This window comes from Amycolatopsis sp. NPDC003676, assembly GCF_053587275.1.
Map to the genome: position 1 here is coordinate 54772 of NZ_JBSFNS010000004.1, position 54904 is coordinate 109675.

Genomic DNA, 54904 nt, shown 5'->3' on the forward strand with positions numbered 1-54904 from the left:
CCGGATCCGGCAGAACCTCGACGTCTTCGACTTCGAGCTGACCGCCGCCGACCTCACCGCGATCGCCGCCGCCGACCGCGGCCTGCGGACTGGTCCGGACCCGGATGAGCTCAACTGACTGATCGTTGCGGGGTAAGGGAAAGCCGGGTCGCCGGGAGCCAACGCGGCTCCCGGCGATCCGGTGTATCCGGAGGCCTGGAGCGCGTTGGGAACCTGCACGATTGGCGGCGGGGCTGCTGGACGTGTGGTGGGGGCTGCGGGGGAGTCGGCATCTTTCTTGGTGGGCGGGTGCTGGGAGCCGGTTGAGGACTTGCACGGTTGGCGGTGAGGTTGCTGGACGTGTGGTGGGGGCTGCGGGGGAGTCGGCATCTTTCTTGGTGGGCCGGGGTGCCGGGAGCCGGTTGGGAACCTGCACGGTTGGCGGCGAGGCTGCTGGAAGTGTCGTGAGGGCTCCGGGGAAGTCGGCATGTTTCCTGGCGGGCGGGGTGCCGGGAGCCGGTCGAGGACTTGCGCGATGGTCGGCGGGCGTACCGGAAGCGGCGAGAGTTCGAGGGAGCTAGCGCGGCGGGGTGACCAGCTGTCCGGGGCACCGGGAGCGGCGAACGACCCGCGCGACCGTTAGCAGCTTTGCCGGAGGAGCCAGCGGGCGCATGATTCCTCCGGCTGCCGCGAGTTTCTCAAGACACCGGACCCTCACTTACTGCCGTACGGCCCAGTCGGTCTGCTGGCCTCGACCGGCTCGCTCAGCTGCGACGAGGGCGCCGAGCCGGTTCGAGCGTCGGCAGTGGTGCGGCGAGCAGCTCGTCTAGTTCCGCACAAGCCGGGTAGCCGTGACCCCGTTCGGGAAGGCCGTTCGCTCCGCCACGGAGAACACCGTCGGGTCGAACACGCCGTCCACCATCGGGATGCCTGCGCCGGCCACCACCGGGTAGCTCTTCAGCACGATCTCGTCGATCTCCGGCAGCAGCGCTCCGGCCAGTTTGCCGCCGCCGCAGAGCCAGATGTCTTGGCCGGTTTCCTCCTTCTTCAGGTCTCTCACGAGGCCGACTGGGTCACCGGGGACGACAGTCACGGCTGGGTCGATGTCCGGTTTCAGGGTGCTCGACACGACGTACTGCCGCAGGTGCGCATAGGGGCTCGGGACGCTCGGATCGAGCTGGTGCGTCGCGCGGCCCATCAGCACGGTGTCGAATCTGCGGTTCGGGGCGCCCTCGACACCGGCCATGGCGCGGAAGGCGGTCGGGACGGTTTCCGGGTACAGCGAGTTCATGAATCCCATGTAGGCGGCGGTCTGCTGAGCATCGCCCCCCGGGAAGAAGTCGAACTCGTCTCCGGGGCCGGCGATGCGGCCGTCGAGGGTGACCGCGATGTAGTACACGAGCTTTCGCATCTGGTAACTCCGTCTGTAGTACTCTGGTTGAAGTGGTTTGAACCGTACAACTACAACTGGAGTGGTGTCAAATGGTGCGGAGGAACGACCAGCGGCGGGCTGCGCTCGTCGACGGGGCGATCGAGGTCTTGGCGCGGGAGGGTGCGCGCGGACTGACGTTCCGGGCGGTCGACGCGGAGGCCGGCGTGCCCGCGGGGACGGCGTCGAACTACTTCGCCAACCGTGACGAGCTCTTCACCCAGGCTGGGGCCCGCGTGTACGAGCGGCTGCAGCCGGAGGACGACTCGCTCCCGCCGGGGCTGGAGGACCGGGAGTCGTACGCACAGCTGATGCGCGACCTGGTCGGCCGGATCGCGGCGTTTCGCACGGGGTATCTCGCGTTGCTGGAACTCCGGCTCGAGGCGACTCGGCGGCCCGAGTTGCGCAGGGTGTTGACGGAGCGGGTCCGCGACGACGTCGAGGGGAACGTCGCGTACCACCTGGCGTCCGGGCTGCCCGGCGACGCCACGGCGGTCAAGCTGCTGATTCTCGCGTTGAACTGGCTGATCGTCGAACAGCTCACCTTGCCGGACGTTTTCTCCGAAGCGGAACGGGAAGAATTGATCACCGAGGCGGTCAACCGCATCATCGGCCCCGAATAAGGACTATCCGGGAGGAAAAGAACCGTTTCCCGGCCCGCTCTCGACCGAAAATTTAGGTTTGCCTATCGTAATCTGCGTGCAGTGGGCAGACGCGGTTCCGAACCTGATGATCGGCTTGCGCGAAGGGCTGGAAGCAGGCCTCGTCGTGAGCATCCTGCTGGCCGCATTGCGCAAGATGCGGCCGGACGGCGGCACGGGCAGCGGCGCGGACAGCGGCACCGAGGACGCAGTGTCCACGGCTCCGGTGTGGCTGGGCGTATTGGGTGCGGTGACCGTAGCGGGCAGTTTCGCCACAATTCTCACCTTTTCCACCGATGTCCTTTCTTCCCGGGCGCAGCAGATCGTCGGCGGCTCGTTGAGCGTGCTCGCGGTATTCCTCGTCACCGGCATGGTGTTTTGGATGCGCCGGACCGCGATGGGGCTTTCCGCGCAATTGCGCGGCGAAGTCGAACGCGCGGTGGCGATCGGCGCGGGCGCGCTGACGCTCACGGCGTTCCTGGCTGTCGGCCGCGAGGGGCTGGAGACCACGCTGTTCCTCTGGACGGCGGTGAAAGCGTCCGGCACCACGGTTGCGCCGCTGACCGGAGCGGCGCTCGGGCTCGGCATCGCGATTCTGCTCTGCTGGCTGCTTTACCGCCGTGCCGTCAAACTCAACCTCGGCGTTTTCTTCAGCCGCACCGCTTTCGTGCTGATCGTCATCGCCGCCGGTGTCCTCTCCTACGGCCTCGGCGATCTCCAGGACGGGGGAGTGCTGCCCGGCCAGAGCTGGGTCGCGTTCGATCTCACCGGCACGCTCGACCCGAACTCGTGGTGGGTTTCGCTGATCAGCGGCGTCACCGAGCTGACGCCCCGGATGACTGTGCTGCAGGTGACGGCCTGGCTCGTGTACCTCGCCGTCGTCATCCCGCTGTTCGTCAAGGCCGGGCGACAGCCGGTCGAGCGGAAGCCGGAAAGCGAAGCCGCGCCAGCGGGGAAGTGGGAACGCCTAGCGGGCAAGCACACCGTGGTCGTCGCGGGCGCGCTGGTGCTGGTACCGGTCGCGGTGGCGGCTTTGGTGATCGCCGCGCTTCCCCAAGCCGCAACGGGTTCCACGGTTTCGGTGGGCGAGCACGACTGCGCGCCCGAATGGAAGTCCGCACCGGCCGGGCCGCAGAGCATCACCGTGACCAACAAAACCGCGAAGGCGGGCGAGATCCGGCTCGACGACAGCAGCGGCGGGATCGTCGCGGAGATCGAGACGATCGGTCCGGCCACGAGCGCCACGATGTCCGCGACGCTGGGCGACGGCTCCTACACGTTCCACTGCCTGATGTCCGGACAGGCCACCATCGCGTCGGCTCCGGTGCAGGTCAGCGGCGGCGCGGTCACCGACGGTCCAGCGCCGGTCAAGCCGGTCACCACAGAAGATCTCACCGGGCCGAACCAGAAATATCTCGGTTACGCCGCCCAGCAACTCGGCATGGTGTCGACCGCGGTGGGTACGGTCCGCGCGGATCTGGCGGCAAACAACACTGAGGCGGCGAAGAAGGACTGGCTCACCGCGCAGCTCGCCTGGGAGCGCGTCGGTGCGTCCTACAACAGCTTCGGCGACGCGGGCACTGCGGTCGACGGCCTGCCGAGCGGTTTGCCCGCGGGCGCGGCCGATTCTGGCTTCACCGGGTTGCACCGCTTGGAGTACGGCCTGTGGCACGGCCAGGCTCCGGCGTCGCTGGTCCCGGTCGCCGACCAGCTCACCCAGGATCTCGCGGCCCTGCGCGGAAAACTCGCCACCGACGACGTCGCGGGCGATCCCACGAAGCTGCCGATCCGCGCGCACGAAATCCTCGAAGACGCGATCCGCGATCACCTGTCCGGAATGGACGATCAAGGCAGCGGATCTTCCTACCCCGCAACGGATGCCGACATTGACGTCACCCGGACCGTACTGGCCGAGCTGACCCCGCTGCTCAACGAGCGCGCCCCGAATCTGGTCCAGACCGCGGCAAAGCAGCTCGACACGCTGCACGAAGCACTGGCCAACCACTCGCCCAGCACCCTCGCCCAACGCCAGGCGGTGAACGGCGCGGCCGGAGCTGTCGTCGAGACGCTGTCCGCGGTGCCCACTCTGCTCGAAGTTCCTCCGAGCCACTGATCGGCTGGTGAATCCCGAAGTGACGAACGTCAATCGCCGCAACTTCCTGAAAGGCGCGGCCGCCGGCGCGGCAGGCACGGCGCTCACCGGAGGCGTGCTGATCGGCGGCGCCCAGGCCGACGAACGCTCCGCCGGCGCGGCACCGGCCCCGGCGACCGAGCATCCATTCCACGGCGCCAACCAGTCCGGCGTGCTCACCCCGGCTCCGGCGGAAAAACAGGCGTCCGCGGCCTTCGTGGCATTCGACCTGCTCAGCGGATCGAAGACGGACCTGATCGCGCTCCTGCGCACGCTCACCGACCGGGCCCGGTTCCTCACCGCCGGCGGGACGCCGCCGAACCTGGGCGTCGGGAGGCCGCCGTCGGACAGCGAGGTGCTCGGCCCGTCCGTCCTCGCCGACGGACTCACCGTCACGGTTTCGTTCGGTGCCAGTCTTTTCGACCGCGTCGGCCTCGGCGCGCGCAAACCGAAAAAGCTGACCCCGATGAAGATCTTCCCCGACGACGCGCCGGAAGCCGCCTGGATGCACGGGGACCTGCTGATCCAGTTGTGCGCCAACAACCCGGACACGGTGCACCACGCGCTCCGCGACCTCACCCGGCACACCCGCGGCGCGATGCAGCTGCGATGGAAGATGCACGGCTACAACCCGCCGCCGCGACCGTCCGGTGCGGGCCGGAACCTGCTGGGATTCAAGGACGGCACGGCGAATCCGGTCGGCAGCGAGGCGAGCGGGCTGGTGTGGGTCGACGATCCGGCCGAGCCGGTCTGGGCGCGCGGCGGCAGCTACCAGGTGGTGCGGCTGATCCGGATGCTGGTCGAGTTCTGGGACCGGGTGTCGATCAACGAGCAGGAGAAGATGTTCGGCCGCCGCCGCGATTCGGGCGCCCCGCTGGACGGCACCACCGAGACCGACAACCCGAACTACTCCGCCGATCCTCAGGGCGCGGTGATCCCGCTGACCTCGCACATCCGCAAGGCCAACCCGCGCACTCCCGCCACCGACAACCAGCGCCTGGTCCGCCGCTCCTACAACTACGACCTCGGCGTGGACGCGAACGGAGAACTCCAGGCCGGGCACGTGTTCGTCTGCTACCAGCAGGACGTGCGGCGGCAGTTCGAAACGGTGCAGCAGCGGCTGGCCGGAGAGCCGCTGGTGGACTACGTGCAGCCGTTCGGCGGCGGCTACTTCTTCACGCTGCCGGGCGTCCGCGACCGGAACGACTGGTACGCCAGCGGACTGTTTGGTTAGGCTTACCTTGCTTTGAGTGTAGTGGTGCGGTGCAATGAAGTATGGACCTGTACTCGATCGGCGAGGTGTCGGCGCGCTTCGACGTGCCGGTTTCGACACTGCACTACTGGGAGAGCTGCGGCCTGATCGAGCCGCGCCGCCGCTCCGGCTGGCGGTTTTACGACCGGGACCAGCTGTATCGGATCGCGCTGATCCGCACCTGGCGGGAGACCGGCCACCTGAGTCTCGACGACATCGCCGTGCTGCTCGGGAGCCGCGGCCAGTCCGGCGATTGGCGAGGCACGGTCACCGCGCGGATCGAGGCGATCCAGGCGGAGGTGAGCCGGCTGCTCGACGCGCAGGCGTATCTGCAGCACCTCATGACGTGTCGTCACGACGGTGCCCTGGACGAGTGTCCTAGCTACCGTGCTGGGGTCGATTTGCCGGTGGCGAAGGCGGTCAAGTAGTGGCTGTCCGAGCGTCATCGGTGCGGGGTGTTGTCGTACGTGAGGGCCACCCTGAGGGAATCAGATTCCCTCAGGGTGGCCCTCACGTACTCGCGGGAGCGACGATCAGGCCATGATTCGGGCCGGTCGCATGATCGGTGGCACCACGTCGGTCCGCCTATTCTCCGCGTGGCACCATGCGCTGACCTGCGGATTTGCCACTATCTGAGCCGTAGTGGTGCCAAATTGAGCCAAGGTGGCTTGTGGTGGTGCCAAGCGTGTGCCATAGTGGTGCCATGGACTTGACCACGTACGTAAGCAACCTCGGGCGGGAATTCGCGACGCTGGCCGAGGCCAGTGGCGAAGAGGGACGCGCGCTGGTCGAGCGGCTGACCGGATCGCTCGAATCGGCGATCCGGATGACCCTCCTGGACACGCTGTCCGGTGCCGTCGACGAGATCACCCGGGACCTCGCGCCCGGCTCGGTCGAACTGCGCCTGCGCGGCCGCGACCCGAACTTCGTCGTGACCTCGCCGCCCGCCGAGCCCGCTCCGGCCGCCGCGCCCGCGGCCGAACCGGCGCCGGAGCCCAGTGAGCCGCTGTTTTCCGAGGACGGGCCGTCGGCGCGGATCAACGTGCGGCTGCCCGAACAGCTCAAGGCCGCGGTCGAGGAGGCCGCCGCCAAGGAGGGCCGTTCGGTCAACGCCTGGCTCGTCCGGGCAGCCACCGCGGCACTGCAGCAGCGGCCCGAACGCGAACAGCGCTTCGAACCGCCCGGCGGCAGTTTCTCCAAGCAGAGCTTCACCGGCTGGGTCCGGTAGCTCCTTTCTTCACTAACTCCTTCACCTGTCTCTGACCTGCGGAGACGGCACACCTAACCGAAATGTGGGGACAACCATGCCTAAATTCGACACTCCCGAACCGATTTCCGTCACCGTCGACCTCGGCGTCGGCCACGTCCGGTTCGCCGCGAGCGACCGCGGCGACACGGTCGTCGACGTCCGCCCGACCGACGAGTCGGACGACTCCGACGTCAAGACCGCCAAGCAGATCCGCGTCGAGTACAGCAACGGCGCGCTGCACATCACCGGCCCGAAGATGCGGGCGTTCGACTTCTCCCGCAAGACCCGCTCGGTCGACGTGACGGTCGAACTGCCCACCGGCTCGCGGGTTTCCGCCGAGGTGCAGGCGGGCGCCTTCCAGGGCTCCGGCGAACTCGGGCAGGCGCGGCTCAAGACCGCGGCCGGGAACGTCAGTCTCGACCGCACCGGCCCGCTGCGCGTCGACACCTCGGTCGGCCACGTCACGGTCGACGGGATCGCGGGCGACGCCGAGGTCACCACCGCCTCCGGGCGGATCCGGCTCGGCCCGGTCGACGGGACCGCGGTGGTCAAGAACTCCAACGGCGACACGACGATCGAGTCCGCGGGCGGCGACGTCCGGGTGCGCGCGGCCAACGGCGACATCACGGTCGAGCACGCCGGCGCGGGGGTCGACGCGAAGACGTCCAACGGCGCCATCTCGCTCGGCGAGGTCGTCCGCGGTTCGGTCGTGCTCGAGAGCGCGATCGGCGACTTGCGGATCGGCATCGCGAAGGGCACCGCGGCCTGGCTCGACGTGAAGACCAACTTCGGCCACGTGCGCAACCAGCTGGAGACCTCGGCCAGCCCCGGCGAGTCCACGGAGACCGTCGAGGTCCGCGGGCACACCGCGTTCGGCGAAATCGTCATCCACCGCTCCTGACCACAGTTTTGGAGAAACCCATGTCCAGCAACCATTCCCGGCCGGCGATCGCCGCCGCCGGACTGCGCAAATCCTTCGGCGACCACGTCGTGCTCGACGGCATCGACCTCTCCGTCGCCCGCGGCACCGTCTTCTCGCTGCTCGGCGCGAACGGCGCGGGCAAGACCACCACGGTCAAGATTCTGTCCACTTTGATCAATGCCGACGGCGGCGCGGCACAGGTCGCCGGGTACGACGTCGCCTCGGAAGCCGACGGGGTGCGCGCCTCGATCGGCGTCACCGGGCAGTTCTCCGCGGTCGACAATCTGCTGACCGCCGAGGAAAACCTGCTGCTGATGGCGGATCTGCACCACCTCGACCGCGCCGCGCGACAGCGGCGCGCGGCGGAGCTGCTCGAACAGTTCGATCTCGTCGAAGCGGCGAAGAAGCCGGTGTCGACGTTCTCCGGCGGCATGCGGCGCCGGCTCGATCTGGCGATGACGCTCGTCGGCAGCCCGCGGGTGATCTTCCTCGACGAGCCGACCACCGGCCTCGACCCGCGCAGCCGCCGGGCGATGTGGGAGATCGTGCGCAAGCTGGTGGCCGGCGGGGTCACGATTTTCCTTACCACGCAATACCTCGAAGAGGCCGACGAACTGGCCGACCGGATCGCGGTGCTCGACCGCGGGCGGATTGTCGCCGAGGGCACCGCGGAAGAGCTCAAGCGCCAGATCCCGGGCGGGCACGTTCAGTTGCGGTTCGAAGAAGAGACCGACCTCGTCCACGCGGAACGTGCGCTGATCGAGGCGTCCCGGCAGAACGACGCGCTGGTGCTGCGCGTGCCCAGCGACGGCAGCCTGCAGGCGCTCAAATCGCTGATCGACCGGCTCGACTCGCTTTCGGTGAAGGTCGGCGAACTTTCCGTGCACACGCCCGATCTCGACGACGTTTTCCTTGCCCTCACCGGCAACTCCACTGACGAAAAGGTGACTTCCCGATGACCGCACCCGCTCTCGCCGGACCCGATCTGCGCTTCCACCCGGTCCGCGACTCGATGACCATGCTGCGCCGCAATCTCAAGCACATGCTCCGGTATCCGTCGCTGACGATCATGCTGGTCGGCATGCCGGTGGTGTTCCTGCTGCTGTTCGTCTACGTCTTCGGCGGCACCCTCGGCGCCGGATTAGGCGGGGGAGGAGGCGGCAGAGCCGAATACGCCAACTTCGTCGCGCCGACGATTCTGCTGATGACCATTACCGCCACCGTGCAGGGAACGGCGATTTCGGTGGCGATGGACCTGACCGAAGGCGTCATCGCCCGGTTCCGGACCATGCACATCGCCCGGGTTTCGGTGCTGACCGGGCACGTGCTCGGCAGTGTGCTGCAAGCGTTGTTCGGGCTCGTGGTGGTCACCGGGGTCGCGTTGCTGGTCGGCTTCCGGCCCGCAGCCGGGGTCGGTTCGTGGTTCGCCGCGGTCGGGTTCCTCGTGGTGGTGGCGCTCGCGCTGGTGTGGCTGTGCGTCGCGCTCGGCCAGGTGAGCAAGAGCGTCGAATCGGCCAGCAACACGCCGATGCCGTTGCTGCTCCTGCCTTTCCTCGGCAGCGGATTCGTGCCCGCCGATTCGATGCCGGGCGCGCTGCGGTGGTTCGCCGAGTACCAGCCGTTCACGCCGATCATCGAGACCCTGCGCGCGTTGCTGCTCGACAAGCCGCTCGGCAACCACCTGTGGTTCGCGCTCGGCTGGTGCGCCGTGATGGGCGTCGGCGGCTATCTCTGGTCCAAGAAGCTTTTCAATCGCGAATACGCACACTGAAAGGGGCACGGGGATGACTGGGGAAGGCGCTGTGCAAGGGGTTCCGATGGGGCGGGCGCAGGGGTGTCCGTTCGACCCGCCGCCGTCGTTGACCGAGGTGCGGAACCGGGCTCCGCTGACGCGGATGGTGTTTCCGGACGGGCACGTCGGGTGGCTGGCCACCGGGCATGCGGAGGTCCGGGCGATTCTGGGGGATCAGCGGTTCAGCAATCGGTACGAATTGTGGCACTACCCGTTCCCGGGGATGGAGCAGTTTCCGGAACTGCCGCCGGCTCCGGTCGGGGACATGACGGGGATCGACGCGCCGGAGCACACCCGGTTCCGGAAGTTGCTGACGGGGAAATTCACGGTTCGGCGGATGCGGTTGCTCAGCGATCGGGTGGCCGAGGTCGCGGACGAGTATTTGGATTCGATGGAGAAGGCCGGTCCCGGGGTTGATCTGGTCGCGGCTTACGCGCATCCGGTGCCCGCGGTGATGATTTGCGAACTGCTCGGGGTGCCTTATTCGGACCGGGCGTCGTTCCTGGGGGCTGCGGCGGCGATCAACGACGTCAGTCTTTCTGAAGAGGAGAGGATGACTGCTTATGGCCAGTTGCAGGAGTATGTGGCTTCGTTGGTACCGGCTAAGCGATCCGCGCCCACGGACGACCTGTTCAGTGATCTGACCAGCAGTGATTTGACCGACGAGGAACTGGCTGGGCTGGGGACGTTCCTGCTCGCCGCCGGGTTGGACACTACGGCGAACATGCTGGCGTTGGGGACTTATGCGCTGCTGAAGAATCCGGAGCAGTGGGCTGTGGTCCGGGATGATCCAGAGGCTGCTGGCGGGGCTGTTGAGGAGTTGATGCGGTATCTGTCCATCGCGCACACGGGGGTTCGGGCCGCGTTGACGGACGTCGAGGTCGGGGGGTCGGTGATCCGGGCCGGGGAGAGCGTGGTGTTGTCCGTGCAAGCCGCCAATCGGGATCCCTTGAAGTTCGAGCGGCCGGACGAGTTGGACGTGCGGCGGGTCGCGACCGGGCATGTGGGGTTCGGGCATGGGATTCATCAGTGTTTGGGACAGCAGTTGGCTCGGGTGGAGATGACGGTGGCGTTGCCCGCGTTGGTCCGGCGGTTTCCGACACTGCGGGTGGCGGGGGAGGTGCCGTTGCGGCCTGAATATCAGAATATTTATGGGGTTTTGAAGCTGCCGGTCGCGTGGTGAGTTTCGGGCTCCCTCGCTTGTGATTGATTGACACTGGCTCGGCGCCCTGGACGGTGCCGAGCCAGTGCTGACTGTGGCGGGGGGCGGAGTGGTCGTCTTGGTGAGTGGCGAGGGAGGCTGGCGGTCGTGGTTGACGCGGATGCGGTGTGCGCGGGGGTTCGGGAGCTGGGGGTTTCTGACGGCGGGGTGGTGATTGTGCATTCGTCGTTGTCCGCGTTGGGGAGCGTGGATGGTGGAGCGGATGCGGTGGTGCGGGGGTTGTTGCGGGCGGTGGGGTCTGCGGGGACGGCGGTGGTGCCCGCGTTTACACCGCAGGTGGCGGATCCGTTTCCGGAGGTGTCGGGGCCGGCGGACGCTGAGGTTGAGGAGGCGCGGGAGAGGGTGCCGTTGTTTCATGACGGGTTGGCGACGCCGATGGGGGCGGTGCCCAACGCGGTGCTGGGATGGGAGGGACGGTCGCGCAGCCGGCATCCGCAGGCGTCGGTGGCCGCGGTGGGGGCTCGGGCGGCGGAAGTGACTCGGCGGCAGCCGCTGGCGTATGCGGTGGGGCTGGGGTCGCCGTTCGACTGGCTGTATCGGGAGCGGGCGCAGATTGTGCTGCTCGGGGTCGGGCATGATCGGAACTCGTTCTTGCACTACGCGGAATCTCTGGTGCCGCATCATCGGCGGAAGGTTCGGCGGTTTCCGTACCTTGTGGACGGGGAGCGGGTGTGGGTGCGGACCGGCGACGTCGGGGACGACAACGGGCGGTTCTTTCCTCAGGTCGGCGCGGAATTCGGAGAGACGGGCGGCGTGCGGCGGGGAAAGATCGGTGCCGCGGATTGCCAAGTGATGGACTGTGTACCGTTCGTAGCGTTTGCCAGGCGGAGGCTGGGAGAGCTGCTGCGGTGAAACCGGCGCCTATACTCGGGCGTTGTGACTGAAGGGTTCTCGCAGGTGGTGGAGCGGTGCCGGGCGTTCCTGGAGGAACGACGGCCGCCCACGCCGTGTCTTGTGATGGACCTTGACGTGGTTCGGGGGAACTGCGAGCGGCTCCAGCGGACGCTGCCGGAAGCTCGGATGTACTACGCGGTCAAGGCGAATCCGGCACCGGAGGTCGTGCGGGTGCTTCGGGAAGCCGGGGCTGGGTTTGACGTTGCCGGGCGCGAGGAGATCGAGTTGTGTCTCGCGCAAGGGGTGCGGCCGGAGTCGCTGTCGTACGGCAACACGGTGAAGAAGGCGCGGGACATCGAGTTCGCGCACCGGGTCGGGGTGCGGCGGTTTACCTTTGACAGCCTTGAGGATCTGGAGAATCTCGCGGAGTTCGCGCCGGGGGCTGCTGTTTCTTGCCGGATTCTGGTGGACAGTCCTGGGGCGATGACGCCGTTCGGCCGCAAGTTCGGCTGCAGCACCGACATGGCGGTCGACCTGTTGGTTCGCGCGGCTGAGCTGGGGCTCGATCCGGAGGGGGTCGCGTTTCACGTGGGGTCTCAGCATGTCGATCCGCGGGCTTGGGAAGCCGGGATCGCTGCCGCGGCTGAGGTGACTCGTGCGGTCGCCGAGCGCGGGGTTTCGTTGCGGGGCTTGAACATCGGCGGCGGGTTTCCCGTTGGCTACTTGACGGAGCCGCCGCCGTTGGCGGAATACGCGGCGGCTGTTCGCGATGCGGTGGGGCGGCATTTCGCGGTCGCGCCCGCGTTGTCGTTCGAGCCGGGGCGGGCGGTGGTGGCGTCGGCTGGGGTGATTCGCAGCGAGGTCGTGCTGGTGTCGCGCAAGTCCGCGGCGGACGAGCGGCGTTGGGTGTACCTCGACATCGGCCGGTACGGCGGGCTTGCCGAGACGGAGAACGAGGCCATCGCGTATCGGCTGGTGACCGCGCACGACGGTGGCCCGGACGGGCCGGTGGTGATCGCGGGGCCGACGTGCGACGGGGACGACGTGCTTTATCAACGCACGCCGTATCGGCTTCCGTTGGCGTTGCGGGCGGGGGATTACGTCGATATTCCGCACGCCGGAGCGTACACGCAAAGCTACTCTTCGGTGTCGTTCAACGGGTTTCCGCCGTTGCGGTCGTACTTCGTCGGCGGGGAGGACGGCGGGGTCGGGGAGTTCGCCGGACGGCATGTGCTGGCCGAGTTTTCCGGGGTGGCCGCGGAATTGCTCGACGATCCGGCGTTTCTGTGCGAGAGCTTGGAACGTGCGCTGGACAAGGCCGGCGCGACGGTGTGCGAGTTGACGTACAAGCAGTTCGAGCCGCACGGGGTGACGGCGATGGCTTTGCTCTCGGAGTCGCACGCCTCGATTCACACGTATCCGGAGCGCGGGTCGGCGTTCGTGGATGTGTTCACGTGCGGGCGCAAGGCGGATCCGGAGCTGGCGGTTCAGTTGCTGCGGGACTTGCTCGGCGCGAGCGTTTCGCGGGTCACCACTATCCACAGAGGACAGGAATGAACATCGAGGAGCCAGTCGGCGCCGGGCTGACGCGGCGGTGGCAGGTATCGGACGTTGTGGTCGACACGCGGACCGCCTACCAGCATCTGGTGATCGGCAAGACGGCACAAGGGATTTCGCTGTTCTGCGACGACGAACGGCAGAGTACTGAGTTCAGCCAGCTGGTGTATCACGAGGCGTTGCTGGTGCCTGCGTTGCTGCTGGCGTCCACTGTGGACCGGGTGCTGGTGGTCGGGTCCAGCGAGGGCGTGGTGTGCCAGATCGCGGCCGAGGCGGGGGCTTCAGTCGATCACGTGGACATCGATGCCGAGGCGGTTCGGCTCTGTGCGGAGCATCTTCCGTACGGGTACTCGTCGGCTGAGTTGGCTCGCGCGGAGCGTGGCGAGTGGCCGGTTCGGATGCATTACGCCGATGGGTGGGAGTACGTCCACACTTGCGGCGAGAAGTACGACGTCGTGTTGGTGGATCTGCCGGATGAGCAAGATTCTACTGAAGCTCAGCACAATCGGTTGTACAGCGCGGAATTCCTGGCGCAGTGCCGGTCGTTGCTGACGCCTGGTGGGGTGGTCGCGTACCAGGGCGGGTGCCCGACGTTGTGGCGGAACTCGACGTTGGTGAAGTGCTGGCGTCGGTTCGAGGAAGTCTTCCCGGCGCCGGTTTACTTTGGCTCACCGGAGCACGAGTGGGCGTTTTTCTTTGGGACGGGCATGGAAGCGCCGGTGGAGACGATGGTGGAGCGGCTGTCGACGCTGTCGTATCGGCCGGTGACGATTGATGCTTTGACGCTGCGCGGGGCTACGGTTCCGCCGATCAGCCTTCGCCGGTGAAAGCGTTCGATCAACCGGACTAGTGGGTTCCCGGATTCGGCAGCGGCGTCGGGGTCGTGACGGGCTCGTCGGACGGGCCGGTGTTGCCGGATTTCGTTCCGGGCTCCCAACCGGCGCCGGGGACTTGGCCTTGTGGGCGCGGGTTGAGCGGTGGTTGGTAGACGCGGTCGCGGATCGCGTCGCTGGGGGCGCGGTCGCTCGTCGCTGAATGCGCGGGTTTCGGCGCCGGCGTGCTGTGGTGCGCGGGATGCGCGCTGGCTGGCTTCGCCGCGGGCGGCACGGGAACCGGCGGAGCTGGCGAAGCGGCAACCGGGGCGGGTGAAGCAGCAGCCTGGGAAGGCACAATCGGGGAAGGCGGAGCCGAGGAAGGCGAAGAAGCGGCAACCGGAGCGGGTTGCGGCTGTTCGTTGCTGGACGTCAGCCCCACGGTCACCGCGATCGCCGCGCCAGCCACCGCTGCGGCGGCCAGCAGGAGTCCCCGTCTTCGATGCATGAGCGGATCCAACTGCCGCTCCCGATCGGTGTCAAGCGCCGGAGAACCAGCCCGGCAAGTCCAGTCGCGCGGACTCTGGCGACGCGACTTTCCGCAGGTCCTCCTCCAAGGCGCGAAGCCGTCCGGCGCCCAGGGTTTCAGACCACTCCGCGCGTAGTCGGTCGAAGATCTGCGCGGATTTGGCCAGGCAGTCGAGACCTCGATCCGTCAGCCGGACCAGCATGCGGCGGCCGTCGTCGGGGTCGCGTTCCCGGTGGACGTAGCCCAGCCGCTCCAGGGTGTCGATCGTCTTGCCCGCGGCCTGCTTGGTTACGCCGAGCGCGCGGCCCAGGTCGACGGCGGTCGTGCCGGACGGGCCGATCGCTTGGAAGACGAAGCCGTGCATCGGGCGGACGTCGGGGTGGCCTTGCTTCGCCAGCTCGGCGTGCAGGTCGTCGATCAGGCTGCGGAAGCCGAACAGCAGGCGCAGCGGCAGCTCGTATCCCGGCGGATCGCTTGACATAGGTAGACAACCTCGTTGACTATATGGACAACCTTGTTGTCTATTGTAGGGGAGTGGCGAGTGACGGTCATCAGGGACAGTCGTCGGACGGAGACGCCGAACGCGGTCATGACGACGCTGGCGTCGCCGACTCAGGGCGGCAGTCAGCAGGCGGTCTGGCGGGTCGAGATGGCGCCGGGCGCGGTGGGGCCGGTGCATGCGTTCGATGCCGAGCAGGTGTGGACGGTTCTCGGCGGCGGGGCGGAGATTGCGCTGAATGGGGTCGTCGAGGTCGTGAAAGCGGGGGAGACCGTCGTAATGCCTGCCGACGCCGAGCGGCAGGTGCGGGCCGATGCCGGCAACGGCATGGTGGCGATCGTGTGTGCGCCGGGGAATACGCGGGTGTACCGGACTGGCGTGGTGCCGGCGTGCGCGACGGCGGACGGCGACAAAATTCTTCCGGACTGGGTCGCCTGAGCTGTGGCGGGCGTCACGGAATGTTCGGCGATCTTGAGCGCTACAACGGATATGTCTGCTCCCACCACGCCGCCCGCCGCGGCCGAAGAAGCCGCCTCGGTCGTTCCCGTTCTGGACGACTTCGACTTTCCGCTCGTCGACGGCGCCGCCTGCCGCATTGACGACCCGGATTGCGAAGCCTGCCAGTAATAGCGCACGCACGGGGCGTGACAAGTGGTCACAACATGAGTGACCGCTCGGTGACGGCTCGGGAAACACGGTAACTGCCGGCGCTTCCGGCAGTTACCGTCGTTCACGTGCCATTGACATTGATCAAAGGTCAGTTCAGGGTCGTCGGGGCTTCGCCGGACGGAGACTCGGTCCGGTTCTATCCCGACCGGGCCGACGCATTTTCCGCCGCGAACCTCAAGGTGCGCACCAATTCCCGGGGCGGGGTGCAGTTGCGCCTCGACGGGATCGACGCGCTCGAGACGCATTACCGGCCGCGCGTCGCGGGGGCTGAGTTGTGGCGTCAGCCGAAAGAACTGGCTGACGCGGCCGGGGCGGAACTGTTGCGGTACCTCGGTTTCACGAAGGTCGAGCGCGACGAGGGCGGCCGCGTTTCCGCGAGTACGCCGGGGGAAACGAGCGGGCACATCCTGACCCGGTTCGCCGACAAGTACGGCCGTGCGGTCGCGTTCGCGTTTCCCGGGCAGCGGGCGGGGCGCTCCACCGACGGCGGGGACGTGCATCTTGATCCGAAAGCGTTGAAGGCGTCGGCGAATTTCCGGCTGCTCGAAACCGGGCTGGCGTATCCGACGTTCTACTCCAAGCTTTACCCGGATCTCCGGCAGGCAATGGCCGACGCGGCGGTCGCGGCGCGCGCCGCGGGCAAGGGCGTGTGGGAGCACGACGTGACCACCAGCGGCTTCCGGCTGAGGAGCCGTGCCCAACTGAGGGACGACGTGGTGCTGCTGCCGAAACTGTTCCGTCGTCTCGTCGATTACCTGAGCCTGGACGAGACCGGCGGCGTCTCGCTCGCCGGGTTCGCGGACTACGTCGACACCCGCAACGACCGGCTTTTCACCATCCCCGACGGGCACGCCACCGAACTGCACACGCTCCTGTCCGTCCGGCGGCAGACGCTCAAGCTCACGACTCCGCCGGAGCAGATCGTGTTCCAAGAGGCTTGACCGGCTGCCGCAGAACCGTTTTCAGCTTGTCGGGAGCGGTGCGGCGCGGGTCGCTCAGGTAGATCTCGTGGTGGTCGCCGTTGAACGTCAGGCCGTGCTCGGGCAGGTATTCGTGGTGGAGCCGGTTCAGCGTAGGTGTTTCGTCGTCGTACGAGCCGACGTGCAGGATCTGGACGCTCGTGCCCTCCGTCAGCGTGCGTAGCCGAACTCCGGCCAGCGCGGGGTTGTCCTTCTTCTTCGCGACGCTTTCGGCGGCCTCCCGGACCATCTCCTCGGTGACCCAGTCCGGCTGGCTGATCAGCATCGTCCAGTCCCATTTCTCTTTGTCCCGCGCGAGAAAGACGCTGGGGTCGTCCGCACGCCACAAGCCCTCGAGCGGTCCGACGACGAAGTCCCGGCCAAGGTTTTTCTTGCTGGCGAACTTCACCGAGTAAGCGATTCCGTACAGCGCTTCGACGGCGTTCGTGTACTCGGACGCGGTGTTCGGGTCGCCGTGTCCGTCGGCGGCGAGGTACTGGAGCGCGGGTACGTACACGACGGTGAAATCCTTCGACGGCGGCGAATACAGCGCACGATGGGCTTTCTTGACGTCGTACTTGTCCACCGTGGTCTCCTTGCTGAGGACGCTTTCGGTCCAGGTGAGGTCGGCTGTGAGCATTGCTTCGCTGTAGTCGAAGATCGCCGCCGCGGCGTCCGGCAACGGTTCTTGGCGGGCGCGCGTCGCCCGGACTTCGGCGAGTTGTTCGCGCAACGCGGCGAGTCGCGCGGTCAGCCCGGCGTGCACTTCCGCCTCCGGCAGGCCCGGGCTGTTGGCCATCGCGACGAGGACCCGCGCGTGGATCGGGGTCAGCGCGCTGAGGGCTTCGCGGGTGGCCTCCGCACACAGCTCGACACCGGCCTGCGTGGCTTGGATGGTTGCGCGCGATTTCCCGGAGCGGGGTGCGCCGGTGGCTTCGATCAGGCCGCGCTTGGCCAGTTTGTCGAGGACGTAATAGATCGAGGAGAAGCCGAGCGCGGTCCAGTTGCGGATGCCGCGTTCCTCGACTACCCGTTCCAGCGCGTAGCCGTGCTGCGGTTGCTCGACGAGCAGACCCAGGATGGTCAGTTCGGCGTCGGTGAGGGCGGCCATGCCAGATATTCTAGTACTAGAATAGCTGAGCTTCCAAGACCGCGACCTCCGGTGCCGGGTCGAAGCCGTGCCCGACGAGGAAGTGGACGACCCGCAGGCTGCGCAGCGACCACCACGCGCGGAGCACGTCGAGGTCGATGCCGCCGCCGTAACCGGACAGGACGTCGTCGAGGTGTTCCTGGTGCGCGAGAGTCAAGGCGGCGAGGTCGAAGTGGGCGTCGCCCTGGGCGGCTTCGGACCAGTCGAGAACGCCGGTCACCTCGTCGCCTTCGACGAAAATGTGCGCGACCTGCAGATCGCCGTGGATGAACACCCGGGTTCGCGGCTGGAGCGCGGCCTCGGCGAGACGGCGGTTGCCGGTGACCACATCGGCGGGCAGGACGTCGTTCGCGATCAGCCACGCGCATTCGCGGTCGAGTTCCTCGGCGAGTTCGTCGAGGTTCCGGCCGGGGGTCGGCGGCAGCGGCGCCTCGTGCAGCTTCCGGGCGGCGGCTCCGGCGGCGACCCAAGCTTCCGGCGACGCGGTCGACGGTGTGCCGGGGCGGCCGAGTTCCCGTCCGGGCAGCGCGGCGAGGGCGAGGACGGGCGGTTTCCGCCAGAGGATCTCCGGAGTCGGGAGCGGCGCGAGCGCCATCGCGGCGACCTCGGCGTCGGCGCGTGCTTGGTCGGTGTCGACCTTCAGGAACACGTCGCCGACGCGCAGGGTCGCGCGTTCGTGGTGGGCGACGACGATTTCGACTTCCTCCATGCCCGCGATTGTCACGAAGACGATCACGGACGGCATCGGATTTTCGCGCCAGCGGCGGCGAGTACCCCCAGCACTCGCCCCTCCCCTCGAGTCCGACGGCACCGAGGTGCGGTACGTGAGGGGAACCCTGAGTGACTCTGATTCCCTCAGGGTTCCCCTCACGTACCTTCGGAACCGGTTATGCGGAGGATGTCCGCCCGGCCCCACCGCCGCCGGCCCCCGAGCCGGCGACCAGGTCCCCACCTCGGGGGCCGGACGTGGTTCCACCGTGCCCGGAGTTGTCCTCAACCTGTCCTCGGTCTGTCCCTTCGTCCTCCGAGAGGCCGTTGACCTGCGCGGGTATGCTCGGGCCCGCAGCGGTGCCGGAGCCGAGGGGGGAACCGCGGGATGGATTTTCGCGTGCTCGGAGCGCTGGAAATCCAGTCTGGATCCGAGCGGCTGACGCTGCCGGGCGCACGCCATCGCCGCGTGCTGGCCTGTTTGCTGCTCTCGCCGAACTCCGTCGTACCGCTGCCGAAGCTGATCGAGGCGACGTGGGACGGCGAGCCGCCCGCGACGGCGACCAAGCAGATCCAGAACTGTGTTTCGGTGCTCCGCGAGCGGCTCGCCGATCCCGGGCAACAGCTCATCGTGACCGACGGTTCGGGCTACCGGATCACGGTCGACCATCAGCAAGTCGACTGGCTTCGATTTACCGACGCCGTCGCCGCGGCCCGCCAGTCGGCGGAGAGCGGCGCGCTGGCCGAGGGCGTCGAGGAGATCCGTTCGGCGTTGAAGCTGTGGCGCGGCCCGGTGCTGGACGGTCTGGACTCCGCGGCGCTCGCCGGGCGGGCGGCGCGGCTGGAGGAGCAGCGGCTCACCGCGCTGGAGCTGTGCACCGACTGGCAGCTGAAGCTCGGTCAGTACCGCGAGGTCGTGGACGAGCTGGCGGAGATCGTCGAGGACCATCCGCTGCGGGAACGGCCGTACGCACAGCTGATGCTCGCGTTGGATCGCAGCGGGCGGCAGGCGGACGCGCTGACCGTGTTTCAGCGGTTGCGGACGCAGCTCGCCGAGGAGCTCGGGGTCGATCCCGGTGCCGAGGTGCGCCGGTTGCACGAGCGGATTCTGCGCGGGGAGACGGAAGAACCGAGCGAGCCGGAGGAGCAGCCGAGTCAACCCGAACAGCCGTCGAGCCAGCTTGATCGCGCGGCCGACGAGCTCGCGGCGGCGATCGTCCGGCAGTGGACCGCGGAGGCCGAGATCCGCTCGCTGCACCGTCCGGAACCGGTGCCGCTGACCTGGACGAGCACCGAGCGCCCGGTCGCCGCGGCGGCGTCGGCGGTGCTCGGGCGGCCCGGCAACCAGAGCAGGTTGACGTTCAGCGGCGATCTCACCGACGTTGTCGCGAAGTTCCGGCAGGTTCCGGCGCGGCAGCTGGTCGTGCTCGGCGAACCGGGCGCGGGGAAATCGGTGCTGGCCATCCTGCTCACGCTCGGGCTGCTGGCCGACCCGCCGCCGGGCGAACCGGTGCCGGTGCTGCTGCCGCTGTCGTCGTGGAATCCCCGCGAGGAACACCTGCACGGCTGGCTGGCCCGACGCCTGGTCGAGGAGTATCCGGGCCTGGCCAACACCGGCGCGTACGGCAAGGGCGCGGCGCTGCGGCTGGTGCTCGAAGGCCGGATCATCCCGGTGCTCGACGGGCTCGACGAGCTGGCGCCCGGGCTCCACACCGCGGCGATCGACGCGTTGGACCAGGCCGTTTCCGGAGGACGGCCGCTCGTGGTGACCTGCCGCAGCACCGAGTACGAATTTGCGGTCGAGCAGTCCGGGACCTTTCTGTCGCGGGCGGCGGTGGTGGAGATCGAACCGGTCGAGACCGAGGACGCGATCGACTTTCTCACCGCGCGGCAGCGGTTCGGCGAAACCCGCTGGGACCCGGTGGTCCGGCAGCTGCGGAAGAGCCCGGAAAGCCCGCTGGCGCGGGCACTTCGCACGCCGCTGATGGTCGACCTGGCCAGGACGGCGTACGCGCATCCGTCGACCGATCCCGGCGAACTCTGCGATACCACCCGGTTTCCCGACCGCGCGGCGATCGAAGGGCATCTGCTCGACGAGTACCTTCCGGTGGTCTACACCTCCCGTCCGGCCCCGCCCGCGCGGCTCGACCGGCCGACCCGGCCGCGCGATTACCCGGCGGACCAGGCGCAGCGCTGGCTGAGTTTCTTCGCCCGGCAGCTGGAACGCGACCAGAGCCGCGATCTCGCGTGGTGGCAGCTGGATCGCGCGGTGCCGAGGCTGGTCCTCGGGCTCTGCCTCGGGCTGCCGCCCGCGTTGCTGTTCGCGCTCACCGGCTGGATCGCGGCGGGGCCGGTGATCGGCGCGATTTACGGGCTGTCGTTCGCGGTGGCAGGCTGTGTAACGCATACCGTCGGCAGCCGACCGGGTCCGTTGCGAGTGGAGGCGCGGTTCCGCGGCACCGCGGGCCGATTCCTGCGGCGGTTCGCGGTCGGGGTGCTGATCGGGGTCTGTCTCGGACTGGCCTGGTCGCTGTCGGTCGGGGTGATCGCGCTGCTCGCGGTGGTGTTCGGGCTGGCGATCGGGGTGCACGTCTGGCTGGACACACCGCTGGAGGCGAGCCGGGTGTCGAGTCCGGCGAGCGTCCTGCGCAACGACCGCGCCGCGACGCTGTCGTTCACCTTGTCCTTCATCGTTTCGCTGGGCTTGTTCTACGGGATGGCGTTCGCCTTCACGAAGGAAACGCGATTCCTGGGCGTTTTCCACGACCATTACGACCTGGCGCTGGCCTTCGCCGGCGGGCTGGCGTCGGCGTTGCTCGGCCGGTTTTTGGTGCGGAGCCCGGGAAGTCTCGCCTACGGCCTCGCTGGCGTGATCATCGGCGGCCAGGTCTTTTCGCGGGCGTCGAGCACGGCGCAGGCGATCGCGGCGGGTGTCATGTTCGGGTTGGCGGTGGGGCTGAGCGTGTGGATCGCCCGGGCTTGGGGTGCGTACACGTTCAGCCGGTTGTGGCTGGCCTCCCGGAAGCGGATCCCGTTGGACCTGATGGGTTTCCTCGACGACGCGCATCGCCGGGGTGTCCTGCGTCAGGTGGGTGAGGTGTACCAGTTCCGGCACGCTCGATTGCAGGAACGGCTGGCTGATCCGTCCTAGGCCTGCAACCTCGGGTCCTGCGACGGATCGGCGTACATCGGCGGGCAGCCCTGGTCGATGGCCTCGGGACGCAGTTCGTAGTGCCACGGTTCGTTGCGGTAGATCTGGCACAGTCCATACGCGGCTCCGTGTTTCGACAACCAAGCCGTGGCCTCGAACGGACCGAGGTCGATCGCGTTCCCCAGGACGTGCGCGGACCGCTCGGCGGTGGCCACCCAGCGCGCAGCTTCTTGTTCCGAGCCGTATCTGGCGATTGCCTTGCGCCGAAGCTGATTCTGATACGCCGGTGATCGCCAGCCGCTGTTGACGCGGAACTCGACGCCGTCGCCCGCGGCGTCCTTCGCGGCGCGGCGCAGTGCGTCCAGGAACACCGGGTCGAGATTGGCCACGGCGGGAATCTCGGCGAACACCGTCGTGCCGGGCGGGACGGCTCCGTCGGCCTCGCTGACTGCGCCACGACGGCGAAGCACCCAGCCGACGGTTCGCCGGAAGGGACTTCGTGCGGATTCGCTGCGGGTCATGACGTTCAGCCAAGGCGAACCGGTGTTGCCAGCGCGTACGCGGTTTCGGATATGCCAGCGATACGCGTCTGCTCGTAGCATCGACGGCATGCGTGTGCTGATCGTCGAGGACGAGCCCTACCTGGCCGAGGCCATCCGGGACGGGCTGCGCCTGGAAGCGATCGCGGCCGACCTCGCCGGGGACGGGGACACCGCGCTGGAAATGCTGAGCGTCAACGCGTACGACATGGCGGTGCTCGACCGGGACATTCCCGGACCGTCCGGCGACGAGATCGCGAAGCGCGTCGTCGCGTCCGGCAGCGGCATGCCGATCCTGATGCTCACCGCCGCCGACCGGCTCGACGACAAGGTCTCCGGCTTCGAACTCGGCGCCGACGACTACCTCACCAAACCGTTCGAGCTGCGGGAACTCGTGCTCCGGCTGCGCGCGCTCGACCGCAGGCGCGCGCACAACCGGCCGCCGGTGCGGGAGATCGCCGGGCTGAAGCTGGACCCGTTCCGCCGCGAGGTTTACCGGGACGGCCGGTACGTCGCGCTGACCCGGAAGCAGTTCGCCGTGCTCGAGGTGCTCGTCGCGGCCGAGGGCGGGGTGGTCAGCGCCGAAGAACTCCTCGAACGGGCCTGGGACGAGAACGCGGACCCGTTCACGAACGCCGTCCGCATCACGGTCTCGGCGCTGCGCAAACGGCTCGGCGAACCGTGGCTGGTCGCGACCGTCCCCGGGGTCGGCTACCGGATCGACGACGGATCGGCGCGCGGATGATCCGCGAGCCGGGGATGAGCGTCCGGCTCAAACTGACCCTCAGCTACGCCGGATTCCTCATGCTGGCCGGGACGCTGCTGCTCGGCGCGGTGGCCCTGTTCCTGCTGAACTACCAGGACCGGGCGCTGGAAGTGATGCCGGTGGTGATGGCCCCGTCCGGCCGCGACCTGATCAAGGACTTCGCGCCCGACGCGGCGATCGTGATGCTGCTCCTGCTGGTGTTCGGCCTGCTGGGCGGCTGGGTGCTGGCCGGGCGGATGCTCGCCCCGCTGACCCGGATCACCGCCGCGACCCGGCGCGCCTCGACCGGGTCGCTCGCGCACCGGATCGAACTGGAAGGCCGTGACGACGAGTTCCGCGAACTCGCCGACAGCTTCGACGCCATGCTCGCCCGCCTCGACGCGCACGTCGCCGAACAGCGCAGATTCGCCGCCAACGCCTCCCATGAGCTGCGCACCCCGCTGGCGATCACGCAGAGCCTCCTCGAAGTCGCCCGCAACGACCCGGGCCGCGACGCCGGCGAGCTTCACGAGCGCCTCCGCGTCGTGAATGCCCGGGCGATCGAGCTCACCGAAGCCTTGCTTTTGCTCAGTCGCGCGGATCAGCGGTCGTTCACCCGGGAACCGGTCGATCTGTCGCTTCTGGCCGAAGAAGCCGCCGAGACGTTGCTGCCGCTGGCTGAGAAGCACGGGGTCGTGATCGAGACTTCCGGAGACATCACTGCCGTTCGCGGGTCGCGTGCGCTTTTGCTGCAGTTGACGACGAATCTGCTGCACAACGCGATCGTCCACAACCTGCCGGAAGGCGGGACCGTGCAGCTTCGCGCCAGTTCCTCCGCGACGGCGGGCACGCTCATCGTGGAAAACACCGGGGAGGAAGTCAGCCCAGAGAAGATCTGGACGTTCACCGAGCCGTTCCAGCGTGGTACAGAACGGATCCGTCGTGACCATGCTGGGGTCGGTCTTGGGCTGGCGATCGTGAAGAGCATCGCGCAGGCGCACGACGGGACTCTTTCTCTCGCGCCAGGTGCCGCTGGCGGACTTCGCGTGACGGTGCGGCTACCGGGTGGGGCGATGTCGTTCGGCGATCGTCAGGACGTGCCGGGCTAGGACGGTGTCGGCGTTGGGCGCTCCGGTCGCGGAGGCGCGGGCGGACATCGCCGCGATGCGGGCCGGGTCGGTAAGGATCGGGATGAGGGTGGCTTCGATCCAGGACGGGGTGAGGTCGGCGTCATTCACGAGCAGCGCGCCACCTGCTGCCACGACCGGTCCGGCGTTCAGGCGTTGCTCGCCGCCGCGGTCCGGGAGCGGGACGAACGCGGCCGGTAGCCCGACTGCGGCCAGTTCGGCGCAGGTCATCGCGCCTGAGCGGCAGATCGCGAAGTCGGCCGCGGCGTAGGCGTAGTGCATTTCGTCGATGTACGGCAGGACTACATACGACGGGTCGCCCGCTTCGACGGTGTGCTGGCGGCCGGTGATGTGCAGGACTTGGACCCCGGCTGCTTTTAGCGGTTCAGCTGCGCCGGAGACGGCGGCGTTGATCGCGGTGGCGCCTTGCGAGCCGCCGGTGACCAGCAGCACTGGACCGTCGAGGTGGAGGCCGAACTTCTGTCGGGCTGCTTCGCGGGTTGCGGGGCGGTCGAGTCCGGTGATCGCTGGACGCAGCGGGATGCCGATCGCGGTGCTGTGCTTCAGCCGGACTTCCTGGGAAGCGGTGTACACGTGCGTTGTCATCCGGGCGGCGAGGCGATTGGCCGCGCCGGGGCGGACGTTCGCCTCGTGGATGACGATGGGCAGGCGGCGCTGGCGGGCGGCGAGGTAGGCCGGAGCGGCGACATAGCCGCCGAAGCCCACGACGACGTCTGCCTGGACCTGGTCGAGGACCGTCCCGGCGGCGCGGATCGAATCGCGCAACCGGGACGGCGTCTGCAGGAGGGCGCGGGTTACCTTGCGCGGCAACGGTGCGGGAGGGATGAGTTCGAGCGGGTAGCCGCGGGCCGGGATGAGCGTGGTGTCGAGGCCGCGGACGGTGCCGAGCGCGGTGACCTCGGCGGCGGGGGCCAGCCGGCGCAGTGCGTCGGCGAAGTTCATCGCGGGTTCGATGTGCCCGGCGGAATGGCCTCCGGCGACGACCACGCGTGGTGCTTCGGTGTCCATCTATGCGACGAGGAAGTCGAAGTACGTGTCTGGATACGGCTCGTCCTTCAGCGTGTAGTGCCACCACTCGGATTCGTAGGCGGCGAAACCGCAATCGTCCATAATGGATCGGAGGTGCTGGCGATTTGCCGCCTCTGCTGCGGTGATACTGGGCGCGCTGTGGTGCGAGACGGCGTCCATCAGGTCGAAGCCGCCGCCCATGGGGAGAAGCTCGCCGGTGTCCAGGCGGTACAGCGTCAAGTCCACTGTGCTTCCTCGGGTGTGGCCGGATTTTGCTGCCACGTAGCCGTTTTCGAACATCTGCGACCGGTTGAGGTTCGGGTAGTGCTGGTGTTTCTTGCGGCCGTCTTCGGGCTGCTTCGCCCAGCGCAGGAAGCAGTCCACGGCGCGCTGCGGCCGGTAGCCGTCCCAGATCAGCAGGCCGAAGCCGAGCGTCGCGGCTTTGTCTTGGGCGCTTTGAAGGGCGGTGCACAAGGCGTGGGTGCCGACGATCCGGTTCACCAGGTAGCCGTCGACGGGTTTGCCGGTGAAGTTGTCCCAGGTGGCGTACTTGGCGTCCCAGCGGATCCCGGGCGCGGCCTCATCCAGGAAGGCGAAACCGTGCTTCATCGGGAGGTCCCGGCCAACGCGAGCGACACTATCCGGTCGAGCATTTCGGGGAACGACACCCCGGCCGCCGCCATCATCCGCGGGTACCGGCTGTAGGAGGTCAGGCCGGGGAAAGTGTTGACCTCATTCAGCATGGCGGTGCCGTCTTCGAGCAGGAACAGGTCGACCCGGGCGAGGCCCTGGCAGCCCAGCGCGCGGTAGATGGTCTGGGCGGTCGCCTGCACACGGGCGCGCGCCTGGCCGGAGATGTCCGCGGGGACGAGGATGGTCGAGTTCTCGGAGCCGCTTTCGGGGTTGTCTTCCTGGTGGATCTTGAAGAAGCCGTGCGACAGCCGGATCTGGTCTGGTTCGCCGACCGTCAGTTCTGCGCCGTTGCCCAGAACCGCGCAGCCCACCTCGCTGCCTTCGACCGCTTCCTCGATCAGCACCTTGGAATCGAACTGTGCCGCTTCAGCGATCGCGCCCGGCAAGTCCTCTTCGCGGGAAACCTTGGTGACGCCGAACGACGAACCGGACCGGGCCGGTTTCACGAAGACGGGGTAGGCGAACTTGCTGGCGTCGACTTTCTCGTCCGCGGTCCCGGCCCAGAAGTTCGGCGTCGCGATGCCCGCGCTGTCGACGACCAGGTACGCGAGGGATTTGTCCATGCACAGCGCGGAACTCTGCACGTCGCAGCCCGCGTACGGGATTCCGGACAGCTCCAGGAGGCCCTGCATCGCGCCGTCTTCGCCGAGCTTGCCGTGCAGCACCGGGAGCACCACGTCCAGCCGGACCGGTTCGTATTTCCCCTGGTTCTCGACGAGCAGCCCGTGGACGCTGCGGTCCGGCGAGAGCATCGCCGGGCGTCCGCCGTCCTCCCACGCTTCGCCGGGGCCGTCGCACAGCTTCCAGGAGCCGTCCTTGGCGATCCCGATCCAGTACGGTTCGTACTTTTCCGGGTCGAGGTTCTTCTCGACCTCGCGCGCGGATTTGACCGAGACGGGGTGTTCCTCGGAGATTCCCCCGAAGATGACGCCGACCTTGAGCTTAGTCATGGTTCGTCCAGCTTTCGAAATTCAGGCAGTTGAGGAGACTGTTTTCCACCGCGTCGCGCAACGCGTGGTCGGTGTAGTACGCGGTGTGCGGGCTGATCAGCACGTTCGGCAGTTCCTGCAGCCGCGCCAGATTCGTGTTCTCGATCGGTTTCCGGCGGCAATCGGCGTAGAACATCCCTTCCTCGCCTTCCAGGACGTCTAATGCCGCGCCGCCCAGCCTGCCGCTTTCCAGCGCGGACAGAAGGGCTTCGGTGTCGATCAGCCCGCCGCGCCCGGTGTTGACGACGATCGCCCCTGGCTTCAGCTGCGCGATCCGCTGGCGGTTCAGCAGATGGCGGGTCTCGGGCGTGAGCGGGGTGTGGAGGGTGATGATGTCGCTCTGCCGCAGCAAATCGTCGAGGGGAACGTAATCCGCCGACGTCCGCGGACGAAGGTCGTAGGCCAGCTTCTGGCCGCCGAATCCCCACAGCCGGTCGATGACCGCCGCGCCGATCCGTCCGGTTCCGATGACGCCGACGGTGAGGTCGCGCAGTTCTTTTCCCGGAAGATCGCTTAACCGGTAATCGTGTGCGTCCGCCCGGCGGATGAGAGATTTCGCGTTGCGGATCGCCATCAGCATCAACATGAGTGTGTAATCGGCGACGCTGTCGGGCGAGTACGCGACGTTTTCGACGGTGATCCCGATCTTCTCGGCGTACGCGACGTCGAGATGATTGCACCCGATGCTCCGCGTGGAGAGATACTTGACGCCGACCTCGCCGAGCGCGCGCAGAGCAGCGTTGGTGATGCGGGTCTTGTGACTGACACTGACGCACCGATTCCCGGCGGCGAGCCCGACGTTGGCTTCGGACAACGCCGCCGAGGTGACAGCCGGTGTCACCCCCAAACGAGACACCGCCTCCCGAACCAGGGCGGCTTCGTCGGGCCCGCACCCGTAGATCGTGATGCCGGCCGCCGGAACCAGCGCCCGAAGCCCCGCAGCGCGTGCCGGTTCGCGGTAGGTCATGCGTGCCAGTCAAGGCAGGACGATGTTGCCAGCACGTATGCGGTTTCCGATACGCGGACGATATGCGGTGGAGCGAGCGGGCGTCGGCGTGGTCGGATATCCCGGTGCGGGAGTGGGAGCGGAGGAACGCGGAACGCCGGGCGACCGTCTTGGCGCTGCCGACCGTTCCTGTCTGGCATCATGCGCGAATCGTGCCGCCGCGGCAGGGGGACGTGCGGATTTCGGAGTCGATCGGGCCGTTCGGCGAGCTGATGCGTTGTGGTCGGGCCCGGAGAACCAGCCGGTGAGGTTTCCGCGCGCGCCGGAATCGCGGCCGACGCCGGTACGGGTGACCGTGCACCTGCCGGAGATGGCGGTCGCCGCGCGGATTCCTGATCTTCGGCTCGCGTCTCCGCAGGTGCAGCCGTTGCCGGATGGTCGCGTGCTGGTGGTCGGTCCGCGGTGCGCGTGGCGGCCGGAAAACCCGGATCGCAACGCGATCGTCTACGACGCTGACGGCGAAGCGGTGGCCGAGCAGACCTTCGGCGACGGCATCCAGCACGTGCAGACCACGCGGAGCGGCGAGACCTGGGTCGGCTACTTCGATGAAGGCGTCCTCGGCTCGAACGGCTGGGGCGAGGACGGCGCTGCGCCGCCGATCGGCCGGAGCGGGCTGGTGCGGTTCTCGGCCGGCTTGGCTGAGGAATGGCACTATCCCAACTCCGCTGGGGTGGCCTGGGGGCACATCCTGGACTGTTACGCGCTCAACGTCGACGGCGACACTGCCTGGGCGTGCGGCTACACAGACTTCGCCGTCGTCCGGATTCGCGGCGGCGGCGTGACCGGGTGGCGCAACGAGATCCGCGGCTCCTATGCCTATGCCTTGGCGGCGCGGGGTTCCCGGGTCGCGTTGTGCAGTGGTCACGAGCCGTTGCGGGATCGGCTGGTGACCGGGGTCCTGGACGACGGCCAGTTCCGGATCACCGGCGAGTACCGGCTCGTCCTGCCCGATGGGCACGAGGTGCCGCGGCAGGCTCGCGTCTTCGGGCGGGGCGCGGACCTGCACCTCGTGACCGGAGACGACTGGTTCCGGATCAGCCTCGACGACCTCCCGGCGTAAGAAAATCCCTGCCACCAGACGGATCCCGCCACCGCGCCACCAACGACCCCGGTTGTTCATCGACCGTTCACGCCGAAATCCCCGTGCCGCGCGTCAAAAGCTGAAGGATTCGAGGTGACGTGGGGGAGGGTTCGTGAAGCGCCGGTTGTCGATCGGGCTGGCTGTGGTTTTGGTGCTCGCCGTGGCGGGGGTGGTCGTCTGGGGGCGGTCCGGCGACGACTCCGCGGCTGGCGGCGGAATTACCGTTGTGCGCGGGGTGATCGGGTCGGAGAAGCAGGCCTTCTTCACTGATCAGCGCGTAGTGGACGCGTTCGCCAAACAGGGGCTGAAGGTCGAGGTCGACACCGCGGGATCGCGGCAGATCGCGACGAGCGTGGACCTCGGGAAGTACGAGTTCGCGTTTCCCTCGTCGTCGCCAGCGGCGCAGAAGATCCAGCGCGACAAGAGAGTCACGACGGTCTATACGCCGTTCCAGTCGCCGATGGCGGTCGCGACGTTCGAGCCCATCGTGCAGCTGCTGAGCGGCAACGGCGTGGTGCACAAAGGCGCGGGCGAATACCAGGTGCTCGACATCGCGAAGTACCTGCAGCTCGCGGGCACCCGCTGGGATCAGCTGCCGAACAACACGGCCTACCCGGTGCGCAAGAACGTCCTCGTGACCACTACCGACCCGCGCGAGTCCAACTCCGCGGCGATGTATCTGTCGATCGTTTCGTTCGTGGCCAACGGGAACAACGTCGTATCCAGTCCGGACCAGGAGGCGAAGGTCCTTCCGCAGGTCGCGAAGTTGTTCCTGGACCAGGGATATACCCAGAACAGCACTGAGGGGCCGTTCGAGGACTACCTGTCGGCGGGGATGGGCAAGACGCCGCTCGCGTTGATCTACGAATCGCAGTACGTCGACCGCGTGCTGCGCAACGACGGCTCGATTCGTCCGGACATGCGGATGCTGTACACGGCGCCGACGGTGTATTCCAAGCATACCCTCGTTCCGTTCTCCGCCAACGGAAACAAGGTCGGCCAGGCGCTGTCGACGGATCCGGAACTCGGCAAGCTCGCCGCCGCCTTCGGGTTCCGCACGACGAATCCGCAGGTGTTCCGCGAGGTCGCCGCGCAGGCCAAGGTGCCCGGCGAACTCGTCGACGCCGTCGAGCCGCCGAGTTTCGAGACCTTGGAACGCATGCTCGACGCGATCCAGAAGCAGTACTGATGGACGAATTCACTCTCACCCCGCCCGAACCGGTGGCGGCGGTGCCCGTGGAACGCGCTGCCGGGCTGATCACGCTCGGCGACGACACCCGGGCCGAGATTTCCCAGCGGGCCGACGAATTCGCCGCGCGGCTCGAAGCGCTCGACGTCACATCACCCGAGTTCACCGCGTTGCTTGACGAGATTCTCGCGGTCGGCGAGGCGGACATGCGCACGGCGGCGACGGTCGCGGGCACGATGCTCGACCGGTCGACCAAGGCACTCGACGCTGCTCGTTCGCCGCAGCAGGAAGTGACGACGAGTCTGACCGAGCTGCGCCGTACGGTCGCGGAACTCGATCCGGCGAAGCTGCCGATCACTGGGCGCAAACTGCTCGGGATCTTCCCGGCCGCAGCCAGCGCGAAGCGGGCGCTCGATCGGTATCGGGCGGCGAATGAGCCGGTGAACGCGCTGGTCCGCGAGTTGCGCGTGCGGCAGGACGTGCTGCGGCGCGACAACGCGGCGATCAAGGGCGAACGCGAGCGGCTCTGGGCGACGCTCGGCAAACTGGCCGAGGCCGCTGCGTTCGCTGAAGCCGTCGACGGGGCGATTGATCGGCAGGCGGGCGTCTTCGACCTGACGGATCCCGCGCACGCCAACGCTTTGCGCGCCGATCTGTTGTATCCGATCCGCCAGCGGCATCAGGACGTGCTGACGCAGCTGGCCGTGAGCGCACAGGGGTATCTCGCGCTCGATTTGGTGCGGCGTACCAACGATGAGCTGATCCGCGGCGTCGAGCGGGCGGCGACCACGACGGTTTCCGCGCTGCGCGTCGCGATGCTGGTGAGCGCGGCGTTGGCCAACCAGCGTGACGTGCTCGACGAGGTAAACGCGCTGCAGGCGACCACGAACGGCCTGCTGCGGGCGAACGCGGAGCTGTTGCAGTCGCAGAGCGAGGAAATCCGCAAAGCCTCGAGCGACCCGGCGATCGCGGTCGACGCCCTGCGCGAGTCGTTCGACCGGATCTACTCGGCGTTCGACGCGATCGATGGGTTCAAGGCCGAAGCTGTGTCGCGAATGGCGTCCACTGTGGAATCTCTGTCCGGGGAGTTGCGGCGCGCGGAGGATCGGCTGCGTCGGTCGCACGAGGGGGAGCTGTGAGAAGACTCGGCGTACTGGCGCTGGCCGCCGCGCTGCTGATGGCCGGCTGTTCGGCGGCGGAGCCGACCGATCCGGGCCAGCCCGCGGCGGGCACGTTGCGGGTGTTCGCGGGCAGCGAGCTGGCCGATCTGCAGCCGGTCCTCGACGAGGCGGCGAAGGCGACCGGGGTGCAGGTCAAGTTCACTTTCACCGGCACGCTGGAGGGCGCGGAGGCGCTCGCGAAGGGCAGTGTCGACGGGAAGTACGACGCGGTGTGGTTCTCCTCGAACCGTTACCCGGCAGGCATTCCCGACGCGAGCAAGCGGCTCGGCAACCAGGCGAAGATCATGCGTTCGCCGGTGGTGCTCGGGCTCTCGGCACCGGTCGCGCAGCGGCTTGGCTGGGACAAGAAGGCGCCGACCTGGGGCGACATCGCGGTGGCGGCCGGGAAGAAGGAGTTCAGCTACGGGATGACCGACCCGTCGGCGTCGAACTCCGGATTCTCCGCGCTCGTCGGGGTCGCTTCGGCGCTCGCCGGTGCGGGCGCGGCGATCGATGCGAAACAGATCGAGACGGTCACGCCGCAGCTCACGCAGTTCTTCAGCGCACAGCAGATGTCGGCGGGCTCTTCGGGCTGGCTGTCCGATGCCTTCCAGAAGCGCGCGACCGGGCAGGACCCGGGGCAGAAGGTCGACGGGCTGGTCAACTACGAGTCCGTCCTGCTGTCGTTGAACGCCTCGGGCAAGCTGCCGCAGCCACTGACGCTCATCTACCCGACGGACGGCGTCGTCACCGCCGATTACCCGCTCACCTTGCTCAATGGCGCGAGCGACGCCGCGCGCACGGCGCATCAGAAGCTTTCGGACTACCTGCGCACGCCCGATGTGCAGCGCCGGATCATGACCACTACGCAGCGCCGACCAGCCCTCCCCGGCGTTCAGCTCGGGCAGCAGTTCGCTTCGCACGACTTGGTCGAGCTGCCTTTCCCGGCGACGCAGCAGGCCGTCGATGCTTTGCTTTCCGCCTACTTCAGCAAAATCCGCCGCCCGTCGCGGACGTTGTACCTGCTGGACACGTCGGGGTCTATGCGAGACGGCCGGATCGAGGCGCTGCGTTCGGCGTTGTCCGGGCTCACCGGCGCGGACAGTTCGCTGGTCGGCCGATACCGGCAGTTCCGCAGCCGGGAAGAGGTCACGATGCTGCCGTTCAACACCCAGCCGGGGATGCCGACGACGTTCACCGTGCCCGAGCAGTATCCGCAGCCCGAACTGGCGAAGATCAAGGACTACGTCGGCGGCCTGACGGCTAACGGCGGCACCGCCATCTACGACACCTTGCAGCACGGGTACCAGGTGCTGGAGCCGCTCGTCGCGAAGGATCCGGACCGGTTCAACTCGATCGTGCTGATGACCGACGGCCAGAACGAGAACGGCTCCGACCTCGCCGCGTTCAAGGCGGCGTTCGGCTCGCTGCCGCCGACGATGCGGCAGATCCCGGTGTTCACGGTCCTGTTCGGCGAGGGCAGCGGCGACGAACTCGGCCAGGTCGCCGCACTGACCGGCGGCAAGGTCTTCGACGCCAGGAACGTGCAGCTGTCCAGCGTGTTCCAGGAGATTCGCGGGTACCAATGAGACGCTGGTTCGGCTCCACCAAGAACCTCTTCGGCTGCGTCGGCGCGCTGGCCGGGCTGCTGCTGTACGTGCTCGGCGTGATCGGTCCATTGTGGCTGATGTTCGTGGTCCTGGTCGTGTTGTATGCCGCGGGCGCGCTGCTCGGCCCACCGGAGAAGGTGCGGCTGGTCGTGGATCCGTCGGTGGAGGCGGCTGAGGTCCGTTCGTCGCTGGATACCTTGGTGCAGACGGCTTCCGGTCGGCTTCCGGAGTCCACTATGGACTCGGTGCGGCGGGTGGCGGAGATGCTGTCGGATCTGCTCGAGGATCCTCGGCGGTTGGCGGGGAATCCGGAGTTGCAGCATCGGGTGTTGTTGCTGGCGCGGACGGATTTGCCGTTGTCGGTGCAGACGTATCTCAATCTGCCGCGGTGGTTCGCCGCGCATCGGGGTGAGGCGGGGCAGGAGCTGGTGACCCAGTTGGGGTTGATCGAGCGGCGGGCGCATCAGCTGGCGGAGGAGTATTACGCGGCGGAGGTCAACCTGCAGAAGGACCAGACGCGCTACCTGGGCGAGGAGCCGTAGCGAGGTCCGGTGGGGCTTGCCATCGGGCGAGGCGGTCGTAGAGCCGGGACAGTCGGACGTGGAAGGTCTCCAGCGCCCAGGCCAGTTGCCAGCCGGCGGGGTTGCGTTCGAGCGTGGTCGCGGTGTGCTGGGCGGCGAGCAGGCAGGCGTGTTCGGTGTTGCACCAGGCCAAAGCCGCCAGCGCGTCGGGCAGCGGATGGAGCGCGACGTCCGGTGCGGGCGGATCGAGCGGGACCGAGTCCTGGCGCGGGTTCAGCAGCCGGTCGGCGGCGTGGGCGGTGTGCGTGTAGAAGTACAGGATCCGCCGCAAAGCCGCGTCGCGCGCGTCTTCGGCGAGGGCGTGCTGGGCGGTCTCGCTGGCGTAGAGACGGATCAGGTCATGCATCCGATACCGGCCCGGAACGTGTTGCTGCACCAGGGAAGCGATCTCCAATTCGCGCAGGACCGTTCGCAGCTGGGCAGCGGGAAGCGCCACCAACGCTTCGGCGGCGGCCAGGCTAATGTCCGGGCCGGGAGCGATGCCCAGCAAACCGAAGAGTCGCGTCGCTTGCGGACTCAGCGCGCGGACCGACCAGGACAGCACCGCCCGCAGATTCACGCGCAGGCCACCGGCGTTCAGGCCGTCCAAGCGGGCGGAGGCGTCGCGCAGTTCCTCGGCAAGGACTGCCAGCGGGAACGTCGGGTGGTGCTGGGCGCGGGCGGCCACGATCCGCACTGCCAGCGGCAGTCCGGCGCACATCGCGAGCAGATCGGCGACCGTGTCCGGTTCAGCGGCCAACCGCTCCGGGCCGAGATGCCCGGCGAGGAGTTCGCGGGCGTCGGAGTCGGGCAGGACGTCCAGGTTGAGCAGGTGGACGCCGTACAGCGCGGCGAGGCCGACCAGATGGCGGCGGCTGGTGATGAGGACGGTGCAGGTGGGAGTGCCCGGCAGCAGGGGCGTGACCTGGTCGATGTCGCGGGCGTTGTCCAGCACGAGCAGCATCCGTTTCCCGGAGAGCAGGCTGCGGTAGAGCCCGATTTGCGCTTCCAGGTCGACGGGGACCGCGGAGGGGACGACGCCGAGCGCGTCCAGGAAGCCGCGCACTGCCTCCGCGGCGGCCACGGGCTGCCCGGTCGGATCGAAACCGTGCAGGTCGACGTGCAGTTGCCCGTCCGGGAACCGGCTGAGCCGCTGGTGCGCCCAGTGCAGCGCCAGCCAGGTTTTGCCGATTCCGCCGGTGCCGCCGATCGCGACCGTGCCCGCCAGGTCCATGTGCCGGTCCAGTTGGACGAGTTCGCCGCTGCGGCCGGCGAACCGCCGGGGCGGGCACGGCAGTTGCCGGGGGACCGAGGGCCTGGTCGGCTGTTCCGGCGCGGGCGCGGCCAGCGCGGGGTCGGCGGCGAGGATCTGCTCGTGCAATTGCCGGAGCGGACGGCTGGGATCGGTGCCGAGTTCGTCGGCCAGAACACGTTGCAGGCGATGGTAATGCTGCAGCGCCTCGGCTTGGCGGCGGCTGCGGTAGAGGGCCAGCAGGTACTGCCCGGCGAGGCGTTCGTCGAACGGATGGCTCGCGGTGTCGGCGGCCAGTTCGGCGAGCAGTTCGGCGTGTTTGCCTTGGCGCAGCCGGATGTCGGTCAGATCGAGGCGCGCGGTCCGCTGGTGCGCGGTCAGCGCGGCGCGCAGCGAACACAGCCACGGGATGTCGGCCGCGGCGGCGAGATCGGAGAAAGGCTTGCCTTGCCACAAGGACAGCGCTTGTTCCAGGGCGGTCGCGGCGATCTGGTCAGCACGGGAGTCGGTGCGAGCTTGTTCCAGCAGCGCGTGGAAACGGTGCAGGTCGATCGCGTCCGGTTCGACGGAAAGCCGGTAACCGCAGCCGTTGCGGGTGAGCGCGACCTCCGGAATCGGAGCGAGCACCTTGCGCAGCAACGGAATGTTGTGCTGCACCGCCCGGCGCGGCTGCCGGGGGAGCGCGCCTTCGGGCCAGACCCGGTCGATGAGTTCGTCCATCGAGACCGTCTGGTTGGCCTCGATCAGCAACACCGCCGCCATGCAGCGCAATTGCTGATGGCCGAGTGCGATCGCGCGGTCGTCCACTGTCACGCCAACAGGGCCGAGCAGACGGAATCGTACCGTCATCGTGATCACCCGTGAGCCGGTCGCCGGACCAAGACCTGTTGTGTCTAGCCGCCGTTGCCCGGGTCTTGCAATGGCGACGGCGGATCTGCGGCGCTACGGGCGAGCAGTTTCGGCCAAGCGGACCGGGAACGCGTCCGGGGGCGGCCCGCCGGATGGCCGCCCCCGGACGTTTCCGGGCTAACCCAAGGATTCCCAGTTAATCGTTCGCACCGGTACACCCGGGCAGGAAAGAACGAAACGGTAGATGTTGCCCGCGTACATGACGGGGCCGTAGACCTGGGCATTGTTCGAGCAGACGAGGTAAACCCGCATCACGCCCGACTGGACCGCGCAGCTGAGAGCGACGTCGTGGAACGGGGCCCGGGAGTAATAGTTGCAGGTGAATACCGGCGGTACGGCGTGGTCCGCCGTGTGAGAGCCCGCTGAGCTGAGGGTTCCGGTCCGCGGTGGCGCGGCCGGGGCCGCCGTGGCGACGCTCGCGCCCGCGAACAACGCGACGACAGTCAATGCGATGGCGATGAACGGCTTGGCGGCTCTTTCGCAAAGAGAACCGGGGCCGGTGAATCGAACCATAACGAATATTCCTTCGCGCCTGGGCGCACCTCGGTGGTGCGCCTCGCGACCCATGCTGTCCGGTCGGGGCGTCGCGGATGCGGCATCGATGCGTCATGGCGGAAACCGTGAAGAACCCTTGCGCGGATTGAGTTATTGCTGGCGCCGGCCGTGCTGATAGTTGAGCGCGTAGCGGACCGCGTCGGCGCGCGAGTGGAAACCGGCTTTGGCGAAAAGGTTGTTGATGTGAGTTTTAACCGTGGCCTCGCTGATGACCAATGCGGCCGCGATTTCCGGATTGCGCAGGCCGTCGCCGATCAGGCCGAGGATTTCCCGTTCGCGCGCGGTCAGCGCGAGATCCGGTTCCGCGGGCCGGGCCGGTTTGGCGGCCAGCGCGAGAAGCCGCCGCTGCACCTCGGGCGAGAGCACGGTCTGGCCCTGTGCGGCGGTGCGCACGGCGTGCAGGATCGTGGTGCGGTCGGCTTCCTTGGTCAGGTAGCCGCTCGCGCCCGCCTGCAGCGCGGCCAGGATCGATTCGTCGTCGTCGAACGTCGTGAGCACGAGCACCGTGGTGCCCGGCTGGGTTTCGCGGATGCGCCCGGTCGCGCCGACGCCGTCCAGCACCGGCATGTTGAGGTCCATCAGCACCACGTCCGGACGGTGCTGCTGCGCCGCCTCGACGGCTTCGGCCCCGTTGGTCGCGGTCGCCACGACGTCGACGTCTTCGGCGAGGTCGAGCATGACCGCGAGCGCCTCGCGGACGGTCGCCTGGTCGTCGACGACAACGAGGCTGATCGGGCGGTCGGTCATCGAGGCAGCTCCAGTTCCACGGTCCAGCCGTCGCCGGCCGGGCCTGCTCGCAGGGAGCCGCCGAGCAGGGCGGCCCGTTCGCGCATTCCGACGAGCCCGACTCCGGATCCGCCGGCCAGTTCGGCGCGCAGCGGTTCGGTCGCGGGCCCGTTGTGCACGGTCAGCCTGACATGATCAGCAGTGAAGGCCAGCCGCAGGCTGCGGGTCGCGCCCGGCGCGTACTTGGCCGCGTTGGTCATCGCCTCCTGCGCCGCCCGGACCATCGTGTGCGTGGTCTCCGGGCCGACCGCCCCGGCTTCGCCCTCGATGACGAACTCCGCCGACGCGTGTTCGGCAAGTTGGCACAACGTCTCAGACAGCGGCAAGGTGTCTTCGCGCAGCGCGTGCACCGCGCGGCGGGTTTCGTTGATCGAGTCGACGGCGATGGCGCGCGCCTTGCGTACGGCGGCGGCTGCCTCGTCGTCGCGGCCGCTGTCGCGCAGTGCATCGGCCATGTCCAATTGCAGCGCGATGCCCGAGAGCGAATGACCGAGAACGTCGTGAATTTCGCGCGCGATCCGGCCTCGTTCGACAAGCGCGGCCTCGCGGGCCTCGGACTCGCGGGCGCGCTGGGCCGCGTCGGCGGCGAGCTGCGCGTTGCGGACGGCGTCGAGACGGTCGTGGTGCGAGATGCCGACAGCGACCGGCAGACCCACGGTCAGTGTCACCCACACCGGCCACACCGGGAAGCCCGGCAACAGCTCGCCGACCGTCCAGGTCGCGGCGGCCGCGACTGCCGTGCCGGCGACCGCGATGGTCACCGCGGCCCGGCGGGACGCGAGCTTGACCCCCGAGGCGGACGCGGCGACGAACGGGAACATCGCCGCGAACGTGCCGTGCGTCAGCGGCAGGAGCAACGCGCCGAACAGCATGTAGACGCTCATCACGGCGATCTGCCGGCTCTCGGCCAGCCGGGTCCAGGGCAGCAGCGACACGATCCCGGAGACCGAGGCGAGCACGAACAGCGGCAAGGCCAATGGCCGGTACGCGATCTGCGCGTCCGGCCACTGGACTGCGGTGCAAGCGATGGCGGTGAGGACGAGGACGGGCTGGATCAGCTCGTCCCGGTACTGCCCGAGAAGCGACAGCGACCGCTGGTCCGGCGTGCTCATGGGACCAGGTTCCTCCTCGTCGGGGCGGCGTCGCGGGCGGACTGAGTGTTCCACTCCGCCGGACGGCCGTTGAGGTTGCGCTGGATGTTGTCCAGCAGCGGAGACGTCTGCGCAGGTGCGCCGTCGCGGCCCTGGGTCCACACGACCTGGTGCCCGGCGCGCAGGGCGCGGTAGAGCACGACCAGCCCTTCGGCGAGGATGCCGACGCCGATGGTGAGCATCATGCTGTTGGAGACGCCGCCGGCGTCCTGCGGGGCGAACGCGTCGAGCGCGACGTTCACGCCGATCTTGACCACGATGTTCGCCACCCACAGCGCGACGGTGACCGCGGTGTAGCGGACGAAGGCGGTGCCGTCGCGCCGGGAGATCCGGACGCTCATCCCGCGCAGGACGCCGAGGACGACGCTGATCGCCGCGGTCCCGACGAGGAAGACCATCGAGGCGGGCGTCTTCACCTCGCCGGACAACGTGCTGAGACCGACGACGGACAACACCGCGGGCAGGATGAGCATCTGCTTGGCCTGCGCGGGTTCGCCGATCAGCCGCCGCACCATCAGATAGCCGATCGCAGCCACGATCAGGACGATCTCCACGGGTCCGCTCATGGGTTGTTCCTGCCTTTCGCATCCGTTCCGATGCCGAGAAAACTACGGCGGAACGGCCCCGGAGTCGTGCGGTGCGCGGGGTAACTCCGGGTGGAGAAATCCCTCCACCCGAGCCGGTGTTTCTCCACCCGGGATACCCCCGCAGCCGCAAGACGGCGGGCGGCGGCGACCGTAGCGTTTTCTGGCGAATCCCAGCAATCAAGCCGAAAACGGGGAGCCCGGCATGACCAAGTCCACCCGCACGATGATCACCACGATGTTCCTGGACGTCGGTTTGTCCGTCGTCGTCTACTACGCGGCCAACCTGCTCGGCGCGAGTGCGTACGTGTCGCTGCTGGCCGGCACGATCGTCGCCGGACTGCGGACCATCTGGGTCGCAGTGGCGCAGCGCCGGATCGACTTGTTCTCGTCGTTTCTCATGCTGCTTTTTGGCCTGGGCCTAGGGCTGAGCTTCCTGACCGGTGATCCGCGCTTCCTGCTGGCGAAGGAATCGGTGACCACTTTCTGCGCTGGAGCGGCATTGCTCGGCAGCTGCGTGCTCGGTCGCCCTCTCGCCTACTACGCGGCGCGGCGCCTCGCGCATTCGGCGGGCGGTGCTCGGCAGCGTGAATTCGACGCCACCGCACAGGACGAGACCCTGCGGCGGCGCTGGTACCAGATCTCACTGGTGTGGGGCGTTGGGCTGACCGCTGATTCGGTGCTGCGCATCGTGGGCGTGTACGCGCTGCCGTTCGACACGGCGGCTGCTCTCTCGCAGGCGCTGCTGATCGTCGCGTTCGCGGGGCTGATCGGTTGGACTGTGGTGACGAAGCGGCGGTTCGAGCAGTCGGTTCAGGGCTGATGGTCGTAGGCGCGCATCGCGGCTGCGACATCGTCGAGGAATGACAGCACGACGGGGACGTGCTCGGGGTCGAGCCGGTTGGTGATGGTCTCGATCTCGGCGAGCAGCGGGGTCAGCGCGGCGCGGACGTCCTCGCGGGCATGGTCGGTGGCCTGGAGGTGGACGCGCCGCCGGTCGGCCGGATCGGCGGCGCGGGCCAGATGCCCGGCGGCGGCGAGGCGGTCGACCAGCACCGTCGCCGACGCCGAGGTGATGCCGAGCCGGTTGCCCAGTTCGCCCGGTCCGATCGGCTCGGGGCTGGAAACCACCTGGTCGATCGCCTGCACGTCGGTGACCCGCAGCGACAGCCGGCGCGCCAAAGCCGCCTGCATGCCCCGGCCCGCTTGCAGCAGCCGCCGCACTGCCAGGGAGACGTCCCGCGCCGCTCGTTCGTCCGCCACGGCGGAATGGTAGCTAGAAGTTCTAGGTAAGCGGTACGCTGGGCGACATGGCTAGAAAATCTAGCGAATTCGCTGAGGTCAACGCCGAGATGGTGCGGAAGCTGCTCGCCGCCGATCCGCGGCCGGTGCCCGACGGCGGCTACGGGTTGCGCGTGCTCGAGACGACCGGACGCCGCAGCGGCCGAATCCGGCAGACGCCGCTCGGAGTGCTCCGGCTCGGCGGCGGCCGCTACCTCGTGTCACCGGACGCGAACCGCGATTGGGTGCGCAATCTCGCCGCGGCTCCGGCTTGTCGCGTCCGAGCTGGCGACCACAGCGAAAGCGTGCGCGCGCAACCGGTGAACGGCGACGAGGCGGTGTCGGTGATCTCGGCTTATCTGGCCGCGGTACAGGCTCCGTGGGCGCTCGCCGCGTTCCCGGTCGGTCCCGGTGCGTCGGCGGCTGAGATCGCCGAGCACCTGGATTCGATCGCCGTGTTCCGCCTCGAAACGAGTGACGCGTGACGGACCCCGTGGTCGTCGCAGGCGGCGGGCCGGGCGGGATGATGCTCGCCTATCTGCTCGGCCGGGCCGGAATTCCCGTCACGCTGCTGGAAGCGCACGGCGACTTCGATCGCGACTTCCGCGGCGATTCGCTGCATCCCTACACCCTCGAACTCCTCGACCGCCTCGGCCTGGCCGACCGGCTGCTCGCCCTGCCGCACCACAAAGCACGGTTCTTCCGCTTCCACACCCCGGCCGGATCGATCACCACCGCGGACTATGGCAAGCTCGCCTCGCCGTACAACTACGTCGCGCTGATGCCGCAGGCGCGATTCCTCGACTTCCTTGCCAAAGAAACCGCCGCGCTGCCTAGCGCGAAAGTGCGTACCGGAGCCAAGGTTGTCGAGCTGATTCGCGACGGCCGCGTCACCGGCGTCCGATACCGCGACGACGCCGGAACCCACGACTTGCCCGCCTCGCTGGTGGTCGGTGCGGACGGCCGGTTTTCCCGGATCCGCCGACTGGCTGACGCTCCGGCCCGCTCCCTCGGGGCCACCACCGACCTGCTGTGGTTCCGGCTGCCGCACCGTCCCGAGGATCCGCCGGACGCCGACGTGGATCTCTTCTTCGGGCGGGACCACTACGTCGGCCTGCTCGCCGGGACGAACGGCTGGCAGGTGGGATACAGCCTGCCCAAGGGCGGATACGCCGAGGCCCGCGAGCGCGGCGTCGGTCCGATCCGGACGTTCCTCGCCGAGCATGTGCCGTGGCTGGCCGACCGCGCCGACCTGCTGACCGATTTCGGCCAGACGACCCTGCTGTCGGTCGACATCTCGCGGGTGGAGCGCTGGTGGCGTCCGGGTCTGCTGCTCATCGGCGACGCCGCGCACGTTATTTCGCCGGTCGGGGGCAACGGAATCCTCATGGCGGTCCAGGACGCCGTCGCCGCGGCCAATCACCTCGTACGGGATCGGTCCGATGCCGCGCTCGCGCGGATTCAGGCCGAGCGTGAGCCCGCGATCCGGCAGGTGCAGGCACAGCAAGTCCGGCTGGAACAACGCGCCGCCCGTGCGCGGGAGCGTGGTCGTCCGGCCGCTCCGCCGTATCGGTTGCTGCGGTTGCTCACCGGCATTCCCGGCGCTCGCGCTCGCGCTGCCCGCGCCAATGCCTACGGACCCACTCCACCCGAGCTGGACTGAGGCGGGAAAAGCCGGGGCAGGAAGCCGATCATCAGGGCAGACCAGGTCAGGTGCGTCAGCAACGGTGCCTGCACGCCGCCGCTCCGACGGCGTTGCAGCGTAAAGAGAGTCCCCATCGTCGCTGACGCCAGCACCAACGCTGGATTCCGCGTCGCCGTCGTGGAAAGCACGTAGATCGCGGTCGATTCTCGCGCGCCGAACGCGTCGTAAAGCGCACCGCGGAAGAAAACCTCTTCAGCGGCACCGGTTACGAGCGCAGTCGTCACCACGGTCGGCGTCGAACCGTGGTGGGCGTGGCTGAGCACGCCGGTGATTGCCCGGCGCAGCAACGGAATCCGGCGAGCGACCAGTGCGCAACCGTAGAACGCTCCGAACGCGCCCGCGCCTGCCAGCACCGGCTGCACGACGTCCGGACGGCCCCGTGACACAGGTCCCGCGGCCCGCGCACCGGCGAACCAGGTCGCCGCGACCGACGCGGTCAGGACGTGGAACCGCCGCGACCCGGGTTTGCTGGCCAGCGACGCGCCCAGGAGCCCGGAACCCGCCGCGGTCACCGCTTTCAGGAACGTCTTCACCTGGCCCGCCGCCGCGCGCGTTCGCCGAGTGCTTGCAGCACGGCGTCGTTGTAGCCCAGCGGCTCGAACTCGACGATCCGGCGGATCGCGTCGTCGCGGACGACGACCTCGTTGCCCATCGAGTCGATCAGCGCGCGCCCGGTCGTGGCGTCGATGTCGGTGACCAGCGAAAGCCAGTAGGACGACAGCCGGGGCGAAAGCAGCGGGACCGGCACAATCGCCAGCATCCTGCCCTCGATGACCGCGACGCGCTGCAGCATCTCCCGGTAGGTCAGCACCTCGGGGCCGCCGATGTCGAACGTCCGGCCCTCGGTCTCGGGATGCTCCAGCACACCGGCGAGATAGCGGACGACGTCGGCGAGCGCGATCGGCTGGGTGCGCGTGCCGACCCAGCGCGGCGTGATCATGGCGGGCAGTCGTTCGACGAGCTGGCGGGTCAGCTCCCACGAGGTGCCGCCGTGCCCGATGACGATCCCCGCGCGCAACACGGTCACCGGCACGCCGGTCTCCGCCAGCAGCCGTTCGACCTCGCGCCTGCTGGCCAGATGTTCGGACAGCGAATCGCCGTCGTCGCCGAGACCGCCGAGGTAGACGATCCGGCGCACCCCCGCCTCGGCAGCGGCCCGGGCGAACGCGCGGGCGGCGTTGGCGTCGCGTTGCTGGAAGTCGGTGCTGTCCAGGGAATGCACCAGGTAGTAGGCGACTTCGACGTTCTTGAGCGCGTCCCGCAGGGAACCGATGTCGGCGACGTCGCCGTGGACCGGCTCGCCCGCCCCGCGGTAGTTCTCCGGACGGCGGGTCATGGCGAGCACGTGGTGCCCGGCTTCTTCCAGCGCCGGGCACAGCCGGCTGCCGACGAACCCCGAGGCTCCGGCTACCAGTGCACGCATGCTTCCGACGGTAGCCGGACTAGCGGGATCCCGCTGATCACCGGGGGCGCTGCCGGTCCTCCATGAGCTTGCCCATCAGCTGCGCGAGCGCCTCGTCCAGCCGTCCGCTGAGGCGCTGGCCGAGCCGCTCGGCCAGTTCGTTGTCGACGGCCGCCGCGAGCGAACCCATCTCGGCCAGCAGGGATTTCCCTTCCTCGGTGACGGTGAGGATGTGCTTGCGCCGGTTGTCCGGGTCTCGCCGCCGCTCGATCAAGTCGCGCTGCTCCAGCTGGTCCGCCAGCCGGACGACCAGGCTGGGACTCACCCGCATGAGTCGCGCGATGTCGTCCTGGGTCCGGGCAAAACCCTGTTCGACCATGGCGAGCGTCCCGAGGTGTTTGGGCGTCAGGCCGGTTTCGCGGAGGTGCTCGGCGAAGTCGTTGGCCAAGTCGGTGCCGAGCACCATGAGCCGGAACGCCGAGGTCTCGGGCAAAGAACTGTTGGTCGCCACGCGGGTACTCTATCATCCGTGAACAGTTCAATCTGTGAATAGTTGATGAGTGAGGTAATGATGATCGTCCTGGTGATGGCCAATGCCGTGCTCGCGGTGGTCGGCGTCGCTTTCGCGGTGGTCGCGGCAGTGCGACCGGCGGCGTTGAGCCGCAGTGAAGCGCCGACGAGCGGCGAGAAGTTCTACGGCTGGATGTATGCGGTGAGAGCCGTGCCGCTGGGTGGTGCGGCCGCGGTGGTGCCGCTGCTCTGGTCTGGACCAGTCGGCGCGGTGGTCCTGCTCGCGGCGGCGGCCGCGCAGGCGGGGGACGTCGGCATCGGAGTTTTCCGCGGGGAACGGGGCATGATCGCGGGAAGCTCCGTGGTGGGTGCGGTGCATGTGCTCACCGCCGTCGCGCTGTGGTGAGCGAACCGGCCTGAAAGCCGCGCGTCAGCGTCGCGTCAGTGGCGGTTGCGACTCTGTCGGGGTGACGTGCCTGATGTCTGTGTCCAGTTATCTGCCCGCCGCGGTGCCGATCGCGTCGCTGCAGGACGAACTCGACCTCACCGACGCCCAGTTGCGCAGGCTGCATCGCATCTACGGGTTGTCCGAGGTCTGCCGGTCACCCGAATCCGAGGCCGAGATGCTGCTCGGCGCGGTCGCGAAGCTCGACGGGTTCGCCGGGGTGGAGGAGCGCGTCCGGTACGTGCTGCGGCCCAAGACAGTGCCCGCGGCGTCGCCGTTTCCGCTCGATCCGCTGGCCGAAGTGCGGCAGCGGCTGGGACTCCGGAACGCGCTGGCTTTCACCGTCACCGATCACGCGTGCGCGTCCGGGCTGCTCGCTCTCGACCTCGCCGGTGCGCTGCTCGAACAGGACGGCGACCCCGACGCGCTGGCGTTGATTCTCGCCGGGGAGAAGGCTTTCACGCCGGCCGCGCAGATGATCCCGGACGTCGCGGTGATGGGCGAGGGGACGGCCGCGGTACTGGTCGCCCCTGGCGGGCAACGGGATCGGCTGCTCGGCTACGCGACGACGACGCTCGGCGGGCCGGGCGGCGAGGTCATCACGAACGAAGAGCAGAACAAGGTCTTCCGGCAGATCTATCCGGACGCGCTGGGCGACGTCACCCGCGCCGCGCTCGAAGCCGCCGGGTGCGCGGCAAGCGATCTCGCGCTCGTGCTTCCGCACAACGTCAACAAAGTTTCGTGGATCCGCGCGGCCGAAGCGATGGAGGTGCCGCGCAAAAAGATCTTCCTCGGCAACGTCCCACGCACCGGTCATTGCTTCTGCGCGGACCCGTTTCTCAACTACCACACCGCGACTTGCCTCGGGCTGCTGAACCCGGGCGAGCGCTACCTGATGGTTTCGGTCGGCCTCGGCTCGACGTTTTCCGCGATGGTCTTCGAACACTAGGGAGCAGAACCTGATGAGTACGGAACTCGAGATCGAGGGCGTCGGGATCACCGAACTGGCGGACCGTTACGGCACCCCGCTGTTCGTCTACGACGGCGGCGAACTGGCCGGGCGGATGTCCCGGCTGCGGCGGGAACTGCACGCCAGCATGGAGGTTTTCTTCTCGCTGAAGTCGAACCCGAACGTGTCGATTCTCGCTGTGCTGCACGACAATGGGGCCCGCGCCGAGGTGTCGAGCCTCGCCGAGCTGCGCACCGCACGCCGTGCTGGCGTCGAACCGCGCGACATCATTTTCCTTGGTCCCGGCAAGAGTCAGGCCGAACTCGAAGCCTGTCTGGACGAGGACATCGCGGCGATTGTCTGCGAATCCTTCGGCGAGCTGGCCTTGATCGACCGGCTCGCCGGAGCGCGCGGGGTTCGAGCGCGGGTGGCGTTGCGGGTCAATCCGAGCTTCGCGGTCAAGGGATCCGGGCTGACCATGGGCGGAAAACCCCGTCAGTTCGGCATTGACGAGGAGCAGTTGTTCGCCGCCGAGGATCTGGTTTCCCGGCACGCGAACGTGCAGATCATGGGCGTCCAGGTGTACATGGGCACGCGCATTCTCAGCGAGGAATCGGTGGTGGAGAACACCACTCGCATCTTCGCGCTGGCCGAGCAGCTGTCCGCGCGGCTGGGCTTCGGGCTCGACCTGGTCGACGTCGGCGGCGGACTGGGCGTGGCGTACTTCGAGGGGGAACGCGACCTCGACCTCGATCTGCTGACCTCCCGGCTCAACCCGGTGATCGACGAGTTCGCCACGCGGCACCCGGACACCCGGCTGGTGATGGAGCTGGGCCGCTACCTCACCGCGATGAGCGGCACCTACGTCGTGCGCGTGCGTTACGTCAAAACCTCGCTGGGACAGAACTTCGCGGTCGCCGACGGCGGCACGAACCACCACATGGCCGCGGTCGGGATCGGCTCCTACGTCAAACGCGACTTCCCGATGCGGCTGCTCAACCGGATCGACGAACCGGCCACCGAAACCTGGCAGATCACCGGCCCGCTGTGCACGCCGAACGACGTGCTGGGCAAGAAGATCCCGCTGCCGCCGGTCCAGCCGGGCGACCTGATCGGGGTGGAACGCTCCGGTGCTTACGGGCCGAGCGCGTCGCCGGTGCTGTTCCTCAGCCACGGCTATCCCGCTGAGGTGTTGGTCCATGATGGACAGTCCTATGTGATCAGTGAACGGGACCAGCCGGAGGACCTATTGCGCCGTCAGCACCTGCACCGGTTGCCGGTTCCCGTGGTGGAGGGCTGATGTTCAGTGCTGGTGCCCCCACGGCAGCGACGCGCACCTCGCCGTTCGCGGTGCTGCCGATGGGATTGAAAACCGTGCTGTACCGGCGATTCGAGTCCGGCACCGATCGGCTCGACGGCCCGATCATGACGCGGTACTTCACCGACCTGGCCGCTGGGCACGACGTCGGCTACTCCTCAGAGTTGGTCGCTCAGGCTGAGGGCAACACGTTCATCTCCCTGGCCCGGGAACTGCTCGACGGCCAGGTGAGCGAGCCGATCGACCTGGTCGTCGTCGCGCACGACGGCCCCGATTTCGACCCGCGCCTTTCCGCTCCGGTCAACCTGACCGCGGTGCTGCCGGGCGGTCCGATGACGTACTCGGTTTCCGGGCAGGGCACGCTCGCCGGTTTCCTTGCTCTGCGAGTGGCGGCCGGATATGTGCGGCGCAGGCCGATGCAGCGCGTGCTGATCCTCGTCATGGAGCAACGAGGCATGCCGTACGCCGGAGTACGCCCGCCGGTGGACGCGGCGGCCGCGCTGCTGTTCGAGGCCGGAATGGGCAGCACCCGAGTCGCGGTGCTGCCCGGGATTGCCCAAGCCGACGCGCGAGCCGAGGCTGATCGGCTAGCGCCAGCAGACCGTTACGGACCAGGTCTCACCGGCAGCCCAGTCGCCGAAGTACGCTCCGCCACCGCGCTGTGGGCCGAACCTCCCGCTGTACTCGCCGATTACGACCCGATTCGAGGAACTCTCGGAATCTGCGCCTTCGCCCGGGAAATCGAGCCGTCCGCGCCCCTATAATCGGGAGCGGAACAGCCGCGGCGAAGAAAAGGTGAAGCTCTGTGCGCGTGGTCATCGGCGAAGACCAGTTCCTGCTCCGCGACGGGCTGGTCCGGCTGCTCGAAGCGCACGGGATGACGATCGTCGCGGCGCTCGACAACGGGCCGGATCTGCTGAACGCGCTGGTCACGGAGAAGCCGGACATCGGCGTGGTCGACATCCGGCTCCCGCCGTCGTTCACCGACGAGGGGCTGCGCGCGGCGATCGAGGCCCGTCGTCAGGTGCCGGGGCTGCCGGTGCTGGTGCTGTCGCAGTACGTCGAACGCTTGTACGTCAACGAATTGCTGGCCGACGGCGCGGGCGCGGTCGGCTACCAGCTCAAGGACCGGGTGCTCGACGGCGACCATTTCGTCGACGTGCTGCGCGGGGTCGCCGCGGGCAACACGATGATGGACCCCGAAGTCGTGTCGAGGCTGTTCACGCACAACACCCGCGACCGTGCGCTGGAAAGCCTCACCCCGCGCGAGAACGACGTGCTCCGGCTGATCGCCGAGGGCCGGTCCAACAGCAACATCGCCGCCGAGCTGTTCATCACCGAGAAGGCGGTGTCCAAGCACATCAACAACATCCTGGCGAAACTGCAGCTGCCGGTGTCCGAGGACAGCAACCGCCGGGTGCAGGCAGTGCTGGCCTACCTGCGCCACTGAGTCTTCCCGCGGTTCGTGAGGGGAACCCTGAGGGAATCAGAGTCCCTCAGGGTTCCCCTCACGGCACGCAAACCGGCCCCGCCGGCGAGCGTCAGCCGATCGGTTCGCAGGGGATTTCGATGACCACCGAGGTCGGGCCGCCGAGCGGGCTGAGCACGGTGAGGAATCCGTCCAGCGGCGCGAGCCGGCGTTCGAGTTCCCGCAGCCCGGTGCCCTTGGCCGGGTCCGCGCCGCCCTTGCCGTAGTCGGTGACCGTGATGGACAGCCGGCCGCCGGAATGGTGCACGTCGATTTTCCCGGAATCCGCGCCGGAATGCTTCATCGCGTTGTTGAGCACCTCGGAAACGGTGAAATACGCGGCCGTCTCGACGGCGGGCGCGAACCTGCCGGGAAGGTCGACGGTGGTTTCCATCTCCAGCGTCGCCTCCATCCCGAGTTCGCGGACCGCGTCGGCGAGCCCGCGGTCGACCAGCACCGGCGGCTGGATCCCGCGCACCAGATCGCGCAGTTCCTGCAGGGCTTTCACCGAACTCGCCTTGGCCTCTTCCAGCAGGCTCTTCGCGGCTTCCGGCTGCCGTTCGGCGAGTTTCGCCGCCGCGTCGAGCGTCATGCCCATCGCGACCAGCCGGGCTTGCGCGCCGTCGTGCAGGTTGCGTTCGATCCGGCGCAGCTCCAGCGCCTGATGGCCGACGGCGTCGTCGCGCGTCGTCGTGAGGTGCTGGACGCGCTGCGCGAGGACGGTGCTTTCCGACGGGGAAAGGAATTTCGCCGCCAGCGCCGCGTGCAGCTTCAGCAGGTGCGGCGCTGCCCAGAGCACGAGCGGGAAATGCAGCAGGCCGAGCACGACGGCGATCCAGGCGACCGCCGGGTTGTCCACCGGCCACGCGACGTACCAATCGCCGAGCCACAGATCGTCCAGCACCGGATAGAGCAACGGCATCAACAACCCGCGCACGCCGTCGATCACGAGGGCTAACGGGGCCAGCGTCAGCAGGCAGCCGATGGTGCAGTCCACCAGCAGCCAAGCGGTGTCCCGCCAAGTGGCACGGTCGGCCAGCAACCGCGCGAACACCTGAAAGAACCGCGTGCCCTCGGGCAGCGGGAGATACGGTCGTTCCACCTTCCGCCCGGTCCAGGTGCCGTGCAGTTTCCGCTGCAGATTGGCGACTGCACGAACGGCGTAGACCACCGGCGGAATCAGGAACACCCCGACGCCGACGCCCAGCAGCGAAGCGGCGCAGGCCAGCAGGCCGAAAAGCACCGCCTCGACCGGTGCGAGCAGCCCCAGCGCGGTGCTGTGCAGCACGGCGAGGCCGCCTCTCGCGAACCAGGGCTTCGGCTCGCGGGCATCGGTGGAGGGCATATCCCGATTATGTGCTGTTCCGCGCTTTCCCGGCAGGGGTGCTAGGACCAGTCCGGATCGAAGAGCTAGCACCATCGGAATCGGCCGCGAGCGCTCGTAGCTTTCTTCTGTAGCCCGACGCGCCTGGGAGAGTGACCGATGTACCAGTCCGGACAGCCAAGCACGGATGCGGTGACGCTCCGGTCCGTCACCAAATTCTACGGAGGGAACCGGGCCCGCGTCGTCGCACTCGACGGGATTTCGGTTTCGTTCGCCCGCGGGACTTTCACCGCGGTGATGGGACCGTCCGGTTCGGGCAAGAGCACGCTGCTGCACTGCGCGGCGGGGCTCGACCAGCCGGATTCGGGCACCGTCGTGCTCGCCGACCAGGACCTCGGCCGGCTCGACGAGACGCAGCTGACCCGGATGCGCCGCGACCACATCGGATTCATCTTCCAGCAGTTCAATCTGCTGCCGTCGCTGGACGTGGTCGACAACGTGACGCTGCCGCTGCGGCTGGCGGGCAAACGGGCCGATCCCGCGCTGGTGAACCGGATCATCGAGCAGGTCGGGCTCGGCGGACGGCGCGGGCACCGGCCCGGTGAATTGTCCGGTGGCCAACAGCAGCGCGTGGCGATCGCCCGCGCGCTGGTCAGCCGTCCGCACGTGACCTTCGCCGACGAGCCGACCGGTGCGCTGGACACGACGTCGGCGAGCGAGATCCTGGACCTGCTGCGCACCGCGGTGCGCGCCGAGCGGCAGACCATCGTGATGGTGACGCACGATCCGGTCGCCGCCTCCTACGCCGACCGGGTGCTGTTCTTGGCCGACGGCCAGTTCGCCGGCGAGTTGCACGAACCGACCGTGGACGAGGTCGCGCGCGGGCTGACCGCGTTGAGCTCGCGCGCGTCGCGGCTCGGCCGCGACGGCCGGAACGCCGTCGGGACGGTGCGCTGATGCTGCGCCTTGCCCTGAGCACCCTCCGGTTCCGCAAGGCCGGGTTCACCGCGACGTTTATCGCGCTGCTCGTCGGCACCGCGATCGTGATGGCGTGCGGCGGGCTCATGCAGACCGGGATCTCGCCCCGCGTCCCGCCGCAGCGGCTCGCCGAGGCTCCGGTGGTCGTCGCGGGCGACCAGCACTACAACCTGCCGCCGACGAACCCGGGCACGGAAGACGAGGACCACGAGTCCGCGACGCTGCCGGAACGGGTGCGGCTGGACGCGTCTCTCGGGGCGAAGATCGCGGCCGTTCCCGGCGTCGCGAAGGTCGTCCCTGACGTATCGATCCCGGCGACGCTGCCCGCCGCTCCCGACGTGAAGCTGGTGCGCGGCACCGCGTTGGGGCACGACTGGGCGACCGCCGAGCTGGCCCCGTATTCGCTGACTGACGGCCGCGCTCCGCAGCGCAGCGGCGAAGTCGTGCTCGACCAGGCGACGGCGGCGGCCACCGGCGTCGCGTCGGGCGGTTCGGTGCAGATTGCCGTTCGTGGCGGCGTCCGGCCCTTCCAGGTCGTCGGAATCGCCGTCGCGAGCGGGAAAATGGCGTCCGACGCGGTGTTCTTCTCCCACGAAGACGCGCTCGCGCTGACCCCCGCGACCGGGCAGGTCGACGCGTTCGGCGTGCTTCCCACCGCGGGCACGGATCTGGCCGCGCTGAGCACTCAGATCGCGAACGCGGTGCGGGACCAGCACGCGGTCGCGCTCACCGGTGTGGCGAGGGGGACCGCCGAGTTCGCGCAGGCGAGCGATGGCGGGGAAATCCTCGTGATCCTGGCTGCCGTGTTCGGCGGCCTTGCGGTGCAGGTCGCGTTGTTCGTGGTGGCCAGCACGCTGGGCCTGTCGGTGCAGCAGCGGCGGCGCGAGGTCGCGTTGCTGCGCGCGGTCGGCGCGACTCCGAAGCAGGTCAGCCGCATGATCACCGCGGAGTCGATGGTGATCGGCGTGCTCGCGACCGTGCTGGCGGCTTTCCCTGGCGAATTGCTGGGGAACTGGCTCTTCGACCGGCTGTCCGGGTTCGGCGTCTTCGAGCCGGTGCTGGCGTATCACCAGGACTGGATTCCGACCGCCGCGGGCATTCTTGTTGGCCTGCTGTCAGCGTGGGGTGCGGGGTTTGTCGCGGCGCGGTACGCCGGACGGACGCGTCCGGTCGAGGCGATGCAGGAACTCGTCTCGCCGAAGCGCTGGCTGACGTCGTTCCGGCTCTGGTGGGGCATCGGCAGCCTGATCGGCGGCGTGGCGCTGGCGTATCTGACGATCACGGTGATGGACGGTCCGCTCGCGGCCAGCACGGCTGGACCGGCGGTCACGCTCGTCGCGGCGGCGGTCGCGCTCTTCGCGCCGGGGATCACCCGGTTGATGGTCGCGGTGCTGCGGGTTCCGGTGCGGGCGGTGAGCGGGTTGTCCGGCTATCTCGCGATGGCCAACGCCCGGGTGCGCTGGCTGCCGATGTCCGGTGCGGTCGTGCCGGTCATGCTCGCCACGACGCTGGCCGTGTTCATGCTCTATTTCCAGACCACGCAGGTGGAATCGGCGAAGCAGAAGTACGCGTCGAACCTCTCGGCGGACGCGGTGGTCACCTCGTCGACCGGCGACGTCAGCACCGGGCTGCTCGACAAGGTCCGGTCGCTGCCCGGCGTCGGCACCGCTTCGGCGTACGTGACCAGCAAGGGCTACAACGAGAAGCCGTCGGACCCTGGCCAGGACGAGGACGGGCTCGCGCTGACCGGAGTCACCGGCGACGCGGTCGCGAAGACCCGGGCCGCGGAGGTCGCTTCCGGATCGCTGAACGACTTGCAGGGCAACACCATCGCCCTCCCGCTCGACCACGCGGACCGGCTGCACGCGAAGGTCGGCGACGAGATCGGGCTGCGGCTCGGCGACGGTGCGCAGGTCCGGTTGCGGGTGGTGGCGACATTGCGGTCCGCACCGGCTTTCGCGGCGGCGCTCATGCCCGCGGGCACGCTGGCTCCGCACACGACCGACGGAATCGCGTCGCAGGTGCTCGTCACCGCGACGGCGGGCACGAGCGTCTCGCAGCTGATGAGCACGCTCGACGGGCTGGCGCAGGCCTCGCCCGGCGTGCAGGTCGCGAACCGGGACACGCTCACCGCCAAGTTCGTGCAGGAACAGGAAGCGAACGCGTGGGTGAACTACCTCGTGGTCGGCATGATCCTGCTCTACGCGGCGATCTCGGTGGTGAACACGCTCGTGCTCTCGACCGCGCACCGGCGGCGCGAGTTCGGTCTGCAGCGCCTCGCCGGGTCGAGCCGCGGTCAGGTGCTCGGCGTGATGGCGGTCGAGGGGCTGGTCGTCGCGATCATCGGCGTGGTCTTGGGCACCGCCGTGTCGCTCGCGATGCTGGTTCCGTTCAGCCAGGCGGTGTCCGACAGCTGGCTGCCGTACGGTCCATTGTGGATTTATGCGGTGGTGGTCCTGCTCGCGGTCGTGGTAAGCATGGTCGCCACGCTCTTCCCGACCTGGCTCGCGGTGCGCGGCAAGACCTCGATCGCCATGCTCTCTCCTGAATAGGTGACCCCTGGGCGATCGCCTGCTGCTGACTGCCCCCAGCTGTCAGCGCGCGGTCAGCCCGGGGTCACCGCCCCGCCGTAGCGTCAGCGGCATGAGTCCGAACGAGGCGGGAAGCTCTTCCTGGGACGCGATCGTGATCGGGTCCGGGATCGGCGGCCTCGTCTGCGCCGGGTACCTCGCCGCCTTCGGCCGCCGGGTGCTGGTGCTGGAGCAGCACGACGTCGCGGGCGGCAACTGCCACATGTTCCGGCGGCGGCGCTCCTACGAGTTCGACATCGGCGTGCACTACCTCGGCGACTGCGGGCCCGGCGGGCTGCTCCCGTCGCTGCTGGCCGGGCTCGGCGTCGGCGACCGGGTGCGGTTCCGCCGGCTCGACCCGGACGGCTTCGACCGGATCGTGCTGCCTGGCCTGCGCTTCGACGTGCCGGAAAGCTGGTCCCGGTACGGAGACCGGCTGCTCGAAACCTTCCCGGCGGAGGCTGCGGGGCTTCAGGAGTACCTCGCGATCTGCGGCGAGATCGCCGCGGCGGCCCGGTATTCGGCGAGCTCCAGACCGGTGCTAGGCAACTCGGCCGCGGTGGTGCGGTGGAGCCGACGCAGCCTGAGCCGTCTGTTTGACCATTGTGGACTGTCGGTGGCCGCGCGTACGGTGCTGGCCGCGCAGTCCGGAAATTATGCGTCATCGCCAGCGAATACCGTTGTCGCGGCACACATCCGCATGCTTGACGACTACCTGACCGGGGGTGCGTACTACCCCGAAGGCGGCGGCCAGATGCTGGCCGCCGCACTGGTAGAACAGCTCGAAACCCACGGCGGTCAGCTGCGTACCAAAGCGCGCGCCGCGCGGATCCTGATCGAGCACGGCCGCGTAGCCGGTGTCGAGCTGGCCGACGGAGAAATACTGCGCGCACCGCTGGTGGTGTCCAATGCGGACTATCGCCGCACGGTGCTGGAGTTGTGCGGCGGCCGGGAAAACCTTCCCGAGGGCATCGTCCGGCGCACCGAAGACGCGGTCATGCGACTGCCGTTGGTGACCAGCTATGCCGTCGTGGACACGGAGTTGGTTGAAGCGTCCGAGGCCAACATCTGGTACTGGCCGAGCGGCGACGTCGAGAGTGCTTACGCCCGAACGGAAGCGGGCCAATTCGACGAGCTGCCGTTCGTGTTCATCTCGTCCGCCTCGCACAAGGACCCCGGCAACCCCGCCGTCTGCCCGCCCGGCTACACGAACCTCCAGATCATGACCGCGTGCCCGCCCGGCTACGAGCAGTGGGGCGTAACCGACGGACCAGCCTCCGGCCTCCGCTATCGGCGCGTGGCCGAATACCGTGCGGCCAAAGAGAAACTCGCCGCCTGTCTGCTCGACCGTGCCGAAGAGGTGCTGGGCCCGTTCCGCGACCGCATCGTCTACCTCGAATCGGCCACCCCGCTCACGCAAGAGCGCTACACCCTCGCCACCGGCGGAGCCGCGTACGGGCTGCAGTCCTGGGGTCCGCACGGACGACGGCCGGACGTGCGCACCGCCGTCGAAGGACTGTTCGTCGCCGGACAGGACATCCACGGCGGGGGAGTCGTCGGCGCCGCGGTCGGCGGGGCGCAGTGCGCCGAAGCGATCCTCGACCGGCCGGTGCTGGCCGAAGCGTACGACGGCGCGGTCTTCGCCGACCGCGCCCTGCTGCCCGAACGCGGCCACGACTGGGATCCGCTGCGGATTTCCCGTGGCCAGGCCCGCCGCGACGCCCGCGGATTCGCTCCGATGGCGCGCTGAACCCCTGGTAAAAGAAGGAGAGTCATGACTGAGACCGCGCAGACCCTGACCGAGGACCGGATCGTCGAGGGCATCACCGGCGCGCTGGGCACGGTGCTCGAACGGGACGTCGCCGACCTGTCCGCGGACACCCGGCTGTCCGACGCCGGCCTCGACTCGACCGGCGTGCTGGAACTGCTGATGCAGCTCGAGGACACGTTCGGCATCGAGTTCGACACCGAGAACCTGGAGATGCAGCACTTCGAATCGGTGCGTTCGCTCGCCGCGTTCGTCATCGCGGAAATCCGTGCCTGACCCGGCACCGTGGCAGGAGTACCGGCGCGTCGCCCGGGAACAGGGCGTCGCGCCCGCACTCAAGCTGCTGCGGACGACGCGGCGGCACGGCGCGATCTCGGCGGTCCCGGCGGGAGAACTGCCCGCCGGGACGGAGATCTTGCGGCAAGCCGATCTTCCCGGCGGCGCGGTCGTGTTCGCCCGGGGCCTGCCGGACGCGCCCGCGGGGCCGGAGCTGGTGTGGGTGCGGCTGGGGCTTTCGCAGTGGCTGCTCGACGAGTGCCTGCGGTACCTGGGCGAGCGGCGTTCCGGCGAAGAGTCGTTGCTGCGCAAGCAGATGATCCAGGACTGCCTCGCCACGGCGCTCAACGGGCAGCTGGCGGTAGAAGCGGATCTGCTGGCGGACGAGAGCATGACCCCTGCGCGCGTGCGGTATCTGCATCAGTGTCTGTCCGATGTGGATCGTAAACTGCTCGGCCTG

56 protein-coding genes and 1 pseudogene (2 of these 57 running past the window's edge) are annotated in these 54904 nt (G+C 68.5%); 38 read left to right on the forward strand and 19 right to left on the reverse strand.

Features of this window, described 5'->3' with window-relative positions; translation table 11 throughout:
• Positions 1-118 carry the 3' end of an aldo/keto reductase gene (locus ACWDNU_RS03610; RefSeq protein ID WP_449667612.1) on the forward strand. Its footprint begins 704 nt before the window's first position, so only the last 118 of its 822 coding nucleotides appear in the window; the start codon falls outside the window, past its left edge; the stop codon is at positions 116-118.
• Positions 119-805: 687 nt separating this feature from the next.
• On the opposite strand, the gene ACWDNU_RS03615 is transcribed toward ACWDNU_RS03610, so the two are convergent.
• On the reverse strand, positions 806-1390 hold the full coding sequence (locus ACWDNU_RS03615; RefSeq protein WP_449667613.1) for a dihydrofolate reductase family protein: 585 nt from the start codon (positions 1388-1390) through the stop codon (positions 806-808).
• 71 nt (positions 1391-1461) lie between these two features.
• Here ACWDNU_RS03615 and ACWDNU_RS03620 point away from each other — a divergent pair, with 71 nt between their 5' ends.
• The 13 genes and pseudogenes from ACWDNU_RS03620 to ACWDNU_RS03680 all read left to right on the forward strand — a co-directional run bounded on the left by ACWDNU_RS03620 (position 1462) and on the right by ACWDNU_RS03680 (position 13835).
• Positions 1462-2031 (forward strand): TetR/AcrR family transcriptional regulator, encoded by a 570-nt coding sequence (locus ACWDNU_RS03620; protein WP_370939907.1) that lies wholly within the window; start codon positions 1462-1464, stop codon positions 2029-2031.
• Positions 2032-2107: 76 nt separating this feature from the next.
• Positions 2108-4162: an iron uptake transporter permease EfeU gene (efeU, locus tag ACWDNU_RS03625; RefSeq protein ID WP_449667614.1), complete on the forward strand. Its 2055-nt coding sequence runs from the start codon at positions 2108-2110 to the stop codon at positions 4160-4162.
• 19 nt (positions 4163-4181) lie between these two features.
• Positions 4182-5414 carry a Dyp-type peroxidase gene (locus ACWDNU_RS03630; protein ID WP_449667615.1) on the forward strand — a complete coding sequence of 411 codons (1233 nt, stop codon included), beginning with the start codon at positions 4182-4184 and terminating at the stop codon, positions 5412-5414.
• A gap of 41 nt (positions 5415-5455) precedes the next feature.
• The gene (locus tag ACWDNU_RS03635; RefSeq protein ID WP_449667616.1) at positions 5456-5860 is read left to right on the forward strand and encodes a helix-turn-helix domain-containing protein; all 405 of its coding nucleotides are present in this window, start codon (positions 5456-5458) and stop codon (positions 5858-5860) included.
• A 275-nt stretch (positions 5861-6135) separates the two neighbouring features.
• The gene (locus ACWDNU_RS03640; RefSeq protein ID WP_370939903.1) at positions 6136-6660 is read left to right on the forward strand and encodes a YlcI/YnfO family protein; all 525 of its coding nucleotides are present in this window, start codon (positions 6136-6138) and stop codon (positions 6658-6660) included.
• Between the two features lie 76 nt (positions 6661-6736).
• Positions 6737-7582, forward strand: coding sequence for a DUF4097 family beta strand repeat-containing protein (locus ACWDNU_RS03645; protein ID WP_370939902.1), 846 nt, complete (start codon positions 6737-6739; stop codon positions 7580-7582).
• Positions 7583-7602: 20 nt separating this feature from the next.
• Positions 7603-8562: an ATP-binding cassette domain-containing protein gene (locus ACWDNU_RS03650; RefSeq protein ID WP_449667617.1), complete on the forward strand. Its 960-nt coding sequence runs from the start codon at positions 7603-7605 to the stop codon at positions 8560-8562.
• Positions 8559-9374, forward strand: coding sequence for an ABC transporter permease (locus ACWDNU_RS03655; protein WP_370939900.1), 816 nt, complete (start codon positions 8559-8561; stop codon positions 9372-9374). Before ACWDNU_RS03650 ends, ACWDNU_RS03655 begins: the two co-directional genes overlap by 4 nt.
• A 46-nt stretch (positions 9375-9420) precedes the next feature.
• Positions 9421-10578: a cytochrome P450 gene (locus tag ACWDNU_RS03660; RefSeq protein ID WP_449667618.1), complete on the forward strand. Its 1158-nt coding sequence runs from the start codon at positions 9421-9423 to the stop codon at positions 10576-10578.
• A gap of 195 nt (positions 10579-10773) precedes the next feature.
• Positions 10774-11469, forward strand: a complete 696-nt coding sequence (locus ACWDNU_RS03665) for an aminoglycoside N(3)-acetyltransferase (RefSeq protein WP_449667712.1) — start codon at positions 10774-10776, stop codon at positions 11467-11469.
• A 105-nt stretch (positions 11470-11574) separates the two neighbouring features.
• Positions 11575-12561, forward strand: a pseudogene (locus ACWDNU_RS03670) (type III PLP-dependent enzyme); the annotation flags it as partial.
• A gap of 60 nt (positions 12562-12621) precedes the next feature.
• Entirely contained in the window at positions 12622-13008 is a 387-nt protein-coding gene (gene speD, locus ACWDNU_RS03675) for an adenosylmethionine decarboxylase (RefSeq protein WP_449667713.1), read from the forward strand.
• Positions 13005-13835 carry a spermidine synthase gene (locus ACWDNU_RS03680; RefSeq protein ID WP_449667619.1) on the forward strand — a complete coding sequence of 277 codons (831 nt, stop codon included), beginning with the start codon at positions 13005-13007 and terminating at the stop codon, positions 13833-13835. Before speD ends, ACWDNU_RS03680 begins: the two co-directional genes overlap by 4 nt.
• 524 nt (positions 13836-14359) lie before the next feature.
• On the opposite strand, the gene ACWDNU_RS03685 is transcribed toward ACWDNU_RS03680, so the two are convergent.
• Entirely contained in the window at positions 14360-14830 is a 471-nt protein-coding gene (locus ACWDNU_RS03685; RefSeq protein WP_449667620.1) for a MarR family winged helix-turn-helix transcriptional regulator, read from the reverse strand.
• Between the two features lie 60 nt (positions 14831-14890).
• Between ACWDNU_RS03685 and ACWDNU_RS03690 the strand changes: the two genes are divergently transcribed.
• From ACWDNU_RS03690 to ACWDNU_RS03700, 3 genes are all read left to right on the forward strand, one after another.
• Positions 14891-15286, forward strand: a complete 396-nt coding sequence (locus ACWDNU_RS03690) for a cupin domain-containing protein (protein WP_449667621.1) — start codon at positions 14891-14893, stop codon at positions 15284-15286.
• Positions 15287-15337: 51 nt separating this feature from the next.
• Positions 15338-15475, forward strand: a complete 138-nt coding sequence (locus ACWDNU_RS03695; RefSeq protein WP_370939892.1) for a hypothetical protein — start codon at positions 15338-15340, stop codon at positions 15473-15475.
• Positions 15476-15582: 107 nt separating this feature from the next.
• The gene (locus ACWDNU_RS03700; protein WP_449667622.1) at positions 15583-16458 is read left to right on the forward strand and encodes a nuclease; all 876 of its coding nucleotides are present in this window, start codon (positions 15583-15585) and stop codon (positions 16456-16458) included.
• Here ACWDNU_RS03700 and ACWDNU_RS03705 read toward each other — a convergent pair.
• Positions 16418-17587: a GyrI-like domain-containing protein gene (locus tag ACWDNU_RS03705; protein ID WP_449667623.1), complete on the reverse strand. Its 1170-nt coding sequence runs from the start codon at positions 17585-17587 to the stop codon at positions 16418-16420. The two genes, ACWDNU_RS03700 and ACWDNU_RS03705, sit on opposite strands and share 41 nt — an antisense overlap.
• 16 nt (positions 17588-17603) lie before the next feature.
• The gene (locus ACWDNU_RS03710; protein WP_449667624.1) at positions 17604-18335 is read right to left on the reverse strand and encodes a phosphotransferase family protein; all 732 of its coding nucleotides are present in this window, start codon (positions 18333-18335) and stop codon (positions 17604-17606) included.
• A 387-nt stretch (positions 18336-18722) separates the two neighbouring features.
• On the opposite strand from ACWDNU_RS03710, the gene ACWDNU_RS03715 reads away from it, so the two are divergent.
• On the forward strand, positions 18723-21485 hold the full coding sequence (locus ACWDNU_RS03715) for a BTAD domain-containing putative transcriptional regulator (RefSeq protein WP_449667625.1): 2763 nt from the start codon (positions 18723-18725) through the stop codon (positions 21483-21485).
• Here ACWDNU_RS03715 and ACWDNU_RS03720 read toward each other — a convergent pair.
• Entirely contained in the window at positions 21482-22006 is a 525-nt protein-coding gene (locus ACWDNU_RS03720) for a M15 family metallopeptidase (RefSeq protein WP_449667626.1), read from the reverse strand. The two genes, ACWDNU_RS03715 and ACWDNU_RS03720, sit on opposite strands and share 4 nt — an antisense overlap.
• An 88-nt stretch (positions 22007-22094) precedes the next feature.
• Between ACWDNU_RS03720 and ACWDNU_RS03725 the strand changes: the two genes are divergently transcribed.
• Positions 22095-22769 (forward strand): response regulator transcription factor, encoded by a 675-nt coding sequence (locus tag ACWDNU_RS03725; protein WP_344269313.1) that lies wholly within the window; start codon positions 22095-22097, stop codon positions 22767-22769.
• Positions 22766-23878: a sensor histidine kinase gene (locus tag ACWDNU_RS03730; protein ID WP_449667627.1), complete on the forward strand. Its 1113-nt coding sequence runs from the start codon at positions 22766-22768 to the stop codon at positions 23876-23878. The genes ACWDNU_RS03725 and ACWDNU_RS03730 overlap by 4 nt, the downstream gene beginning before the upstream one ends.
• Here ACWDNU_RS03730 and ACWDNU_RS03735 read toward each other — a convergent pair.
• Genes ACWDNU_RS03735 through ACWDNU_RS03750 form a run of 4 tightly spaced genes read right to left on the reverse strand, consistent with a single transcriptional unit; the run spans position 23828 to position 27574 of the window.
• On the reverse strand, positions 23828-24925 hold the full coding sequence (locus tag ACWDNU_RS03735; RefSeq protein WP_449667628.1) for a UDP-N-acetylglucosamine--N-acetylmuramyl-(pentapeptide) pyrophosphoryl-undecaprenol N-acetylglucosamine transferase: 1098 nt from the start codon (positions 24923-24925) through the stop codon (positions 23828-23830). The genes ACWDNU_RS03730 and ACWDNU_RS03735 overlap by 51 nt on opposite strands.
• A complete protein-coding gene (gene vanX / locus ACWDNU_RS03740) occupies positions 24926-25534 on the reverse strand; it encodes a D-Ala-D-Ala dipeptidase VanX (protein WP_449667629.1) in 609 nt (202 codons plus the stop codon).
• Complete coding sequence (gene vanA, locus ACWDNU_RS03745; protein WP_449667630.1) at positions 25531-26568, reverse strand: D-alanine--(R)-lactate ligase; 1038 nt, start codon at positions 26566-26568, stop codon at positions 25531-25533. The genes vanX and vanA overlap by 4 nt, the downstream gene beginning before the upstream one ends.
• Positions 26561-27574, reverse strand: coding sequence for a D-isomer specific 2-hydroxyacid dehydrogenase family protein (locus ACWDNU_RS03750; protein WP_449667631.1), 1014 nt, complete (start codon positions 27572-27574; stop codon positions 26561-26563). The genes vanA and ACWDNU_RS03750 overlap by 8 nt, the downstream gene beginning before the upstream one ends.
• A gap of 283 nt (positions 27575-27857) precedes the next feature.
• Between ACWDNU_RS03750 and ACWDNU_RS03755 the strand changes: the two genes are divergently transcribed.
• The 5 genes from ACWDNU_RS03755 (at position 27858) to ACWDNU_RS03775 (ending at position 33195) form a co-directional block, all read left to right on the forward strand.
• Positions 27858-28673, forward strand: coding sequence for a hypothetical protein (locus tag ACWDNU_RS03755; RefSeq protein WP_449667632.1), 816 nt, complete (start codon positions 27858-27860; stop codon positions 28671-28673).
• 133 nt (positions 28674-28806) lie between these two features.
• On the forward strand, positions 28807-29883 hold the full coding sequence (locus ACWDNU_RS03760; RefSeq protein WP_449667633.1) for a hypothetical protein: 1077 nt from the start codon (positions 28807-28809) through the stop codon (positions 29881-29883).
• Positions 29883-31022 (forward strand): toxic anion resistance protein, encoded by a 1140-nt coding sequence (locus ACWDNU_RS03765; RefSeq protein ID WP_449667634.1) that lies wholly within the window; start codon positions 29883-29885, stop codon positions 31020-31022. Before ACWDNU_RS03760 ends, ACWDNU_RS03765 begins: the two co-directional genes overlap by 1 nt.
• Entirely contained in the window at positions 31019-32632 is a 1614-nt protein-coding gene (locus tag ACWDNU_RS03770; RefSeq protein WP_449667635.1) for a substrate-binding domain-containing protein, read from the forward strand. The genes ACWDNU_RS03765 and ACWDNU_RS03770 overlap by 4 nt, the downstream gene beginning before the upstream one ends.
• A complete protein-coding gene (locus tag ACWDNU_RS03775; RefSeq protein WP_449667636.1) occupies positions 32629-33195 on the forward strand; it encodes a hypothetical protein in 567 nt (188 codons plus the stop codon). Before ACWDNU_RS03770 ends, ACWDNU_RS03775 begins: the two co-directional genes overlap by 4 nt.
• Here the strand turns inward: ACWDNU_RS03775 and ACWDNU_RS03780 are convergent.
• From ACWDNU_RS03780 to ACWDNU_RS03800, 5 genes are all read right to left on the reverse strand, one after another.
• The gene (locus ACWDNU_RS03780) at positions 33149-35314 is read right to left on the reverse strand and encodes a BTAD domain-containing putative transcriptional regulator (RefSeq protein WP_449667637.1); all 2166 of its coding nucleotides are present in this window, start codon (positions 35312-35314) and stop codon (positions 33149-33151) included. The genes ACWDNU_RS03775 and ACWDNU_RS03780 overlap by 47 nt on opposite strands.
• 177 nt (positions 35315-35491) lie before the next feature.
• Entirely contained in the window at positions 35492-35887 is a 396-nt protein-coding gene (locus tag ACWDNU_RS03785) for a hypothetical protein (RefSeq protein WP_449667638.1), read from the reverse strand.
• 132 nt (positions 35888-36019) lie between these two features.
• Positions 36020-36676 (reverse strand): response regulator, encoded by a 657-nt coding sequence (locus ACWDNU_RS03790; RefSeq protein WP_449667639.1) that lies wholly within the window; start codon positions 36674-36676, stop codon positions 36020-36022.
• Positions 36673-37827, reverse strand: a complete 1155-nt coding sequence (locus ACWDNU_RS03795; RefSeq protein ID WP_449667640.1) for a sensor histidine kinase — start codon at positions 37825-37827, stop codon at positions 36673-36675. Before ACWDNU_RS03795 ends, ACWDNU_RS03790 begins: the two co-directional genes overlap by 4 nt.
• Positions 37824-38432: a DUF1453 domain-containing protein gene (locus ACWDNU_RS03800; RefSeq protein ID WP_449667641.1), complete on the reverse strand. Its 609-nt coding sequence runs from the start codon at positions 38430-38432 to the stop codon at positions 37824-37826. The genes ACWDNU_RS03795 and ACWDNU_RS03800 overlap by 4 nt, the downstream gene beginning before the upstream one ends.
• A 223-nt stretch (positions 38433-38655) precedes the next feature.
• Here ACWDNU_RS03800 and ACWDNU_RS03805 point away from each other — a divergent pair, with 223 nt between their 5' ends.
• On the forward strand, positions 38656-39273 hold the full coding sequence (locus ACWDNU_RS03805) for a VC0807 family protein (protein WP_449667642.1): 618 nt from the start codon (positions 38656-38658) through the stop codon (positions 39271-39273).
• On the opposite strand, the gene ACWDNU_RS03810 is transcribed toward ACWDNU_RS03805, so the two are convergent.
• On the reverse strand, positions 39264-39713 hold the full coding sequence (locus tag ACWDNU_RS03810; protein WP_449667643.1) for a MarR family winged helix-turn-helix transcriptional regulator: 450 nt from the start codon (positions 39711-39713) through the stop codon (positions 39264-39266). The two genes, ACWDNU_RS03805 and ACWDNU_RS03810, sit on opposite strands and share 10 nt — an antisense overlap.
• 47 nt (positions 39714-39760) lie before the next feature.
• On the opposite strand from ACWDNU_RS03810, the gene ACWDNU_RS03815 reads away from it, so the two are divergent.
• On the forward strand, positions 39761-40216 hold the full coding sequence (locus ACWDNU_RS03815) for a nitroreductase family deazaflavin-dependent oxidoreductase (RefSeq protein ID WP_449667644.1): 456 nt from the start codon (positions 39761-39763) through the stop codon (positions 40214-40216).
• Positions 40213-41394 (forward strand): FAD-dependent oxidoreductase, encoded by a 1182-nt coding sequence (locus ACWDNU_RS03820; RefSeq protein WP_449667645.1) that lies wholly within the window; start codon positions 40213-40215, stop codon positions 41392-41394. The genes ACWDNU_RS03815 and ACWDNU_RS03820 overlap by 4 nt, the downstream gene beginning before the upstream one ends.
• Here ACWDNU_RS03820 and ACWDNU_RS03825 read toward each other — a convergent pair.
• The 3 genes from ACWDNU_RS03825 to ACWDNU_RS03835 are packed head-to-tail and all read right to left on the reverse strand — an operon-like array spanning position 41364 to position 43349.
• Entirely contained in the window at positions 41364-41969 is a 606-nt protein-coding gene (locus ACWDNU_RS03825) for a CPBP family intramembrane glutamic endopeptidase (RefSeq protein WP_449667646.1), read from the reverse strand. The two genes, ACWDNU_RS03820 and ACWDNU_RS03825, sit on opposite strands and share 31 nt — an antisense overlap.
• Positions 41966-42859, reverse strand: a complete 894-nt coding sequence (locus tag ACWDNU_RS03830) for an NAD(P)H-binding protein (RefSeq protein WP_449667647.1) — start codon at positions 42857-42859, stop codon at positions 41966-41968. Before ACWDNU_RS03830 ends, ACWDNU_RS03825 begins: the two co-directional genes overlap by 4 nt.
• A gap of 37 nt (positions 42860-42896) precedes the next feature.
• Positions 42897-43349 (reverse strand): MarR family winged helix-turn-helix transcriptional regulator, encoded by a 453-nt coding sequence (locus ACWDNU_RS03835; protein ID WP_449667648.1) that lies wholly within the window; start codon positions 43347-43349, stop codon positions 42897-42899.
• 45 nt (positions 43350-43394) lie between these two features.
• On the opposite strand from ACWDNU_RS03835, the gene ACWDNU_RS03840 reads away from it, so the two are divergent.
• From ACWDNU_RS03840 to ACWDNU_RS03860, 5 genes are all read left to right on the forward strand, one after another.
• On the forward strand, positions 43395-43754 hold the full coding sequence (locus ACWDNU_RS03840; RefSeq protein WP_449667649.1) for a hypothetical protein: 360 nt from the start codon (positions 43395-43397) through the stop codon (positions 43752-43754).
• 73 nt (positions 43755-43827) lie between these two features.
• Positions 43828-44742 (forward strand): 3-oxoacyl-[acyl-carrier-protein] synthase III C-terminal domain-containing protein, encoded by a 915-nt coding sequence (locus ACWDNU_RS03845; protein WP_449667650.1) that lies wholly within the window; start codon positions 43828-43830, stop codon positions 44740-44742.
• A gap of 13 nt (positions 44743-44755) precedes the next feature.
• Complete coding sequence (locus tag ACWDNU_RS03850; RefSeq protein WP_449667651.1) at positions 44756-46042, forward strand: type III PLP-dependent enzyme; 1287 nt, start codon at positions 44756-44758, stop codon at positions 46040-46042.
• Positions 46042-46824: a hypothetical protein gene (locus ACWDNU_RS03855; protein WP_449667652.1), complete on the forward strand. Its 783-nt coding sequence runs from the start codon at positions 46042-46044 to the stop codon at positions 46822-46824. The genes ACWDNU_RS03850 and ACWDNU_RS03855 overlap by 1 nt, the downstream gene beginning before the upstream one ends.
• A 41-nt stretch (positions 46825-46865) precedes the next feature.
• Positions 46866-47510 (forward strand): LuxR C-terminal-related transcriptional regulator, encoded by a 645-nt coding sequence (locus tag ACWDNU_RS03860; RefSeq protein ID WP_370939856.1) that lies wholly within the window; start codon positions 46866-46868, stop codon positions 47508-47510.
• Between the two features lie 91 nt (positions 47511-47601).
• On the opposite strand, the gene ACWDNU_RS03865 is transcribed toward ACWDNU_RS03860, so the two are convergent.
• Positions 47602-48873: a sensor histidine kinase gene (locus tag ACWDNU_RS03865; protein ID WP_449667653.1), complete on the reverse strand. Its 1272-nt coding sequence runs from the start codon at positions 48871-48873 to the stop codon at positions 47602-47604.
• 138 nt (positions 48874-49011) lie between these two features.
• On the opposite strand from ACWDNU_RS03865, the gene ACWDNU_RS03870 reads away from it, so the two are divergent.
• From ACWDNU_RS03870 to ACWDNU_RS03890, 5 genes are all read left to right on the forward strand, one after another.
• Positions 49012-49809 (forward strand): ABC transporter ATP-binding protein, encoded by a 798-nt coding sequence (locus ACWDNU_RS03870; RefSeq protein ID WP_370939853.1) that lies wholly within the window; start codon positions 49012-49014, stop codon positions 49807-49809.
• Positions 49809-52382 (forward strand): ABC transporter permease, encoded by a 2574-nt coding sequence (locus ACWDNU_RS03875; RefSeq protein ID WP_449667654.1) that lies wholly within the window; start codon positions 49809-49811, stop codon positions 52380-52382. The genes ACWDNU_RS03870 and ACWDNU_RS03875 overlap by 1 nt, the downstream gene beginning before the upstream one ends.
• Positions 52383-52473: 91 nt before the next feature.
• A complete protein-coding gene (locus ACWDNU_RS03880) occupies positions 52474-54150 on the forward strand; it encodes a phytoene desaturase family protein (RefSeq protein ID WP_449667655.1) in 1677 nt (558 codons plus the stop codon).
• Positions 54151-54174: 24 nt separating this feature from the next.
• Complete coding sequence (locus ACWDNU_RS03885) at positions 54175-54444, forward strand: acyl carrier protein (protein WP_370939849.1); 270 nt, start codon at positions 54175-54177, stop codon at positions 54442-54444.
• On the forward strand, positions 54437-54904 hold the 5' portion of the coding sequence (locus ACWDNU_RS03890) for a DUF2786 domain-containing protein (RefSeq protein ID WP_449667656.1). Its footprint extends 93 nt past the window's final position; the window shows 468 of its 561 coding nt (coding positions 1-468); it begins with the start codon at positions 54437-54439; its stop codon lies beyond the right edge, outside the window. The genes ACWDNU_RS03885 and ACWDNU_RS03890 overlap by 8 nt, the downstream gene beginning before the upstream one ends.

Coding starts and splice junctions, on each gene's coding strand:
- ACWDNU_RS03615 (WP_449667613.1), bottom strand. CDS start 1,390: ATGCGAAAGCTCGTGTACTACATCGCGGTCACCCTCGACGGCCGCATC.
- ACWDNU_RS03620 (WP_370939907.1), top strand. CDS start 1,462: ATGGTGCGGAGGAACGACCAGCGGCGGGCTGCGCTCGTCGACGGGGCG.
- ACWDNU_RS03635 (WP_449667616.1), top strand. CDS start 5,456: ATGGACCTGTACTCGATCGGCGAGGTGTCGGCGCGCTTCGACGTGCCG.
- ACWDNU_RS03640 (WP_370939903.1), top strand. CDS start 6,136: ATGGACTTGACCACGTACGTAAGCAACCTCGGGCGGGAATTCGCGACG.
- ACWDNU_RS03645 (WP_370939902.1), top strand. CDS start 6,737: ATGCCTAAATTCGACACTCCCGAACCGATTTCCGTCACCGTCGACCTC.
- ACWDNU_RS03650 (WP_449667617.1), top strand. CDS start 7,603: ATGTCCAGCAACCATTCCCGGCCGGCGATCGCCGCCGCCGGACTGCGC.
- ACWDNU_RS03655 (WP_370939900.1), top strand. CDS start 8,559: ATGACCGCACCCGCTCTCGCCGGACCCGATCTGCGCTTCCACCCGGTC.
- ACWDNU_RS03660 (WP_449667618.1), top strand. CDS start 9,421: ATGGGGCGGGCGCAGGGGTGTCCGTTCGACCCGCCGCCGTCGTTGACC.
- ACWDNU_RS03680 (WP_449667619.1), top strand. CDS start 13,005: ATGAACATCGAGGAGCCAGTCGGCGCCGGGCTGACGCGGCGGTGGCAG.
- ACWDNU_RS03685 (WP_449667620.1), bottom strand. CDS start 14,830: ATGTCAAGCGATCCGCCGGGATACGAGCTGCCGCTGCGCCTGCTGTTC.
- ACWDNU_RS03695 (WP_370939892.1), top strand. CDS start 15,338: ATGTCTGCTCCCACCACGCCGCCCGCCGCGGCCGAAGAAGCCGCCTCG.
- ACWDNU_RS03705 (WP_449667623.1), bottom strand. CDS start 17,587: ATGGCCGCCCTCACCGACGCCGAACTGACCATCCTGGGTCTGCTCGTC.
- ACWDNU_RS03710 (WP_449667624.1), bottom strand. CDS start 18,335: ATGGAGGAAGTCGAAATCGTCGTCGCCCACCACGAACGCGCGACCCTG.
- ACWDNU_RS03715 (WP_449667625.1), top strand. CDS start 18,723: ATGGATTTTCGCGTGCTCGGAGCGCTGGAAATCCAGTCTGGATCCGAG.
- ACWDNU_RS03720 (WP_449667626.1), bottom strand. CDS start 22,006: ATGACCCGCAGCGAATCCGCACGAAGTCCCTTCCGGCGAACCGTCGGC.
- ACWDNU_RS03725 (WP_344269313.1), top strand. CDS start 22,095: ATGCGTGTGCTGATCGTCGAGGACGAGCCCTACCTGGCCGAGGCCATC.
- ACWDNU_RS03730 (WP_449667627.1), top strand. CDS start 22,766: ATGATCCGCGAGCCGGGGATGAGCGTCCGGCTCAAACTGACCCTCAGC.
- ACWDNU_RS03735 (WP_449667628.1), bottom strand. CDS start 24,925: ATGGACACCGAAGCACCACGCGTGGTCGTCGCCGGAGGCCATTCCGCC.
- vanX (WP_449667629.1), bottom strand. CDS start 25,534: ATGAAGCACGGTTTCGCCTTCCTGGATGAGGCCGCGCCCGGGATCCGC.
- vanA (WP_449667630.1), bottom strand. CDS start 26,568: ATGACTAAGCTCAAGGTCGGCGTCATCTTCGGGGGAATCTCCGAGGAA.
- ACWDNU_RS03750 (WP_449667631.1), bottom strand. CDS start 27,574: ATGACCTACCGCGAACCGGCACGCGCTGCGGGGCTTCGGGCGCTGGTT.
- ACWDNU_RS03765 (WP_449667634.1), top strand. CDS start 29,883: ATGGACGAATTCACTCTCACCCCGCCCGAACCGGTGGCGGCGGTGCCC.
- ACWDNU_RS03775 (WP_449667636.1), top strand. CDS start 32,629: ATGAGACGCTGGTTCGGCTCCACCAAGAACCTCTTCGGCTGCGTCGGC.
- ACWDNU_RS03780 (WP_449667637.1), bottom strand. CDS start 35,314: ATGACGGTACGATTCCGTCTGCTCGGCCCTGTTGGCGTGACAGTGGAC.
- ACWDNU_RS03785 (WP_449667638.1), bottom strand. CDS start 35,887: ATGGTTCGATTCACCGGCCCCGGTTCTCTTTGCGAAAGAGCCGCCAAG.
- ACWDNU_RS03790 (WP_449667639.1), bottom strand. CDS start 36,676: ATGACCGACCGCCCGATCAGCCTCGTTGTCGTCGACGACCAGGCGACC.
- ACWDNU_RS03795 (WP_449667640.1), bottom strand. CDS start 37,827: ATGAGCACGCCGGACCAGCGGTCGCTGTCGCTTCTCGGGCAGTACCGG.
- ACWDNU_RS03800 (WP_449667641.1), bottom strand. CDS start 38,432: ATGAGCGGACCCGTGGAGATCGTCCTGATCGTGGCTGCGATCGGCTAT.
- ACWDNU_RS03805 (WP_449667642.1), top strand. CDS start 38,656: ATGACCAAGTCCACCCGCACGATGATCACCACGATGTTCCTGGACGTC.
- ACWDNU_RS03815 (WP_449667644.1), top strand. CDS start 39,761: ATGGCTAGAAAATCTAGCGAATTCGCTGAGGTCAACGCCGAGATGGTG.
- ACWDNU_RS03830 (WP_449667647.1), bottom strand. CDS start 42,859: ATGCGTGCACTGGTAGCCGGAGCCTCGGGGTTCGTCGGCAGCCGGCTG.
- ACWDNU_RS03840 (WP_449667649.1), top strand. CDS start 43,395: ATGAGTGAGGTAATGATGATCGTCCTGGTGATGGCCAATGCCGTGCTC.
- ACWDNU_RS03845 (WP_449667650.1), top strand. CDS start 43,828: ATGTCTGTGTCCAGTTATCTGCCCGCCGCGGTGCCGATCGCGTCGCTG.
- ACWDNU_RS03850 (WP_449667651.1), top strand. CDS start 44,756: ATGAGTACGGAACTCGAGATCGAGGGCGTCGGGATCACCGAACTGGCG.
- ACWDNU_RS03855 (WP_449667652.1), top strand. CDS start 46,042: ATGTTCAGTGCTGGTGCCCCCACGGCAGCGACGCGCACCTCGCCGTTC.
- ACWDNU_RS03865 (WP_449667653.1), bottom strand. CDS start 48,873: ATGCCCTCCACCGATGCCCGCGAGCCGAAGCCCTGGTTCGCGAGAGGC.
- ACWDNU_RS03870 (WP_370939853.1), top strand. CDS start 49,012: ATGTACCAGTCCGGACAGCCAAGCACGGATGCGGTGACGCTCCGGTCC.
- ACWDNU_RS03875 (WP_449667654.1), top strand. CDS start 49,809: ATGCTGCGCCTTGCCCTGAGCACCCTCCGGTTCCGCAAGGCCGGGTTC.
- ACWDNU_RS03880 (WP_449667655.1), top strand. CDS start 52,474: ATGAGTCCGAACGAGGCGGGAAGCTCTTCCTGGGACGCGATCGTGATC.
- ACWDNU_RS03885 (WP_370939849.1), top strand. CDS start 54,175: ATGACTGAGACCGCGCAGACCCTGACCGAGGACCGGATCGTCGAGGGC.